Raw genomic sequence first — 55,758 nt, 5'->3', positions numbered from 1 at the left:
CGACCACGAGGTCGTGCAGGTTGGCGGCGTGCAGGGCGGTGATGATGCCGGCCGCCATGCCGTCGTTGGCGGAGTACACCGCGTCGATGGCGTCGCCGCCCAGGGACTCCACGGCGCCGGTCACGTCCTCGTTCGCCAGGGCGGCGTCCCAGCCGTCCACGTCCGACTCGTAGACGATGTCCACGACCCCGTGCAGGACCTCGTGGGCGCCCGCCTTGAACATGGCGGCGTTGGGGTCGGTGGGCGAGCCGTTGATCATCACCACGCCGGCGCCCTCGGCGTCGTCGCCCAGCGCCTCGATGAGCGCCTGGCCCTGGAGCCGGCCGACCTCGAAGTTGTCGTAGGAGACATAGGCGGCCACGTCGCCCTCGGCGAGCCGGTCGTAGGCCACCACGGGAACGTCCTGGGCGGCGGCCTCCTCCACCCACGAGGCGGTGCTCGCGGAGTCCACCGCGTCCAGGATGATCACGTCGACGCCCTGGGTGAGCATCGCGTCGAACTGCTGCTTCTGGAGCGCCGTGTCCTCGTTGGCGTTGTTGTACTGGACCTTGCAGTCCGGACACAGCTCGGCGATCTTGCCCTCGATGGACGGCCGGTCGAAGGACTCGTAGCGGGTGGTGGAGTTCTCCGGCAGCAGCAGTCCGATGGTGCCGGACTCCTTGCCCTCCCCGCCGCCCTTGCCGTCGCCGTCGCTGGAGCCACCGCCGCCGCCCGCTTCGCCGCAGGCGGTCAGGGCCGCCGCAAGACCGAGGGACACGATGCCCACGGCTATCGGGCGCAACTGCATACGCATGATGTTCTCGCCTCCTGTCCCGGCTGCCACGGTGCGGCCGGTGTCGGCGACAGAGATAACTCCGCGAATTCGCCGCCGTCAATACTTAAAACAGGCATCTCGCAAAACGATACGGATTCGCCGTCCGGCCCGCGGGCGTGCTTTCAAGAGGTGAACACGGCTTGCCCGTTCGGGCGATTTTCCGGCCTTCTTCTGTGGTTTTCCGGACCGCTTTCTCAGCGGTCCACCAATGCCGCGTCGCCCACTTCGCTCAGCGCCAGGGCCAGCGCGCCGAGGACTTCCGCGCGCCCGCCGAGCGCGCCGGGGACGAGAGTGAGGTTACGGGCGGCGGAGGGGATCGAGTAGCGGCTGACCGAATCGCGGATCGGGGTGAGCGCGACCTCGCCCGCCTCGGCCAGATCGCCGCCGAGCACGACGCGGGAGGGGTTGAGGAGGTTGCACAGATGGGCGACGCCCGAGCCGATGTGGCGGCCGATGTCGGCGACCACCCGGCGGCAGCCCGGATCTCCCTCGCGGGCCAGCTGCACCACCCGGCGCATCGTCAGATCGGGGCCGTGACTGGCGTGCAGCAGCGGCAGGACGTGGCGGGCGGCGGTGAAGGTCTCCAGGCAGCCCCGGTTGCCGCAGCGGCACACCGGGCCCGATTCGTCCAGCGTGATGTGGCCTATCTCCCCGGCGGTGCCACCGGGGCCCCGGTAGATGCGGCCGTCCATGACCAGCCCGGCGCCGACCCCGGAGGCCACCTTGATGTAGGCGAGGTCGTCGCAGCCGCGCCCGGAGCCCCACACGAGTTCGCCGAGCGCGCCGAGGTTGGCGTCGTTGTCGACATGGACCGGTACGCCGGTCCTGGCGGCGAGTTCCTCGCGCGGGTTGGTGCCACGCCAGCCCGGCAGGATGGCGGTGGAGCCCAGGATGCCGGTGGCCACGTCGATGGGCCCGGGCACGCCCAGACCCATGCCGAGGATCTTGGCCCGGTCCACCCCGGCGGTGCCCAGCAGCCGGGCAACCAGCTTCTCGGCCCGGTCGAAGCCCTCGGCGGCGGAGGCGTCCACGTCGAAGGGCTCGGCCTCCTCGGCGAGCACCTGGTGGGAGAGGTTGCCCACGGCCACCCGCAGATGCGAGTGGCCGAAGTCGATGCCCACCACGATGCCGGCGTCGGCGGCCAGCGAGACGCTGCGGGCGCGACGGCCGCCCGCCGAGGTGGTGCTGCGCACCTCGACGTGCCCGCCGTCCTTCAGTTCCCGCACGATGTTCGACACGGTGGCCGCCGACAGTCCCGTGGTCCGGGCGATGTCCGCCTGGGTCAGGGCTCCGGCGGTGCGCACCGCGCGCACCACCCGTTCCAGGTTGGCACGGTGCAGTGACGACTGCGACCCCGGAGTCTGCACGGCTCACGCTCCCCTTGTCTCACCGCCCGCGTACACTATTTGACCGCATGCGGGGCCGGAGGGGAAGCGGCCGGTTACCGCACGGCTCCGGCGGTGAGGCCGGACTGCACCTGCCGCTGGAAGGTCACGTAGACCACCAGGACCGGCAGCATCGCCATCGAGACCCCCGCGTACAGGGCTCCCCAGTCGCCCTCGTACTGCTGTTGCACCATCAGGGCGGCCAGGCCCTGCGGGAGCACCGCGTCCTCCGGGGAGCCGATGTTGAGCACCTTGGGCAGCACGAACTGGTTCCACTGACCGAGGAAGTTGAAGATCCCGATGCTGATCAGCCCCGGTCTGGCCATCGGCATCATGATCTGGAAGAAGATCCGGGTGTGGGAGGCGCCGTCCAGCAGGGCCGCCTCCTGGACGGCGCCGGGCAGGGTACGGAAGAAGGACACCAGAAAGAAGACGGTGAACGGGAGGGAATAGGCGATATAGACCAGGATCAGGCCCTGCCGCGTGTTCAGCAGTCCGAAATTGTCGAGGACGAAGAACAGCGGCACCAGGGCGAGAAAGACGGGGAACATCAGGCCGCCGGTGAACAGCAGATGCACCGCCCGGTTGCCGCGGAAGTCGTAGCGGGCGATCACATAGGCGGCCATCGCGCCCAGCAGCATGGTGCCGGTGAGCGAACCGGAGAGGATGATCAGCGAATTGAGGGTGTAGCGGCCGATGTTGGCGGTGGTCCAGGCGTTGGTGAAATTCTCCCAGTCCAGCGCGGTGGGCCACCCGAAGGGGTCGGAGACGATGTCCACGTGCGGGCGGAAGGCCGCCAGCAGCACCCAGATGAGCGGGCCGGCCGCCAGCAGGGTCCACAGCACCAGGAAGGAGTGGGCGAAGACATTGAGCGCCCCGCCCTCGGCGCGGCGGGTGTCGCCGCGGGTTCGGCTCATGGTCTTGGGCTCCTTCACAGTTCGATCCGCTCCCTCCGCGCCAGGCGCATCATGAGGCCGGCGAACAGCAGGGTGACGGCGAACAGCACGACCCCGACGGCGGTGGCGTAGCCGGCCTGGCCGTCCCGGAACGCCTTGTCGTACAGGTAGCTGGGCAGGACGTCCATGCCGTGTTCGGGGACCATGATGGAGACCAGCGCGAAGGCGTCCAGTGCCTGGATGCCCATGTAGATCCAGCCGGTGCGCACGGTGCCCCAGGTCAGCGGCAGGGTGATGCGGAAGAACGTCACCGGCCGTGTCGCCCCGTCCAGCAGCGACGCCTCGTATATCTCGTGCGGGATGGAGCTCATCGCGGCGGAGAACAGCACCACGTAGAAGCCGACGAAGGCCCAGCACAGGACGGCGAGGACGCAGTACACCGCGAATCTGCCGCCGAGCCAGTCGCTCTGCCGCAGCGAGTCCAGACCGACCGTGCGCAGCCCCTCGTTGAGGATGCCGCTGCGCGGTGAGTAGATCCGGGACCAGATCACGGCGATGATCGCGATGGACAGCACCTGCGGGAAGAAGTAGAAGATCTTGTACAGGCGGGTGCCGGACACCCCGGCGATGGCCTGCCCGCCGCGCCTGCGCCCGCCCGCGTTGAGCATGAAGGCGAAGAACAGGCCCAGCGACAGGGTGATCAGCGGGGCGAGCACGAGCAGCAGCAGGCTGTTGCGCAGCGCGTCCCAGAACTTGGCGTCGTTCCAGAGCCGTTCGTAGTTCTCGGTGCCGGTGAAGGTGAACTCGGCGCTGTAGCCGGTCCAGTCGGTCATCGAGTAGAAGAACGCCTGGGCGAACGGCGAGACCACGAAGACCGCGAACACCAGCACCGGGGCGGCCAGGAACCAGCCGATGAAGCGGTACTGGTCGATGGTGCGGTAGTGCCGGCTGCCGCGTATCCGCCGCGGGGTCAGGCGGGGCGGCAGGAAGAGCGCCGCCCCCAGCAGCAGCCGGTCCCCCCACCCCATCAGATGTGCTCAAACTTGACGAGGGAGTCGTCCGCGGCGGCGGCGTCCGCCGCGCGCTGGCAGCGGGTGATCGCCTCGTCGGGGTCGATGTCGCCGGCCATCATGGCGGCGATGGCGCCGCCGATCTCCTCGTTGTTGAGCTGCCGGTACCAGTCGGGCATCCGCGGGGTGACGAGGTGGTCGCCGGCGGCGGCCAGGGTGTCGTTGGCGGAGGTGAGGCCGGGCGGCAGGTCCAGGCCGTCGACCGAGTCGCGGACGCAGGTGAGGGAGGACACCAGCTGGGTGAAGTTCCGGGCGGACTCGCGGCCCAGCATGATGCGCAGGAACTCCATGCCCCCGGCGACGTTGGCGGCGTCGGCGGGGACGAAGAACGGCTCGCCCGGGGAGGCCCAGATGGTCTCGAAGGGCATGGCGTCGGAGGCGTCCAGCGAGGTGGGCGGGCCCACCGCCATGTCGAAGTCGGCCGGGGTGTTCTTGGCGGCCTCGTTCTCCACCCAGGAGCCGTTGGGGATGAACAGGGCGCGCCCGGCGCACCATTCGTCCTGGGACTCCTCGTGGCTGAGCCCCGGGCTGCCCTCCAGCACGAAACCGCGCGCGGTCAGCTCGTGGTACGCCTCGAAGGCGGCGCGGACCGCCTCGTGGCGCCAGGCGTTGGGCTCCAGGTTGTCGATGGCGCGCAGCACGTCGGCGCCGCCGATCTTGGCGATGAACGGGTACAGCGTGAAGTTGAAGTAGTACGGGTACTGCCCGGCGTACGTCCAGCCGGCCATGCCGGCGCGCTTGGCCTTCTCGCAGACCGCGATCATCTCGTCCCAGGTGCGCGGGTACTCGGCGTCCAGGCGGTCCAGGGCGGTGCGGGAGTACCACTGGCCGTATACGTGGTACGCGTAGTTGATGCGGTAGACGGCCTGGGTGCCGAACTGGCCCATCTCCACGGTGCCGGGCTGCAGGGTGTCGCGGACAGTGACGGAGGGGTCGTCCAGCGAGGGGGCGTCCAGGAGTTCGGTGAGGTCGTGCACCTGGTCGTTGCGGATGAGCGCGGCGATGTCCATGGCCTCGGCGCCGGAGTTGTCGATGACGTCCGGCGGATCGCCCTTGACCATGCGCGGCTGGATCCGGGACTGGATCTCCTGGGTCTTGACGTGGGTGACGGAGCCGAAGCGCTCCTCGTAGAGCTTCTCGGCGTCGATGGCGTACTGGTCGCCGAAGCCGCCGTCGAAGATGACGACCTCGATCTCCCCGTCGGGGTGGGCGCCCAGGGGGTTGTCGGCGGTGGGGTCGACGCGTTCCACGTTCGTGTTGCCGCCGCTGCCGCTGCCGCCGCTGGCACAGGAGGTCAGGGCGCCGAGCGCGGGGATGCCGAACAGGGAGGCGGCCGCGGTACGGGTCAGCAGGGTGCGGCGGCCGACGTACCGGGGGTGGGGGGTGTGCGGACTGTGCGGACGTGACGTCATGGCTCAAGTCCTCGCCTTCATACGGAACTCGGGCGGCGGGCCCCGCCCGGGTGCCGACAGGTATAGTCCACTCGCCGCGGCCGGGGAAGGTCGCCAACGGTGCTTGTGGGAAGGCTTTTCCGAGTTGAGATCTGCGGGATACACGCGAAAGGGCCGTCCTTCCCCCGACCGGGGGGAAGGACGGCCCGTCGACGCGTGGCCCTCGTGGGTCACTTGCGCAGCAGCGACCTCAGCACGTACTGCATGATCCCGCCATTGCGGTAGTAGTCCGCCTCGCCGGGGGTGTCGATCCGGACGGTGGCGTCGAACTCCACGCCGGTGTCCGTGGTGACCTTGACGGTCGCCGGGACGCGGCCCTCGTTCAGCTCGGTGACACCGGTGAAGGAGAAGGTCTCCTCGCCGGTCAGCCCCAGCGACTCGGCGCTGGCGCCGACCGGGAACTGGAGCGGGAGGACGCCCATGCCGATGAGGTTCGAGCGGTGGATGCGCTCGTAGGACTCGGCGATGACGGCGCGCACGCCCAGCAGCGCGGTGCCCTTGGCGGCCCAGTCGCGGGAGGAGCCGGAACCGTACTCCTTGCCGGCCAGGATGGCCAGCGGGACGCCGGCGGCCTGGTAGTTCTGGGAGGCGTCGTAGATGAAGGAGACCGGCCCGTCCGCCTGGGTGAAGTCGCGGGTGTAGCCGCCCTCGGTGCCCGGCGCGATCTGGTTGCGCAGCCGGATGTTGGCGAAGGTGCCGCGGATCATCACCTCGTGGTTGCCGCGGCGCGAGCCGTAGGAGTTGAAGTCACGGCGGGTCACGCCGTGCTCCGTGAGGTACTTGCCCGCCGGGGTGTCGGCCTTGATGGCGCCGGCCGGCGAGATGTGGTCGGTGGTGACCGAGTCGCCCAGCTTGGCCAGGACCCGGGCACCGGTGATGTCCGAAACCGGGGTCGGGTCCATCGTCAGGCCCTCGAAGTACGGGGGCTTGCGGACGTAGGTGGACTCCGGGTCCCACTCGAAGGTGGAACCGGTGGGGATCGACAGGGAGTTCCACTGCGCGTCGCCGGCGAAGACATCGGCGTAGCTCTGGCCGAACATCTCCTGGCCGATCGCGGACGCCACGACGTCCTCGATCTCCTTCTCCGTGGGCCAGATGTCGGCCAGGTAGACCGGCTTGCCCTCGGAGTCGGTGCCCAGCGGCTCGGTGGTGATGTCGATCTTCATCGAGCCGGCCAGCGCGTAGGCGACCACCAGCGGCGGGGAGGCCAGGTAGTTCATCTTGACGTCGGGGTTGATCCGGCCCTCGAAGTTGCGGTTGCCGGAGAGCACCGAGACGACCGCGAGGTCGTTGTCGTTGACCGCCTGCGAGATCTCCTCGGGCAGCGGGCCCGAGTTGCCGATGCAGGTGGTGCAGCCGTACCCGACCAGGTTGAAGCCGAGCTTGTCCAGGTACGGGGTGAGGCCGGCCCGGTCGTAGTAGTCCATGACGACCTTGGACCCGGGCGCCAGGGTGGTCTTGACCCAGGGCTTGCGGGTGAGGCCGCGCTCGACCGCCTTCTTGGCCAGCAGCGCCGCGCCGACCATGACGGACGGGTTGGAGGTGTTGGTGCAGGAGGTGATGGCGGCGACGGTGACGGCACCGTGGTCCAGCTCGAAGGTCGAACCGTCGGCGGTGGTCACGGTGACCGGCTTGGAGGGCACGCCGTTGGAGACGGCGGGGGCGTCGGAGGCCGGGAAGGACTCCTTGCCCGCCTCGTCGATGTCGGCGGCCGAGACGTAGTTGCGCACGTCCGCGCCGAACTTCTGCTTGGCGTCGGCGAGCGCGATGCGGTCCTGGGGGCGCTTGGGGCCGGCGATGGAGGGGACGACCGTGGCCAGGTCCAGCTCCAGGTATTCGGAGAAGACCGGCTCATTGTCGGTGTCCAGCCACAGGCCCTGCTCCTTGGCGTACGCCTCGACGAGCGCCAGCTGCTGGGCGTCGCGGCCGGTGAGCCGCAGGTAGCTGATGGTCTCCTCGTCGATCGGGAAGATCGCCGCGGTGGAGCCGAACTCCGGCGACATGTTGCCGATGGTGGCGCGGTTGGCCAGCGGGATGGAGGAGACGCCCTCGCCGTAGAACTCGACGAACTTGCCGACCACACCGTGCTTGCGCAGCATCTCGGTGATGGTGAGCACCAGGTCGGTGGCGGTGGTGCCGGTGGGCAGCGCGCCGGTGAGCTTGAAGCCGACCACGCGCGGGATGAGCATGGAGACCGGCTGGCCGAGCATGGCCGCCTCGGCCTCGATGCCGCCGACGCCCCAGCCCAGCACGCCCAGGCCGTTGACCATGGTGGTGTGCGAGTCGGTGCCGACCAGGGTGTCGGGGTACGCCTGGCCGTTGCGGACCATGACGGTGCGGGCCAGGTGCTCGATGTTGACCTGGTGCACGATGCCGGTGCCGGGCGGGACGACCTTGAACTCGTCGAAGGCGGTCTGGCCCCAGCGCAGGAACTGGTAGCGCTCGCGGTTGCGGCCGTACTCCAGTTCCACGTTCTGCTGGAAGGCGTCGGGGGTGCCGAACTTGTCGGCGATGACCGAGTGGTCGATGACCAGCTCGGCGGGGGCCAGCGGGTTGATCCGCGCCGGGTCGCCGCCCAGCTCGCGGACCGCCTCGCGCATGGTGGCGAGGTCCACCACACAGGGCACACCGGTGAAGTCCTGCATGATCACCCGGGCGGGGGTGAACTGGATCTCCTGGCTGGGCTGGGCGTTCGGGTCCCAGGAACCGAGCGCGGTGATGTGCTCGGCGGTGATGTTCGCCCCGTCCTCGGTGCGGAGCAGGTTCTCCAGGAGCACCTTGAGGCTGTACGGGAGGCGGGCGGCGCCCTCCACCTTGTCCAGCCGGAAGATCTCATACGACTCGTCGCCCACTCGCAGCGTGGCGCGGGCGTCGAAGGTGTTGGCCGACACGACTTTCTCCTTCAGGGACCCTACTAGATATCTCGATGTCGAGATAACTCTAGTACATCGGGCCTGGGCCCACACGTTGAGGGGCCCGTGTTGAGCGGTCCCGGGTGCGGACACGCCGAAGGGACGGCCCGGTCGGGGCCGCCTGAAGGCTGCGGAGAAGGGTGCGTGAGGGTCGGCGCGCTACAGGCCCGTCCTCCCCGTCGCCCAGTACGGCTGGGTGCGGATGGTGCGGCGGTCCAGGCCTCGGACGGTGCGCAGCAGGTCGCGCTGGACCTGGACGGACTGGCCGTGCCCGGCGAGGTACGCGACAGCGGGGGCGAGCCGGGCCACCGTGCCAACCGCCTCCGCCTCGACCAGGCCGAGGGCTTCCGGCTGCCCGCGGCGGTGGAGGACGGTGGCGCGGCCGGCGGCGGGGTTCAGCGTCTCGGGGGCGCAGTGCTGGAAGTCGCGGGCGGCGACCCGGAAGGCGGTGACGTCGCAGGGCCCGGGCTCCACGGCCCGCAGCCCCTCCCCCGCGCTGCCGATCCGCAGCAGCCCTTCACCAACCAGCCCCACCGCGTCCACCCGGGTGACGAAGCCCCGCCGTTCCGCGTAGTCGGCGAAGAACGTCGGTGTGCGCGCCATCGATGATCTCCCACGGTCAGCCGGACAGCGAAAGTAAGGTTAGCCTCCCCTAACCTCCTCACCTGCACCCGCCCCCCCGATCCGGGCACGCACCGGCGTTTCGCCGGGCCATGGCGGGCCCCTCACCCGAATGGCCCCCGCCCGGATGCCTCATCTCATATCTGAGATAGGGTCGCTCACATGACCGATGACTACCTCGCCCGGATCGGGCAGCTCATCCGGGACGCCCGCCAACATCGTGGCTGGACGCAACTGCAACTCGCGGACGCGCTCGGCACTTCGCAGAGCGCCGTTAACCGGATCGAGCGAGGGAACCAGAACATCAGCCTTGAGATGATCGCGCGCATCGGGGAAGCCCTCGACAGCGAGATCGTCTCCCTCGGATACGCCGGGCCGATGCATCTGCGGGTGGTGGGCGGACGCCGGCTCTCCGGGAGCATCGACGTCAAAACGAGCAAGAACGCGTGCGTCGCGCTGCTGTGCGCCTCGCTGCTCAACTCCGGCCGCACCGTGCTGCGACGGGTGGCCAGGATCGAAGAGGTCTTCCGCATCCTGGAGGTCCTCAACTCCATCGGCGTCCGCACCCGCTGGATCAACGGCGGCGCCGACCTGGAGATCCAGCCACCGGCCCAGCTGGACCTGAACGGCATGGACGCGGACGCGGCCCGCCGCACCCGCAGCATCATCATGTTCCTCGGCCCGCTGCTGCATCGCGAGACCCACTTCAAGCTCCCCTACGCGGGCGGCTGCGACCTGGGCACCCGCACCATCGAGCCGCACATGACCGCGCTGCGCCGCTTCGGCCTGGAGATCACCGCCACCGAGGGCATGTACCACGCCACGGTCAACCGGCAGATCAACCCCGAGCGCCCGATCGTCCTGACCGAGCGCGGCGACACCGCCACCGAGAACGCCGTCCTGGCCGCCGCCCGGCGCGACGGCGTCACGGTCATCCGCAACGCCTCCTCCAACTACATGGTCCAGGACCTGTGCTTCTTCCTGGAGGAACTGGGCGTCCGCGTCGAGGGCGTGGGCACCACCACCCTCACCGTGCACGGCGTACCCGACATCGACCGCGACGTCGACTACTCCCCCTCCGAGGACCCGGTCGAGGCCATGAGCCTGATCGCCGCCGCCGTCATCACCGAATCGGAACTGACCATCCGGCGGGTGCCGGTGGAGTTCCTGGAGGTCGAACTGGCGGTCCTGGAGGGCATGGGCCTCAACCACGACCTGTCCGCCGAGTACCCGGCCGACAACGGCCGCACCCGGCTCGCCGATCTGACGGTACGGCCCTCCAAGCTGGAGGCGCCCATCGACAAGATCCACCCGATGCCGTTCCCCGGCCTGAACATCGACAACGTCCCGTTCTTCGCCGCCATCGCGGCCTCGGCGCACGGCTCGACCCTCATCCACGACTGGGTCTACGACAACCGCGCCATCTACCTCACCGACCTCAACCGCCTCGGCGGCCGGCTCCAACTCCTGGACCCGCACCGGGTCCTGGTCGAGGGCACCACCCGCTGGCGCGCCGCCGAGATGATGTGCCCCCCGGCCCTGCGCCCGGCGGTGGTCGTCCTCCTGGCGATGATGGCGGCCGAGGGCACCTCGGTACTGCGCAACGTCTACGTCATCAACCGCGGCTACGAAGACTTGGCCGAACGCCTCAACTCGGTGGGCGCCCAGATCGAAACCTTCCGCGACATCTGACCACCGACTGCCCCCGCGCCCCCTCCGACCCACCACGTGGTTCGGACACGGGGCGCGGCGTCATTGGGCGCCGAGCCCGTGCGTGGGCAGGCCGTCCCCGCGTGTGCGGGGCCTACGGAGCCTCGGGAGGCATCGGGCCCCCGTCGTGCGGACCATCCCCGCGTGTGCGGGGACCACGTGAGGTCGGTCTCGACCCCGCGATCATGGCGCGGACCATCCCCGCGTGTGCGGGGACCACGACAGCAGCTGGATGAGGGTGGCCATCTGGTCGGGACCATCCCCGCGTGTGCGGGGACCACGCTGCGGGCCATGTCGATCTCCTCTGTGGGCGGGGACCATCCCCGCGTGTGCGGGGACCACTGCAACATGGGCACCGCCGACGCCCCCGACTGGGGACCATCCCCGCGTGTGCGGGGACCACAGCCGGGCGAGCGTGATGCCGGGGGCGGTCTCGGGACCATCCCCGCGTGTGCGGGGACCACAGATCCAGCGTGTAGGCGAGCCCCACACGCCGGGGACCATCCCCGCCTGTGCGGGGACCACGTCCGTGGCTCCGTCCGGCTGGGCGGCGTCGTCGGACCATCCCCGCGTGTGCGGGGACCACACCAGGTTCGCCGGGCCGGTGGCGATGCCGACGGGACCATCCCCGCGTGTGCGGGGACCACCCACGCCCACGCGCGGGCGCCGGACAGCCCGTGGGACCATCCCCGCGTGTGCGGGGACCACGAAGAGGAAGCCGGCGTCCCGGCCGCTCACCGGGGACCATCCCCGCGTGTGCGGGGACCACGCAGGTGCGCACGTGCGCGCCGCCGGCCGCCGCGGACCATCCCCGCGTGTGCGGGGACCACGGTAGGTGCGCCAACACCAGAGACCCCGTGGGGGGACCATCCCCGCGTGTGCGGGGACCACGGTAGGTGCGCCAACACCAGAGACCCCGTGGGGGGACCATCCCCGCGTGTGCGGGGACCACCCTTTTTGAGCTGGGGGTTTATCGGGGGGAGGGGTCGTTTTCATTCGGTTGGGATCGGGTGGGATCAGCGGCGGTTGCGGGCGGAGAGGATGAGGCCGTCGTAGTCCACCGGGCGCCAGCGGTCCCGGCCTGCGGTTCGGACAGCCCAGCCCTGCTCGTTGTTGGCCCGCTCCACGAGAACCGCTTGGCCGTCGCCGATCCGGGTGGCGAGGAGTTCCCACAGGCGATCGCGTACCCGTCGGCTCGGGTTGCCGACAAAGACACCTGCGTCAACTTCCACCATCCAGCGTGTGAGGTGGCCCCGCAGCCCCTCCGGGGCGGCGATGAGAACAATAACGGTCATCGTGGGGGCTCCGGTGGGTCGGCCGGCTCGTCGAACTCGGGGCCGATGACGGCGATGTGTTCGTCGCCCATGTCCGCCGTGCGGGGAGCCGCGTCCGGCGGTGTGTCGCAGTCCCGCGGGAACGCGCCGCTCCCGTCCGCCCAGTTGACGCAGGAGGGCACGGCGCCCAGGCGTTCGTCCCACAGTTCACCGACGGCCGGCGCGTCGATGTCCGCTCCGTCTGCCGCGAGAAGAGCCTTGATGTCCGTCACGATGCGGCCCAGGAGTTTGGTCTCGGCGATGCTGTCCCGGAGACCGAGCCGTGCGTCCCGTTCCTCTCTCAGCCCCTTTGCCGCCAGGTCGAAGGCGAGCGGGATGGTGTAGTCGGCCTTGTAGAGGTCGGCGATGTCGAGGACGAAGGAGATCGCCGAGCCGGTGTGCACGAAGCCCAGGCCGGGGCTGGCCCCGATGCCCACGATGACGGCGTGGCAGATCCCGTAGAGGGCCGCGTTGGCGGCGGAGAGCATGCGGTTGAGGTCGTCACCGGCCGCGAACGCGTCTCCGGCCTTGTAGACGCGTCCGTCCCAGGGCACACCGGTCCGGCGGGCGTGTGCCCGGTACAGCCTGCGGATGCGGGTCCCCTCACGTCCGCGCAGTTGTTGCATGGTGGCGGTCGAGACGTCCTCGCCGGGGAAGCGCATCCCGTACATGGCGCGGGCGACCGACAGGCGTTCCTTGGGCCGGGTGACGAGCCAGGCCTGCCGGTGGAGCAGCCCGGCACCCCTGGCCGGCCCGAGGCCGGCCGCGTACATGCGTACGCCCTGTTCCCCGACCCAGCACACGGCCGTCCCCGAGTCGGCGAGCAGCCGTATCGCGCCGTGGGTCACCCGGGTCCCGGGGCCGAGGAGCACGACGGCGATCATCGCGGCCGGGAGGCGCACCGTCTGTTTCTTGTTGACGATGACGACGGCGTTCTCGTCACGGTCGAGGTGGCTGCGTTCGATGTAGACGCTGGAGACCCGGTCCACGACGCGATGCAGGTCGTGGGGGTCGGCCTTCCACCAGATGTCGCCCATGGCGTCAGCGGCTCCCTTCGGGGAGTGGGGCCAGGGTGAGCAGTCCGCACCCGTACGCCTTGGCCGGGCCGATGCCGTTGAGCAGCCGGTCGGTGAAGAGCGCCGGGTTGGTGACGCGCAGCCGGCCCTCGAAGGTCGCGGTGGTGAGCGTGACACGCGGTCCGCCGCGGGCGCTCCGTTCTTCCTTCTTCGTGAAGGAGTGGCGGCGCCGTTCGGTGATGCGCAGGTCACGCGGTACGTCGGTTTCCGGCGAGGTCGCGATGTCCTCCTCCGAACCAGGGGGCACGTGCCGGGCCGGTGGAACGGTGAAGCCCCACCGCTCGGTCCGCTCGAGGAACCATCGCAGCTGCGCGTTCGCCGTGCGGTGCCCGATACGGAATCCGCGAGGCCGCGTGGTCTGCTCCGAGGCCGCCGCGGCGTCCAGCCGACGCTGCTGCTCCGGGGTGGCCCGGAGCGGCTTGAGCGTGTTCTGCACCGGGTTGGCGGTCAACCGAAAGGCGAACTCGCGCCCGAGCGCGATGCGTTCGAGGAGCGAGGTGTAGTCGCGGACCGCGGCGTGTTCGCCGTCCGCGTCGGGCCATCCGGCGCTCTCGACGATGTGTGTCCAGTCCGGCTTGGAGCGGGTGAGGACGAAGAGGTGAGGACGGTGGGGATTGTCGGCGTCGAGTCGCCACAGCACCCGCTCGGAGTCGGGGCCTCCCGGGATGCCGCCGGCCACCGCGCCGTGCATGGCGCGGGGGCTGGCCAGGAGGGTACGGCCCATGGCCCGCAGGGGGTTGATGCGGATGCGAGAGAGGTAGGTCATGGTGTCACCAGCCGAGGAGCGCGAAGGGGTCGTGCCCGGTGGCGTCTTCCGGGCTGTCGGGGGTGCCGGACCCGGGCCGGCCCGGGAAGCCGGTGGGGACGGAGAACCAGTCGTGACGCACCCTGCGGTCGGCGAAGGAGCGGCGCAGCGGGTCGAACGAGAGCGGAACGTCGTTGAGTACGTCGGGGCCCTCGGGGTCGTCGAGGGTGACCGGGCAGGGAACGGTCGCCGGCACGGCGGAGCGTGCCGCCCCGTGCTCGCGGCGCCACCGGGCGGCGTACCGTTCCCGGGCCTGCCGGGAGACCTGCCATGGTGTCTCGCGCAGTGCCGTTTCCGTGTCGGTGTCCCGGATGCCCAGGCAGAGCGGCTGGGTGGGCGGGCACGACCGGCGTCCCAGGGCCAGCGGGAACGCCGGGTTGCGGACCGCGTGCTGCAGGCCGTCGAGGAGTTCCCCGGGGCCCGCTACGGCGGCGAGGAACACCGCGTCCTGCAGGTAGTACCGGGTGGTCACATGGGTGTGCTTGGCGGGCGAGGTGGGTTTCTGGATGCCCTTGGCCGAGACGCCCGCCTGCGGCAGCGGTGTTCCCCGGTAGTCGCTCACCGTGTGGTAGTCGCGCAGCAGGCTGCCCGGCTGGTCCACACGGATGCCGAGCCCCAGGTGGGACAGGTCATCGACGGGGTCCTGGCGGGCCCGGCCGGCCGCGGCGGCGAGCAGGCCGATGACTCCTGACTTGGTGGGTGTGGGGCGGGTCTCGCGCCGGTTGAAGGTGCTCCGGTCACCCCACGCCTGGAGGGGGCCGGCGAGGCGCAGGAGGAGCACCGCCTCGGCCCGGGGAGGAGTGGTGGCCATCAGGCCTCACCACCGGTGAGGTGGGTGCGCACGTCGGTCAGCAGCACGTCGAAGGACCGGGGCGCGCCGAACGCTTCCTCCAGGACACCGACGGTCTCGCCGTGCTCGGGGGCGAGGGTGTGGCAGTGGGCGGTGAAGGCGGGTGCGTTGCCCCAGGCGCGGACGGCGGTGAGCTGTTCGCGCGCCAGGCGCTGGATGGAGGCCGGGGCGATGCCGGCGCGGGTCTCGGTGGCGGGGGTGACCGGCTCCTCGAAGGCGGAGACGAGGTTGACCGGCTGATCGGTGCGGACCGTGACGGCGACCAGGCGGGGAAGGGTGTGGTGGGCGAAGGAGTTCTGGTAGCCGGTGGGCATGGAGCGGGCGAAGGAGGTCAGGAACTGGACGACCGCGTCGGCGGCGCTCTTCTCGTCGGAGAGGTTGTCCACGAGCTGGTGCATGCCGATGGTGGCGTAGCGGTAGAGCGTGGCGGAGTTGAAGCCGATGGTGCCGATCATGCCGGCCCCGGTCTCCTCCTTCTCGTTCTCGTCGTCGACGGCCGTGTAGTAGTCGAACTCCAGCTCCGTGGTGTGGGTGGACAGCGCGTGCGCGACCTGCACGGCGGCGTCGACGTTGAGGGCGGGGATGTCGGCGACCATCCGGCCGAAGAGCGCGACGTCGATGGGATGTCCGGTGCGGAAGGTGTCCCGTACCGGCAACTGCTTGATCTCGGCGGCCAGCTTCTCGTCGTCGAGGGCGGCGAGTTCGGCGGCCCGGTCCCCGACGAGGGCGGCCACGGCGTCGAGCTGTCGCCGGCCGTAGAAGAAGAGGTAGGCGGTGTCCCCCTCCTTCCGTCCCGCCGTGATCCCCAGGGGGGTGAGGAGGGCGCCGGTGAGGCGGGACGCGGTGGCGGTGTCCACCTGGGCGATGTCGCCGATGCGTTCGGCGAGCTTGCCGGCGATGCGCTTGGTGCGGGTGCCGAGGTCCTGCGGGGAGATGCGTTCGGTGAAGTGCAGGCGGGTGGCGCGCTTCCATGCCTGGGAGGACACCCGGGAACGGCGGGTGCCGCCGAAGTGGGCTTCCTTGGGGTTGCCCTGGTCGTCGCGGTTGAGGTTCGCCGGCGGGACGGTCTGGATGATGTGCACGTCGATGTACTGGCGCGAGGTCATGGTGGTCTCCGGTACGGGGTTTCGTTGAGCTGTCATGAAGGCGGGAACGGCGGGAAAGCGCTCCCGCGACGGGGATACGGGTCAGCCGCGCGGCTCGGGCCGGCCGGCGTAGTACTCGAGTCCCCACCTGCGGCGCACGCGGCGGCGCCGGTCGGGCAGGCGCCAGTCGTGGAGATCGCCGAGGAGCATGTCGTAGTCCAGGGGCTGCCCGCCGGTACGCAGTTGGGTGACGAGCCCGCGCAGTTGATGGCGCAGGGCGGCCACGGAGGTGGCGTTGGCGGCGGCGTCGACCCGCCGGTCGAGTGCCTCGGCCCCGAATCGTCCGGAGTGCCGGAGGTTGGCCAGGGCGGTGCCGAGGCCGACGCGGGGCCGGTGCATGGGGTCGCGGCGGCTCTGCTGGTGCAGGCCGTAGAGGGCGAGGGCGGCGTGCTCGGCTTCCAGCAGCGCGGGGATGCGTCCGTCGCAGGGCGTCGTGTAGAAGGGCCACAGGGAGAAGATCTCGCCGACGGACTGGGCGAGACCGAGCCGCATGGTGGCCAGGTCCTCCCCCGGAGGGCTCGTCGGCCGGCCGGCGGAGTGGCGTCGCCAGGTACCACCGGCGGTGACGTACCGGTTCCAGTAGCGGACGGTCTGCTCGGTGGTGTCCCCGGCCGCTGGTGCGGCGGTGTCGGCCGCTCCCGATGCTGGGGACGGCAGGGTGAGGGCGTGGGGGGTGTCTGTGGCGTCGGGGACGCCCGCGATGTGGGTGGCGTCTGTGGTCACAGGTTCGGTCGTCCTTCGGTATCGGGGAGTTCGGCGTCCGGGGAGACGGTGGTGGCTGCGACTCGGCGGGTGGCGGTCCAGCGGGGCAGCACGACCGCCATGCGGGCGCGGAAGCTCTGCTCGGCTGTGGCCAGGCGGTAGACGCGCTCGGTCTTGTCCCTGGTCACCCTGCGTCCGGAGAAGACCCCGGGGGCGGTGGTGGCGAGCGTCTGTTCGGCGACCTTCCAGGTGTGCGCGGCGGCGTTGCGCTCCCACTTCTCCAGCGCGCGCTCGGTGGCCTCGAAGTCCTCCGGGGCGGCGCGGAGATCGAGCAGCAGTAGACGGGCCGGCGCGTCCAGGGCGTACAGGAGGGTTTCGCCGGGTCGTTGGCCCTTGTCCCACGGGATGGGTTCGCTGCCGGCCGCGCGCATCAGGTCGCCTGAGAGGTGGTTGAGGGCCGAGGCGAGTTGTTCGGCCTGTTCGGTCGCCTCCAGCAGTGAGGTACGCAGGGGGCCATCCGGATCGAGGGCGACGAGCGGCAGCGGGATGGCGTCGGCGTAGAGGTCCTCCACCACGGCGGACTGGTTGCCGTACGCGATCCCGGTCAGTTCCACGCGCAGCGGATAGTCGGCGGGCAGTCGGTCCCGCACTCCGCCGAGTTGATCCAGCAGGACGCTGGTACGGAAACCGGACCGCTCGCCCCGCGCGTCGCGTTGCTCGCGCTCCACCGCGAGGAACGCCTCCAGTCCTCGCCAGCCCGCCTTGCCGGTCTGGTGACGGCGGGGCAGTGCGGCGGGAACGGGCCGCTTGGCCGCGGCTCCCGTCCTCGGTCGCTTCGGCGCCGGGGGCAGTCTCCAGGCGGTGTGCGGTTCGTGGTCGGGGGTGGCGACCAGCCGGTCGCCGGCGGAGACGACGACCCGGGTCACCCGGGTACCGGCCGGGGTGTCCTCGGGGATCAGCCGTACGCGGCGGGACTGCCAGGTCCACAGGTCGAGGGGGCCACGGGAGGCCCGTTCCTGCCAGGCCGGTAGGGCACAGGAGAGGGTGTCCTCGACGCGTCCGTCGGTCCGGCGCCGGCGCCACTGGGGGCGATCGTCGGAGAGGGGTGCCCGGCCGAAGGGGATGTTCAGCACGAGCGTCTCGAACAGCGTCCGGCCCAGGGGCATGACCACGCCCAGCTGCCCCAGGGGGCCCGTGGGGTTGCCGGTTGTCTTGCCCGCCTTGACGCGGGGGTCCCCCACCGCGCCGGTCTTGATGGCGGCGGTGTCCCAGCAGTGGGTGTGCAGCAGCCAGCGCGCCGCCTGGGCGGGGGTGAGTTCGAGCGGGTCGCCCTCGGTCCGGGAGGCGAACAGCGGCACGTTGTTTCCCGTGGCGGCGGTGGCCACCAGCAGGGCGGACCCCTTGGTCTCGCCCTTCGCGGTGCGCAGTCCGGCCACCTGCCCGAAGGGATCGTCCGGGTCGAAGAGGTCGAAGCGGGGCCGGTGTTCCTCCAGGTAGGCGGTGAGGAGGTCGCGGTGGGCGGGAGTCAGGGACCCGGCCCGTAACAGGGCCAATCCGTCGCCGATGTCGGCGGGGTACCCCAGAGCATCCACGAGGATCGGCAGAAGCACCTGCCGGAAGATGGCCGGCTTCTGGGTGGGGATATCTACCGCCAGGTCGCGGTAGCGCTCGGCGTGCAGCAGCAGTTCCCGCAGGCCGACCTCGACGGTGCCACCCGGACCCGTGGCGTGGGGTGCCCCCGGGTCCACGACCTGGACGGACAGCCATGGTGCGTCGAGGAGGTTGAACGACGTCACGTTGCTCCCCTCTTCTCTGTCTGGTGCCACATCTCTCCTTGCGTCTCTCTTTCGTTCGGTGGGTGTGTGGGAGAAGTCCTCCTGCCCACGCGAGGAACGCGCCTTTTCCTGGGCGCTGAGTGTCCAGGCGGGGGGCGCTCCTGGTTGTCCCGGCTCCCGGCGGCCCTGTCGGTCTCGGAGCGAAAGGGACGGGGCGGTGACGGTCTCGGGCGGGACCGTCAGGTGGCGGTGAGCTGTCGCTGCAGCAACCCCAACGCGTGGTCGTAGGTCACCTCGTACTCCCCCAGGACGGCCGTGCGGCGGTGATCCAGCTCCAGGGCCGGGCAGTACCGCAGGCGGGCATGGCCGTGCCAGCCCGGAAGCGGACGCAGTTCCCGCAGCGCGGCCTCGGTGAGGGACTGGGGCAGGCGGACGGTGCCGGCGAGGAGATCGTCCAGCAACTCCTCCCCGACATCACCGTTCACGGACAGGGCCCGGCCGTTCAGGGTGTGCGGTACGGAGCCTTCGCGCACCACCAGGATCACCTCGACCGTCGGCGCACCGTCCCGCACCAGCCACTCCGCCGTGGCGTCGTCGCCGTTCTCCGCACGGCCCGCGACATGCAGGCCCGCCAGGGTGCGCGCCTCGCGGTCGCCGCGTCTGGTCAGCAGGGACGCGCTCGCCGTCTCCGCGCGTTGCCGCTCGGTCGCCTCCCACTTCATGCGGGCGGTTTCGGCTGCCTCCCGCCACCGGGGTGGCAGAGCGGCGTCCGACGTCTCGTATCCGGTGGCGACCAGCTCCGGTACCTGCCCCGGTACGCGCCAGCCCGCCGCACCGTCCCCTGCCTGCGGACCGTTGAGCGCCTGGCGCACCTGGGCTGCCGCCCGCAGCAGAAGGAAACGTCCGTACACGGCTTCCGAGACGCCCGGAAACCGGGGAGCGCCCGAGTCCAGAGCGGTCACGCCGGTGACCACCACCCGAGGTTCGGCCAGCCGGTCCGGGCGGCGCACACCGTCATGCCGGTGCAGGCGCCCGATCCGCTGAAGGAGCAGGTCAACGGGAGCCAGATCGGTCACCAGCAGATCGGCGTCCACGTCGAAGGACTGCTCCGCGAGTTGCGTGGCCACCAGGATCAACCGTTTGGGCCGCTCCCCACCCGTCTCGCGCGCGGAACCCAGCAGGCGCAGACACCGCGCCGTCCGGTCCGCCCGGTCACCGGCGGCGAGCCGTCCGTGCAACAGGTGCACCTCAGCGCCGTACCGCTTGCGCAGCAGCGTGTGGAGCTTCTGGGCCCTGGCCACGCTGTTGCGGATGACCAGGGCGCAACCGCCGGTGGCGAGTTCCCGCTCCAGCAGATCGGCGACGGCTCGGGCCGCCGCTTCTTCGGCCTCGTCCCGTTCCTTTCGCTGCGCATGGGGTGGGGGCACGGCCTCGGGGAGAATGTCGAGGACCACGGAGAGGTCGGTGCGCCACCCGGGGCAGTGTTCGACCAGGTAACGGGGTTCGGGGCTGCCGTCCACCTCCGCTGGGTGCCCCGCCCGGCCCGCCGGCCATGCGGCGGTCACCGAGGGGTATCCACCGGGCTCGGGCAGGCCGTCCGCCGTGTACTCCTCGCGGGACAGGGCTCCGGCGAGGTAGGAGCTGACGAGGTCCTGCCGCTGCCGGGGCGGCAGAGTCGCGGAGAGCAGCACCACCGGAACCCCCGCCTGCCCCAGCCAGCGCAGCCCCTCCATGAGGAACTGGGACATGTGGATGTCGGCCGCGTGGACCTCATCGAGGATCACGACCTTGCCCATCAGGCCGGACATGCGCAGCATCACGTGCTTCGTCCTGGTTGCGGCGAGCAGCAGTTGATCGATGGTTCCGACGACGAACGGACAGAGCAGTCCACGTTTGCGCCCGAGGAACCACTCGGCGGGGCCCCGCGCTCCCGGCCCCGCCGCCGGGGTCGCACCGTCCCGGCCGTCGGAGGTGACTCCGTACGGATCGTCGTCCCAGCAGTCCCCGTACTCGTCCACTCCGCCGAACCGGGAGGCGTCGTCGTCGTTCTCAGAACCCGCCACCATCGCGCGCCATTCGGGATTGAACATCCGCTTGCCGTGCAACAGCGCCACCCGGGGCGGCAGTTCCTCGCCGATCCGGCCCAGCCACGTGCGGACCTGACCGAACATCGGGTCGCTGGTCGCCTGAGTGGGCATGCCGACGAAGACCCCGTCGGCCCCGAACCGGGCCGCGAGGATCTCCGCCGCCAACAGCGCGGCCTTGGTCTTCCCCTCACCCATCGGGGCCTCGACCACCAGGAGACCCGGCGCGGTCATGCGCCGTGCCGCCTCGATCACCATCGTCTGGGAGGGGCGGGGGTGCTGGCCGAACCGGTCGTGGAAGGCCTCGGGTCCGGGGAGTTCATGCTGTCCCCAGCCCCGGTGCAGCCCCAGGGCGGACCACGCTTTCGCGGCCCGGTCGCGGGCGGCCTCGTACGTCACCAGGCGCGGGTCGTCTACCCCGGCGAAGTGCTGCTCGTCGCTGGCGATCCAGTCCGCCATCACGATCAGGCCGCTCAGGTGCAGCTGAACGGCACGGCTGGGCATGCGGGCGGGAGCGGCGGCCGCGATGTTCTCGAAGCCCAACTCCGTGGTGAAGCGTTCCAGGAGAGCACGTTGCACGAGCGGCCAGGAGCCGGTGCCGGCCAGGTGGCCCCTCGCGGTACGGGCGGGGGTGAGTTCCCTTCGGGTGGGAAACCTGCCGTGGTGTCCGGCGATGAGCGGCCAGAGCCAGTCGATCTGCTGCTCCGTCCAGCCCACCGCGGCCAGATCGCGGCACAACAGGTGCCCGCCGGCGCGGTCGTGACGCCACGTCTTGCGTAACAGGAGGTGGTCGTACCAGGTCAGCCCGGCTTTCTGTACGGTCTCGGCACCCTCGGGCCACATGCGCTGGAAGGCGGGCGTGGCCTTGCCATAGTCGTGCACACCGCAGAGCCAGGAGAAGAACCTCCGCCCCTTCCCCGGCCCGCCCGCGATCTCGTCCAGCACCAGTTGGGTGGACGGTGCCAAAAACCCTCCCCACAGACGCTCGGCCACGGCAGCGGTATCGAGGAGGTGCGAGAGCAGCACGTTTCTCCTGCCCCCGGCCTTCTCGGCCGACTTCCCCCACAGGGCGCCCACCATCTCCTCGATGCCGGGGTTCACCACCCCGCCCCACACATCACTCACCGTGCCACCCCTGGTACAACTAGCAACTCTGCTTGGGTTGCAGACCTTAGAGCAAGGCACTGACAATCGACGGAGATTCCGCTGAACTGGGTCCGCTCCGCCACCGAGCGGGGAACGCCGACAGGAGGGGAACAAAAACGTACCGAATGAAAACCCGCCCCCTGCCCGGCAAACCAGCAGGTCAAGAAGTGTCGTCCCCGCACCTGCGGGGGTGTTCCGGTCGTGCGCGTCGCTCTCTGTCCGACCCCAAAGTCGTCCCCGCACCTGCGGGGGTGTTCCTGGATATCCAGCCGGGGTCGGTCGCGGACAGCGGTCGTCCCCGCACCTGCGGGGGTGTTCCCACGCCGCGATAACGCTCCGCGTCTGCACCGGGGTCGTCCCCGCACCTGCGGGGGTGTTCCGAGGGTGAGGTCGTCCGATCCGGGTGACAGGTCGTCGTCCCCGCACCTGCGGGGGTGTTCCCGGACCTCCATGGGGGCTAGGCACCGAACTTTAGTCGTCCCCGCACCTGCGGGGGTGTTCCGCCCTGCCACAAGACGTGCGCCGAGACGTGGTTGTCGTCCCCGCACCTGCGGGGGTGTTCCCTCTCCGAGCACCTGGCGGCGGTGCGCCGCCTCGTCGTCCCCGCACCTGCGGGGGTGTTCCTCGCTCCTCGCCGAACCGCTCCCCCGCCGCTGGGTCGTCCCCGCACCTGCGGGGGTGTTCCGTGGTCGTTCTCGTACACGACCTGCGCGTCCAGGTCGTCCCCGCACCTGCGGGGGTGTTCCCGGCTTCCAGATGGGCCCCGGCCTGTGGGGGCAGTCGTCCCCGCACCTGCGGGGGTGTTCCGTCGGCCCCGTTGCAGCTGCCGCTGTTGTCGCGGTCGTCCCCGCACCTGCGGGAGTGTTCCCGTGCGTAGCGCGTCGTCCATCGGCTCTCGCTCGTCGTCCCCGCACCTGCGGGGGTGTTCCGGCCCGCGCGGAGCACTGGCGTGCGGCCCGCAAGTCGTCCCCGCACCTGCGGGGGTGTTCCGTTCCGTGGTGGCATCGCTATCGCCTATTCCGGCGTCGTCCCCGCACCTGCGGGGGTGTTCCCAGCGCTGCTGGTGATCACGGCATACCACATCTGTCGTCCCCGCACCTGCGGGGGTGTTCCGCGGTATCGGTGACGAGCTGCAAACCGTGGTCGGTCGTCCCCGCACCTGCGGGGGTGTTCCGGTCGGGCACGGTGACCCGACTCTCGCCGGTGGGTCGTCCCCGCACCTGCGGGAGTGTTCCGCCCTGCGGCGCGAGGCGGAGCGGGTGGACCCGAGTCGTCCCCGCACCTGCGGGGGTGTTCCGAGGTGGCAGATCACCTCCAGCGGCAGCTGGTAGTCGTCCCCGCACCTGCGGGGGTGTTCCGTACAGGTGCAGGCCACCACGGCGCGTCTGCACGTCGTCCCCGCACCTGCGGGGGTGTTCCGGACGGGTCGTTCCACTTGCCGATGATCCAGCACGGCCGTCAGGACTGGATTGGAGGGCAAGCAGCGGTCATTGGGCGACCGCTGCTTGGCTTTGGGCCGACATTGGGGGTGCCCGGCGGCCGACGGGCTGTGTCGTTTGTTCAGTGCTGGATCGCGAAGCGTACGAAGGGGGACCAGCCTTGGCGGCTGATCGTGAAGGGCGGGTGGGTGGGGTCCTTGGAGTCCCGTACGTGGATGGCTTGTTCGGTGATGGCGATCTCCACGCAGCTGTCGCCCTCGCTGCCGCTGTAGCTGGACTTGAACCAGGCGAGTCCAGTCGTGCCGCTGCTCATAGCTCTCCTCGCAGTCGCTCCAGCAGGTCCCGGGATGCGCCCGGGCTCAGGGCCTGCGAGCGCAGTGTGTCATAGCGCTGGCAGAGTGCACTCACCTCTTTTGCGTCGGAGATGAGCCTCCCGTTCTTCTGTCCTTCGGAGTATCCGAGCCGGCGGCCCTCCGGGGTTTCCAGTACCTGGACCGGGCCGTCCAGGCACGCGTGCAGGCCGCCTTCGAGCGGAACCACTTGCAGTGAGACGTTGCGTGGAGCGCTGCGTTCCAGCACGTGGTCGATCAGTTCGCGCATCGCCTGCGCGTCGCCGAAACGGCGACGGAAGACGTGCTCCTCGACGATGAAGCTGAAGGGGACAGTGGGCCGTTCGCGCATCGTCTCTTGGCGGTGCATTCGGGCGGCGAGCTGGGCTTCCAGTTCCTCGTCGGTACGCAGGGGGATCGTGCCCTCGAACACCGCCCGCGCGTACGTCTCCGACTGCAACAAGCCCGGCACCAGTCGGCATTCGTAGGTGCACAGGCTCACCGCCTCGCGTTCCAGCCGAGCCCAGCGGCGGAACCATGCCGCCAACCCGGCCTCGCCCCGGGTGAGGTGGCGGGCGGCGCGGCGGAGGGCGCCGGTGTTGCCGAGGGCTTCTTCCGCGCGTTCCACGAACGCCTCGTCCGGCATCCGGCGGCCCAGTTCCACGGATTCGACGGTGTGCCTGGAGTACCGCACCCGCTCGCCGAGTTCGACGCGGCTGAGTCCGGCGTGTTCGCGCAGGGCCTGGACGACCGCGCCGAAGGTGCGCAGACTGTCGGAGGGGTGGGGTTCGCGTTCGTACTCCCCCGCCGGGGCCGGAAGTGCCTCCGCGACCGTGGCCGGGGCCGTGTTCTCTTCGGCGATGTCCATGCGCCGCCTTCCTCTCCGCGCCGCTCCGCGACGTGCTCCGAGCGCTGTCCACGCGTCCTCCAGCCTGCTGACACCGCCCGCGTACTGTCCACTCCGCGTGTGCGTACGTTGACGCCGTGTACGGGGCGAAGGGATCGCGGACGGGCGGAACGGCCGCCAATCTGGCGGCATGAACCAAGCGACTCCACACGTCGGCGCCACCGTCCGCACCTCCAGCCAGCTGTTCTCGTCCACCTGGCGCGGCGCCCGGCTCGCACGGCTGCTGGGTGTGGACGAACTGCGGTGCTGGGGCGCACCGGAGGATCTGGTCGAGCGGGCCGAGATCGTCATCGCGGAACTCGCCACCAACGCCGTGCTGCACGGCCGGGTGCCAGGGCGTGATTTCCGGTTCGGGATGGTCTTCGCCCCCTCGGCCGGCTGTCTGCGGGTCGAGGTCACGGACGCCCGGGGGGACGTCTTTCCGCAGGCTCCCCCGGTGTGTACGACGGTCGATGAGCTGCTGCCGTCAGGGCGTGGTCTGGCGCTGGTCGCGGCGCTCAGCGAGCACTGGGACGTCGTTCCGTATCCGCCGAGTGGGAAGACCGTCCGGGCAGTGCTCTCGACGAGGAGTGGCGGGTGACACAGGTGCCCGCCGGGCAGGGAGCGGGGTGCTCCTGCCCGGCGGGGGTGGTGGGTTGTGTCGCGGTCGCTGGGCGTCGCCCGATGGCGTGCGCTGCCGCGAACGGTCAGACGTCGCTTAAAGGTCTTAAGCGATGGGTTCCCTCGTGGCTGACCTGTTGGGGGCTGCCGCCGCGTTGTTCTCCGGTGTGTGCGGGCCGTTCGCCGCGAGGCGGGCGGCGAGGGCCTCGCCCTCGACGTCCACGGTGGGGATGAGGCGGTCCATCGCGCGGGGCATCCACCAGATGCGCCGGCCGATGATGAACATGACCGCCGGGACGATGAGCATGCGGACCAGGAACGCGTCGACCAGGACACCGACGGCGAGGGCGAATCCGATGGTCTTGAGGATGATGTCGTCGGTCAGGGTGAAGCCCGCGAAGACGCCGACCATGATGAGGGCGGCGGCCCCCACGACGCGGGCGCTGTGGGTGAATCCGTCGATGACGGCCTGCCGTGCCGGGGTGCCGTGGACATACGCCTCCCGCATGCGGGTGACGAGAAAGACCTCGTAGTCCATCGCCAGGCCGAACAGGATGCCGGTCAGCAGGATCGGCAGCAGGAAGAGCACCGGGCCGGTGGCGTCGAGTCCGACGAGTTGGTTGAGCCAGCCCCACTGGAAGACCGCGACGGTCGCGCCCAGGGCGGCGCCGACGGAGAAGAGGAAGCCGAGGGCGGCCTTCAGCGGTACCCAGAGGGAACGGAAGACCGCGATCAGGAGGATGACGGCCAGGCCGACGACGACGGCGAGATAGAGCGGGAACACGTCGATGAGCGCGTTGGAGATGTCGACATCGACGGCGGTGAGGCCGGTGACCATCGCACGGGCGCCGGTCTGCTCGGGCAGGTCCGCCAGGGTGGTGCGGAGGTCGGCGACGAGGTCCTTGGTGGACTGGTGCGAGGGACCGGCGACGGGGATCACCGTGAGGGTGGCGAGGCGGGCCGTGGCGAGTTGCTGCGTGTAGGCCTGTACCGCTTCGGGGTTGTCGCTGGTGAGAGCCGGGATGACGGCGGCGATGGAGGAGTCGTCGCGGGCGGCCAGCGTCGCCAGGGTCTGCGTGGCGGTGTCGACCGCCGAGGCAGGGTCCGGGGCCCGGTCGGTGTCGATGACCACGAGCAGCGGGCCGTTGGCTCCGGCGCCGAACTCGTCGGAGATGACGTCGTAGGCGACGCGGGCGTCGCTGCCGGCGGGCTTGGTGCTGTCGCCGGGGAGCGCGAGTTGCAGGGAGGCCGCGGGGAGGGCGGCGACGGCGGCGATCGCGATCCCGGCCACGAGTGCCGGCCAGCGGTACCGGGCGAGGCCTTCGACCCAGCGGCGGCCGAGGGTACGGGGGCGGGTGGCGGGGGCGTCATCGGCGTCGGACGCGGCGGTGGGCTTCTTCGGGGAGCGTCGTCCGGTGACGCGGGGGCCGGCGAGGCCGAGGAGTGCGGGCAGCAGGGTGAGGGCGACGAGTACGGCGATGGCCACGGTGAACGCCCCGCCCAGGCCCATCTCGGTGAGGAAGCCGATGCCGCACACGGAGAGGCCGACGAGCGCGATGATGACGGTGAGTCCGGCGAAGACCACCGCCGAACCGGCGGTGCCCACGGCGCGGCCCGCCGCCTCCTCCAGCGGGCGGCCCTGGCGCACCTCACTCTGGTAGCGGGAGAGGATGAACAGCGCGTAGTCGATGCCGACGGCCAGGCCGAGCATCGTGCCGAGCGCGGGAGTCGTGGTGCTCAGCTCGGTGAAGCCGGTCAGGGTGGCGATGGCGGCGACGCCGATGCCGACGCCGACCAGCGCGGTGAGCAGCGGCATCCCGGCCGCGAGGAGCGATCCGAAGGTCAGGGCGAGCACCACGAGGGCGATGGCGATGCCCATCAGTTCGGCGAGGGCCCCGTCCATCTCGACGCCGAGGACATCGCCGCCGACGGTGGCCGTCAGGCCGGCCCGTTCGGCGATGTCGCGGGCGGTTTCGAGGGCTTCGCGGTCGGCCGGGGAGAGGTCGGCGGCGCTGTGGGCGTAGCTGACCGAGGCGTAGCCGGTGCGGCCGTCCTCGGTGATCGTGCCGTAGGTGAACGGGTCGAGGACCGCGTGCACGTTGTCCGTCGTCAGGGCGGCGAGGGCCTCGGTCACCGCCTGTTGGCCGGCCGGGTCCGTCAGGGAGGCGTTCTCCGGTGCCTGGAAGACGATCCTGGCGGTGGCGCCGTCGGGGGCGGCCTCGGGGTCGCGTTCCTTGATGAGGTCGAACGCCTGGGTCGATTCGAGGCCGGACAGCTCGAAGTTGTCGTTCGTCCTGCCGGAGAGGGTCGTCGCTCCGACGGCGAGGGTGAGGAGCAGCAGGGTCCAGATTCCCACCACGGTCCAGCGGTGCCGGAACGACCAGCGTCCGAGCCTGAACAACTGCCATGCCATGGCCATTCCTCCTGTGTGTGCTCGTCCGCGCCGCGTCGGGTGGGTGCGGTTTCCCGTGACGTCACCTTCGTGAGCGGTCGCTGGAACGACCGTACCGCAAAAATATCCAGGTGGATATTTTCGTGGTCGCAGTCATAGGATCGGGCGGGCCGTGCCGCACCGGCCCGGCGAGCGCAGTGGAGGTGTGCCATGACCGGCCAGGGCCCATCGGACGACCGGCCGCCCCGGCAGGACGGCGAGACCAAGCGGGGGAAGTACGCCAAGGGCCTCGCCCGGCGGCAGCAGATCATTGACGAAGTGCTGGCGGTCTACGACCGGCTGGGGTTCGAGGGAACGTCGCTGCGCGCCGTCGCGGAGGCGATCGGCGTGACGCATCCGGTGCTCAAGCACCACTTCGGCACCCGCGAACAGCTCTTCCTGGAAGTGCTCCAGGAGTACGACCGGCGCTTCCTCGACACCACCGAGCGGGACGCCGGCTCCTTCATCGACCTCGTCCAGCGCTCGGCCGAGCACAGCATGCGGGTACCGGGGCTGATGGCCCTGCTGAACAGCATGGTGGCGCACGCGCTGGAGGCCGGGAACGACCGCTCACGGGCGCACTTCTCCGAGCGGTACGCCCATCTGCGGGGTGAGATCCGGACGCTTCTCGAAGAGGGCCGGGCGGCCGGTACCGTCCGGTCGGACATCCCTCTGGACGAGGCGGCCTCCCTGGTCCTCGCCGTGGCCGACGGGCTCAGCACCCAGTGGCTGCTCGACGAGAGCGCCGATCTGAAGAGCGGGTTGCTGCTGCTGGAACGTCTTCTCCAGCCGCCGGGCGTTCAGGCGCCGGCGTCCTGATCCGCCGCACGGCGTCGTTCACCGGGGCGGGACCGGACGCGCGGCCCGTCGTTCACAGCGTGGCGAACAGCTCCTCCAGCGGGGCGGGGACGTCGCGTGGCCCCAGGGCCTCGACCAGGACCCGGCCGTAGTGGATCTTGCGCCCCTTCTTCGTGCCGAGGAAGCGTCGCATCCGCTGGTGCGCGGTGCGCTCGCGCTGGGCGGGCTGGCGTTCGAAGGTCTCCAGGGCCCGCAGGTCGCCCTCCGCCCGGATCAGCTCGCGCACCCGGGGCACGCCCAGGGCGCGGATCAGCTCGTCCTCCAGGTCGGCGGCGCAGACGAAGAACGTGCGCGGCGAAGCGGCCGTGGGCGCCAGCGCCTTCTCGTAGAAGGGGCGCTCCCGCGCGTCGCACAGTCCGGTCAGGCGCAGGCCCAGACCCTCAGGACCGAGCAGGCGGGCGAAGCGCCCCACGCTCATCGCACCGCCGATGGGCAGGACGCAGACCCCTTCGGCATCCAGCTTCCGGCCACGGCCGGCGGCCAGCGCCTCGACCGCCGCGACATCGCTCGGGCCCTCCAGCAGGACGGCCGCCCGTACGGGCAGGCGCGCGGCCAGCTCGGCCGCCACGTCGCCGGGGCCACCGGCGGCCCACGTGATGACCGCCTCCCGGAAGGACTCCATATCAGCCATGACTCCGAGTCTCCTCCCCCACCGGGCGGCAGGACAGAGGTTTTCCCCGGCACACCCATGTGTGGGAACTGTGCGATCCAGGCGCCCATCGGTGCATGATCGTGTGCGCGACGGGGGAACACTCCCTCACGGACGGTCAACCATCTGACTGCGCTGAGGAGTTCCATCATGAACCAGACGACGCATCAGACACCGGGTCGTGCGATGGAGCACCGGACAGCCCGCTGGACACTGTTCCTGTTCGCCGCCACCGGCCTGCTGGCCCTGCTCGCCTCCCCCGTCATCGCCCTGTACGGGCTGCTGTTCGGCGCGGGTGGGCTGGTCGCCACCGGGGTGCTGGCGCGGCGGCACGACAGTGTCGCGACGACGGCCGCCACCGTGATCTTCGCCGGGCTGCTGGCCGGGAGCCTGCCCTATCTGCTGGCCGGGGCCTTCCTGCCCTGACCCGCACGGCCCCGCGCCCCGTGGGCGTCACAGCCAGTCGTTGCGGCGGAAGAGCACGAACAGCAGCACGGTGATGCCCACGATCAGTGTGCTGGAGGTGATCAGCCCGAAGTGGTCGCTGAAACCGGGGTACGGGACGTTCTGCCCGTAGAACCCGGTGATCGCGGTGGGCACGGCGATGATCGCCGCCCAGCTGGTCACCTTCTTCATGATGAGGTTCATCCGGTTGCTCTGGACGGACAGGTTCGTCTCCATCACGGAGGCCACCATGTCGCGCAGTGACTCGGTCCACTCGGCGGCCCGCAGCACGTGGTCGTAGATGTCCTGGTAGTACGGCATGAGCGGGCCGGTCACCACCCCCAGCCCGGGGCGCATCAGGGTGTTGACGACCTCGCGCATCGGCAGCACCACCCGGCGCAGCCCCACCAGGGACTTGCGCAGCTCGTACGCGTCGCGCTGCACCTGCCGGATCCGCCCCGGGTCCTCGGCGAACAGCAGCTCCTCCAGTTCCTCGATGGCGTCGTCCATCTGCTGGACGGCCTGGAAGTGCCCGTCCACGAGATGGTCCAGGAGCCCGTGCAGCAGAAAGCCCACGCCCTGGTCCGCGAGGTCGGGGCTGTCGTCCCAGCGGGCGACGACGTCATCGATGTCGAACCCGTCGTCCTGGCGCACGGTGATCAGCGCCTGGCCGGTGATGAAGGCGGCGATCTCGGTGGTGCGCAGCCCGCCGCCCGGTTCGACGATGACCGCGTAGCCGCTGAAGAACTCGTGCGCCCGGTAGCGGTCGAGCTTGGGGCGCTGGCCGGCCTTGGCGGCGTCCTCCAGGGCCAGCTCGTGCAGGCCGAACTCCTGGCCGACCCGGGCGAGCTTCTCCGCGCTGGGGTGGAGCAGGTCCAGCCAGATCAGCGTGGCGGGATCGGCCAGATGATCGGAGATCTCCTGGACCGGGAAGTCCTCCCGGATCAGCGATCCGCCACGGTACAGCCTGCTGCGCGCCATGTTCCGACACTATGGGCCATCGGCCCGGAGCACACGGCGCCCCGGCCCGGGACACGGTCCCGCCCGCCCGCGCGGACTGTCAGGAACCTGATCGCGCAACGGGAGGGGCAGCACGGGACGGATGACGCAGGATGGGGACATGACCTTCCATGTCGACTCCGAGACCGGGCGGCTGCGCCGCGTCATCCTGCACCGGCCCGGTCTTGAACTGAAGCGGCTCACCCCGAGCAACAAGAACGATCTGCTCTTCGACGACGTGCTGTGGGTGCGCCGGGCGCAGCAGGAGCACGACACCTTCGCCGAGCTGCTTCGCGAGCGCGGCGTCACCGTGCATCTGTTCGGGGAGCTGCTCGCCGAGTCGCTGGCGATCCCGGCGGCGCGGGGCCTGGTGCTCGACCGGGTCTTCGACGAGCGCGAGTACGGGCCGCTGGCCACCGATGAACTGCGTTCGGTGTTCGAGGGGCTGCCGGACGAGGAGCTGGCCGAGGCGCTGATCGGGGGCATGACCAAGCGGGAGTACCTGGACGCGCACCGCGAGCCGTCCTCGGTGCGGTTCCACGTGATGGAGCAGGACGACTTCCTGCTCCAGCCGCTGCCCAACCACCTGTTCACCCGGGACACCTCGGCGTGGGTGTACGACGGGGTGGCCATCAACGCGATGCGCTGGCCGGCCAGGCAGCGCGAGAGCGTGCACTTCGAGGCGATCTACGGGCACCACCCGCTGTTCGCCGGGCCCGGGGCCGGGGCGTTCCACCGGTGGTCGGAGGGGCAGGGCGGGCATCCGTCCACCATCGAGGGCGGGGACGTGCTGGTGATCGGCGGCGGTGCCGTGCTGGTGGGGATGAGCGAGCGGACCACGCCGCAGGCGGTGGAGCTGCTGGCGCGGCGGCTGTTCGCGACGGGTTCGGCGCGCGTGATCGTGGCGCTGGACATGCCCAAGCGGCGGGCGTTCATGCACTTGGACACGGTGCTGACGATGGTGGACGCGGAGAGCTTCACCCAGTACGCGGGGCTGGGGATGCTGCGGTCGTACACCATCGAGCCGGGTTCGGACGACGGGGGGCTGAAGGTGACCGACCATCCGCCGGAGCACATGCACCGGGCGATCGCGGCGGCGCTGGGCCTGGACTCCATCCGGGTGCTGACCGCGACGCAGGATGTGCACGCGGCGGAGCGGGAGCAGTGGGACGACGGCTGCAACGTACTGGCGGTGGAGCCGGGCGTGGTGGTGACGTACGAGCGCAACGTGACGACCAATACGTATCTGCGGCGCAGCGGCATCGAGGTGCTGGAGATCCCGGGCAGTGAGCTGGGGCGGGGACGGGGCGGGCCGCGCTGCATGAGCTGCCCGGTGGAGCGGGATCCGGTGAGCTGAGCCGGCCGGGCCCGACGGCCCTTGCATAGCCATGAGAGGGCCCGTATAGAATTCCAGCCATCGAACACCGTCAGTCATCTTTTCGGATCAGGAGCCCTCTCATGGCGACAGAACTCACCGGCCGCCACTTGCTCAAGGAACTGGACCTCACCCCGGAGGAGTTCCGTTCCCTGGTCACCCTGGCCGCCGAGCTGAAGGCCGCCCGGCGCGCCGGGGCCGAGGAGCGGCGGCTGGTGGGCAAGAACATCGCGCTGATCTTCGAGAAGGCGTCCACCCGTACCCGCTGTTCGTTCGAGGTGGCGGCGGCCGACCAGGGGGCCGCCACCACCTATCTGGACCCCTCGGGCACCCACGTCGGATACAAGGAGTCGGCCAAGGACACCGCGCGGGTGCTCGGCCGGATGTTCGACGCGATCCAGTACCGGGGCTCCGCCCAGCAGACGGTGGAGGAGCTGGCCGCGCACGCCGGGGTCCCGGTGTACAACGGCCTCACCGACGACTGGCACCCCACCCAGATGCTCGCCGACGTGCTGACCATGACCGAGCACAGCGACCGGCCGCTGGAGGAGATCGCCTACGCCTACCTCGGCGACGCCCGCAACAACATGGGCAACTCCTACCTGGCCACCGGCGCGCTGCTCGGCATGGACGTACGGATCGTCGCGCCGCGCGTGCTGTGGCCCGAGGACACGGTGGTCGCCGCGGCGCGGGAGCTGGCGGAGCGCACCGGGGCCCGGATCACGCTGACCGAGGATGTCGCCGAGGGCGTGGCGGGCGCGGACTTCGTGGCCACCGATGTGTGGGTGTCGATGGGTGAGCCGGTCGAGGCGTGGGAGGAGCGGATCGGGCTGCTGACCCCGTACGCCGTCACCATGGACGTGCTGCGCGCCACCGGAAACCCGGACGTCCGTTTCCTGCACTGCCTGCCCGCCTTCCACGACCTGGGCACCCAGGTGGGCCGTGAGCTGCACGAACGCTACGGTCTCAGCTCGCTGGAGGTCACCGACGAGGTCTTCGAGTCGCAGCACTCGGTGGTCTTCGACCAGGCCGAGAACCGGATGCACACCATCAAGGCAGTGATGGTGGCGACCCTGGGCTGACGCCCCGGTGACCGCCCGCGCCGGGAAATGCGTTGAGCGCGGGCGGGGTTGGCTGGTATCTGTCAGGGATGCTGACCGGAGATCTTGTACGACTGCGGGCGATGGAGCCCGACGATGCCGAAGCCCTGTGGCGCTGGAACCACGACCCGCAGGTGATGCGCTGGCTGGACACCTCCTACCCCCAGTCACTCGCGCAGACCCGCCGCCGGATCGAGGAACGGGAGCCCAACAGCAGCTATGAACGGCTGCTGCTGGCCGTCGAGACCCGGGACGAGGGCCGGCTGATCGGGGTGACCGATCTACGCGACTTCGAGGCCGAGAACGGCATGGCCGTGCTGGACATCTACCTGGGCGAGAAGGACTCCTGGGGCCAGGGCTACGGCACGGACGCCGTCCGCACGCTGTGCCGCTACGGCTTCGACCAGTTGCGGCTGCACTCCATCACGCTGTGGGTGGCGGCCGACAACGCCGCCGCCCGCCGCGCGTACGCCAAGGCCGGATTCACCGAGGACGGCCGGCAGCGCGACGGCTTCCGCCGCGACGGGCGCTGGCACGACCTGATCCTCATGACCGTGCTGGAGAACGAGCTGCGGCCGCCGGAGTACACCGGCTGAGCCACCGCCGGGCGGCGGACGGGGGCCCTCGTGGCGCCCTCCGCCGCGCTGCGCCGCAGGACAGATGGTCATATTCTCCCGGTATCGCTTCCCGTGGAGGTGCTCATGTCCTATGGATCGATCGCCGGGCCCGGCGGAACCCTCGCCGCCACCGGGCTGGCCGCCGGACAGCTGTGGCTGGTGGTGGCCAGTGCCGCCTTCGTCCTGGTGGGGGCGCTCGTGGTGCGGGTGTCCTTCCGGCGGCGGCGCGGGGCGCTCTCGCCGTGACGCACCGGGCCTCGGGGGTCGGCCGCTGGCCGGGCGTCCCCGTACTGCACCGGGCCTGGCACCGTTCACCCTGGCTGCTCGTCCCGCTGGGCCTGGTGCCGCTGACCGGCTTCGCCGCGTGGGTCATCGCGCACGCCGTGACCACCGTGCGCGAACTCCTGGGAGCGCACCCGGGCGGCCTCGCCGTTCCCTGGCTCGTCTCCTTCGTCCTGCTGTGGTGGGTGCCGCTCTCCTGGCTCGAACGCCCCAGGCAACCGCCCCCCGCCCCCGGCCATCACCCGGATGCCCTCACGGTGACGGTGCAGATCCCGGTCTACAACGAGGACCCGGCCATCCTGCGCGCCTGCCTGCACTCGGTGCTCGTGCAGTCCAGGCCGGTCACCCGGATCCGCGTCGTCGACGACGGATCGGCGCACCCGGACGGCACTCCCCTCACCTACGACGGCGTCCGCGACACGTTCCTGCGGCGCGCGGCAGCCCGCGGCATCACCGCGACCTGGGACCGGACCCCCAACCGGGGCAAGCGGCACGCCCAGATGCACGTCCTGGCGCAGGACGACGCCGACATCTTCGTCACCCTCGACAGCGACTCCGTCCTGGACCCGGACGCCGTGGCGGAAGGGCTCAAGCCCTTCGCCGACCCCGCGGTCCAGTCCGTGGCCGGCCAGGTGCTGGTGCTCAACCACGACGCCAACGCGCTGACCCGGCTGATCACCCTGCTCTATCTGCCGTTCACCCGGGGTCTGCGCAGCGCCCAGTCGGTGCTGCGCCGGGTCACCATCAACTCTGGCACCCTCGCCTTCTACCGCGCGGGTCCGGTGCGCGCCGCCGCGGGCGTCTACGAGAACGAGCGGTTTCGCGGGCGGCCGATGCAGATGAACGACGACTCGATGCTCACCTTCTACGCGCTGCTCGCCGGGGACACCGTCCACCAGCCGTCCGCGCTGGTCTTCACCCTCGTGCCGCAGCGCTGGTCGCACTATCTGCGCCAGCAGATGCGGTGGATGCGCGGCACCACCGTGCGGCATCTGTGGTGGCTGCGCTACATGCCGGCCGCTGGTGTGGTGTTCTGGACCACGGTCGCCGAGTATCTGCACATCCTGCTCGGCCTCGTCATCCCGGTGGTCCTGCTCGCGCACCCCGGCTACCGGCCCCACCTGGGCACGGTCGTGACGCTGGGTCTGCTGATCGGGGTGGCCATGAGTTATCTGATGGCCCTGCGCCTGTTCACGGTCGGGCGCACCGACATGACCGGGTGGCAGACCGCGCTGCTGTTCGCCGCCGCCCCGCTCGCCGCCGCCTGGCGCACGGTGGTGCTGCGTCCGCTGTATCTGTACGCCATGGCCACCTGCCACCGGGTGAACCGCTGGGGCACCCGCTCCGCCGTGGAGGTCGACCTCGTCACCCGCCGGGAGACGGCCGGGACCGGCGCCTAGGAGATGTCCGACGGCTGGCGCCGGGTGCCTACCACCGTGGCCAGGTCGGGGGCGAGGCGCAGTTCGGTGACGTGCAGGGCGGGGTGGGTGAGCCAGTGCAGGCGGGCGTGGTCGACCGCTCCCCCGTGGGTGGGCGGCCAGGTGGTGGACGGCGTGAAGTCGTCGATGACCACCGTGCCGTGCGGGGCGAGCAGATCTCGCGGGTCGGCCGGGGTGTCCCCGGGCGCCTTGCCCTGGCCGCCGCCGTCCAGCACCAGCAGGTCGAACGGGCCGTGCGCGACGAGGGCGGTCCACTCGGCGTGCACCACGGTGACCCGCGCGTCGTCCGCGAACACCTCGGCCGCCAGCGCGGCCCGCCGCGCGTCGCGTTCCACACTCACCAGCCGCACCCCGGGCCCCGCCCCGGCGGCCAGCCAGGCCAGCCCGACGCCACAGCCCGTACCGGTCTCCCCGATCGCCGCGGTGGCCCCGCCCGCCAGCGCGTACAGCAGCCGGCCCTGCTCCGGGCGGCACGAGAAGGCGAAACCCGCCGCCCGTGCCGCCCGCAGGGCCCGCGCCACCGGCGGGGGCACATCGGTGAGTTGCTTGTAGGCGTTTGTCCCACGCTCCGTCATGGGGTGATGATGTCCCTGACCTACTCCTCGTGAACGAGGGGATTCACAGGGTTCCGCAACGAAGGAATCGGATGAGCCACCCTTATCTCTCCCATGATGTTGCAGGAGAAGGACCGGCGGTGCTGTTGCTGCACTCCTCGGTCTGCGACCGCCGGATGTGGGACCCGCAGTGGCGGGTCCTGATCGACGCGGGCTTCCGGCTGATCCGGCCCGACTTCCGGGGGCACGGTGACAGCGCGGCCCCGCTCGGTCCGCACAGTGACGCGGAGGACGTCCGGGATCTGCTCGATGAGCTGACCGTGGACCGGGTGGCCGTGGTCGGCTCCTCCTTCGGGGGGCGGGTGGCGCTGGAGTTCGCCGCCCGCTGGCCCGAACGGGTCGGCTCGCTCGCCCTGCTGTGCGCGGGCGCCCCCGGCCACCGGCCCTCGCCCTCGCTGGCCGCCTTCGACGACAAGGAGGACCAGCTGATCGAGGCGGATGACATCGCCGGGGCGGTCGAGCTGAACGTGAGCACCTGGCTGGGCCCGGACGCCGACGGCAACACCCGGGCGATGGTACGGCTGATGCAGCGGCGGGCGTTCGATGTGCAGCTGGCGGCCGAGGAGTTCGACGCGCTGCCGCCGCCGGAGCCGCCGCGGCCGGCCCGGATCGGCGCCATTCCCGTGCTGGCGGTCTCCGGCGCCCATGACTTCGCCGACTTCCGCGAGATCGCCGCGTCCCTGCCGCACCAGTTGCCCAACGCCCGCCATCTGGAGCTGCCCTGGGCCGGCCATCTGCCGTCCCTGGAGCGCCCGGCGGAGGTGGCCGACCTGCTGGTGGGTTTTCTGCGCAACCCCGTGTGAGGAGGGCCGGAGCGCGGGCCGGACGGGCGGGGAAGCGATGGCCGGCGCGCGCTCCGGAGGTGGCGGCGCACCTCTGCCCTGCACGGCGGAGGTTCGCGGCACCGGTGCGATTCTGCCGGAGTTCCGCACGTCCCGCGCACCGTGACACCGTGATCAGGTCACGATGCGTAGTGCAATAGCTACATACTGTTAAAGATTCAAGCTCATCGGTACGGTGCTCACCTGGGCCTTTGTCCGTCCGGGCACCACCACCGGGCTGCCGGGCGCCCCCACAACACGGCTGGAATTCACACCCGCAACACGGCTGCCAGCTCGGCGATCCGGGCCGGCCCCACCCGGCAGCAGCCACCGATCAGCCCGGCCCCCGCCGCCCGCCACTCCAGGGCCAGCGCCGGATCGAACCGGTCGGGGCCGTACCAGCCGCCCCGCGCCGCGTCCCACAGCTCACCGCTGTTGGGATACGCGATCGCCGGTTTGCCCGTGAGCCGCACCGCCAGCCGTACCGCGTCCGTCACCTCGTCCGGCGCGCAGCAGTTCACCCCGGTCGCCACCACCTGCTCCTCCCCCGCCGCCAGCGCGAACGCCTCCGCCAGCGGCTGCCCGGCCCGGGTGCGCCCGCCGGCCACCGTGTACGACAGCCACACCGGGATGCCACAGCCGCGGGCCGCCCGCAGCATGGCCCGGGCCTCGGTCACCTCCGGCACCGTCTCCAGCGCCAGCAGATCGGGCCCGGCTGACGCCAGCGCCTCGATGCGGCGCCGGTGGAAGGCGGTCAGCTCCGCCTCGGTCAGCCCGTACCCGCCCCGGTACTCGCTCCCGTCCCCCAGCACCGCCCCGTACGGGCCCACCGACGCGGCCACCAGTACGCCTGGGCCGCCCGCCTCGCGGGCCAGGGCCACGCTGTCGCGCAGCAGCCCGGCCGCCGCCGGAGCCGCGACCCCCCGGCGAGCGAGGCCCTCGAAGGACGCCTGATAGCTCGCGGTGATCAACACCCGCGCCCCGGCCCGTACGTAGGCGCGGTGTGCCGCCAGCAGCTGCCCCGGATCGTCCGCCAGCAGCCGCGCCGTCCACAGCTCCCCGGACAGCTCGCACCCCTGGTCCCGGAGCCGGTCGGAGAGACCGCCGTCGAGAACCAGGGGCGCGGGAGGCGGCATCAGAGCTGGCTCTGCACCTGGGAGGCGATCAGCTCCAGATGGTCCAGGTCGGACAGGTCCAGGATCTGGAAGTAGATCCGGGTGGCGCCGAGTTCGGCGTAGCGGCCGATCTTGTCGACCACCTCGGCGGGCGAGCCGGCCAGTCCGTTCTCGCGCAGTTCGTCCGGCTGGCGGCCGATCGCCGCCGCACGGCGGGCGACCTCGGCGTCGTCCCGGCCGACACAGGCCACCAGGGCGTTGGAGTAGACCAGCTCGCCCGGGTCCCGGCCGATCTCGGTGGCGGCCGCCCGCACCCGGTCGAACTGGGCCGCGCTGTCGGCGACCGAGGCGAAGGGGATGTTGAACTCGTCCGCGTAGCGGGCCGCCAGCGCCGGGGTCCGCTTGGGGCCCAGGCCACCGAGCAGCACCGGCACCTTCGCCTGCGCGGGCTTGGGCAGCGCGGGCGAGTCGGCCAGCTGGTAGTAGGCACCGTCGTAGGAGAAGGTGTCGCCCGGCTGGGTCTCCCACAGGCCGGTCACGATGGCCAGCTGCTCCTCCAGGCGCGGGAACTTCTCCTTCGGGAACGGGATGCCGTACGCGGTGTGCTCCTCCTCGAACCACCCCGCACCGAGCCCCAGTTCGACCCGGCCGCCGGACATGGCGTCCACCTGGGCCACCTGGATGGCCAGCACGCCGGGCAGCCGGAAGGTGCCCGCGGTCATCAGGGTGCCCAGACGGATACGGCTGGTCTCGCGCGCCAGGCCGGCCAGCGTGATCCACGCGTCGGTCGGGCCGGGCAGCCCGTCCACACTGCCCATCTTCAGATAGTGATCGGACCGGAAGAAGGCGTCGAAGCCGTATTCCTCCGTGGCCTTGGCGACGGACAGCAGGGTCTCGTAGCTGGCGCCCTGCTGCGGTTCGGTGAAGATACGCAGATCCATGGCCCCATTGTGTCCCCTGGAGATCACTGAACGGGAAAGCGCTCCTCGTTGCGGTCGATCTTGGCGTCGAGCGCGGCCAGCGGATCCACGCCCAGCACCGTGCACAGCTGGAGCAGGTAGGCGAGCACGTCGGCGATCTCGTCCTCGACCCGGGCGGCGCTCTCGGAGTCCTCCATGACGGTCGCGGACAGCTCGGGGGTGAGCCACTGGAAGATCTCCAGCAACTCCCCGGCCTCCACGTTCAGGGCGGCCGCCAGGTTCTTGGGCGTGTGGTACTGCCCCCAGTCCCGGGCGGCGGCGAAGGCCGCCAGCCGGTCCTGGAGAGCGGCGATCCGGTGAGAGTGTGCGGAGTCGGTCACGCCCATGGGTCTATCACCGTCGGGACGGGCGGCGGGCACCGGGCCCGCCACCCGGGCGGTACGGAACGCGGGAACGCGGCCCCTCAGCCGCCGCGCCGTGCCCGGCGCGGTGGCCGCCGGCTCCGCCATGACCAGGGTGAACCGTGGGGCGGCACGGGGTTCTGCGGCCGCCCGGCCGGGTGGTGGACACCCGGATCTTCGAAGGAGCGCCACGGCCCAGCGGCCGGTGGCCCCGGCGGACGGTCACCATCACCGCGCGCACGGCGGCGCCCCGGGGCGCGGGTGACGGGGGGCACCCTCGTCTCAGGCCTCGCCCGGCGAGTCGGGTGGGCCGGCGGCGCGGCGGTGTTCGGCGTTGATGCGCTGGGCCTCTTCGAGCTGGTCTTCCAGGATGACGATGCGGCACGCGGCCTCGACGGGGGTGCCCTGATCGACGAGTTCCCGGGCGCGGGCCGCGATGCGCAGCTGGTAGCGGGAGTAGCGCCGGTGACCGCCCTCCGAGCGGAGCGGGGTGATCAGCCGGGCCTCACCGATGGCGCGGAGGAACTGGGGAGTGGTGCCGAGCATCGCGGCAGCCCGGCCCATGGTGTAAGCGGGGTAATCGTCGTCGTCGAGACGGCCGAAGGAGTCGTCCGCTGTCATCTTGCCTCTCTGTGGAACGCCTGGAGGGCCCTGGTGCCGTACCGGCACCAGGGCCCTGAAGGAACTGCTACACCATCTGCCGGCCTTTGTTCCGCACCGGCCTTCTTGTTCCGCAGGTCCACCCGGGAGTGGGCGGGGAATGCGGAGATCGCGGATGTGTGACCGGGGATCACCTGGGTCTCGGTGTCCTGCGGTACCGGGCTCATGCCTGCCGCCCGGGCGATCTCGATGGCGCCGAGGTCCTCCGTTCTTCCCTCTGTATCCCTGACTCGTCAAACGGGCACTGCGTACTGCGCTGTGCTGCTGCAGCGGCGACGCCGAGGATGAAGCGCCGCCGCTCAGCCAATTTACCGCTCGCGGTGGCCCCTGATCACCGCGGGCCACCCGGTCCGGTCGTCAGCCCCGTCGCCCTGCGACAACTCCGGCTCCGACGCTCCACCACCGCACCGTCCTGCGAACTGCGTCTACTGCTGCCCGGCAGTTCGTGTCTGCCGGGCTTCCCTGATCTCCGCTACAAGAGAAACCATAACGGCACTGCCGTCGAAAAGCTACTCCAGACGCCATAGATTTCTGCTTGCCCGAAGATGAGAAACCCGCTGCCCGGCCCCGGGGCGCGAGGCTGCTTCGCGCCCGGACGGTTGCGGCCCCCGGAATACCGACCCGCACCGGCCCGAACGGGCTCCTGGCCCAGGCCGGTACACGCGATGTGCACATGCCGAAGCCCGGCACACCGCTGATCGACATGGTCGATCCGGCAGGCCGGGCTGGGAGGCAGAGGCGGGGCGGGGGCGTCCCGCTCCCCGGTCCCTTACGGGAGCGGGGCGCTCGTGGTCGCGGGCACCGCGTCGGGAAGAGAGCGGCAGGTGAAGCCGAGCCGCGTCATGGCCCGGAGTACCTCGCCCGCGCTGAAGTCACGGCGGTCCTGGCGGGTGATGACCTGGCCGACTTGCTTGACCGGGTAGTGGCGACGGCCGATGATCACCGATTCGCCGGTGATCGGTTCGGGCTTGACGCCCTTCATCGATGCCAGCACGCCGTCCTTGGTGAGCTCGAAGGGGAAACGGGCGATGACGCAGCGCATGTGACCTCACAGCGAGAAGGAGAGGGAAGGGGGTCCGACCGGAGACGTGACGGATCAGTGAGAACGGAGGAGCCCGCCCGGGGTACCGGCCCGCGGGCCGGTACCCCGGCAGGAGCCCGCGGCGCGCTCGGTCACCGCCGCGGCGGTCACGGCTGAGGGAAACGCTCCGTGATCACCGATGATGTCGCGCAGGCGGACGCGGTCCGTATACGCGGAGCATTCCCGCACGGCGGCGAGTTCGGCCCGGGTCACCGAGCCGGTGCCCTGGTCGTCCTGGTCACAGACGACCAGTCGGCCCGTGCCTGCGGCGGTCATGACGGCCCAGGCCACCTCGACACTCATGTCGTCACAGACCTGCGGCCCCGCCGGGTCCATGTCCTGGTCCGGTGTCCTGTGCGCCGAGGCGGGGCTCGCCGGGGCGTACTGCGTCTGAATCGGCGTCACGGGTTCCTCCCAAGGGAAAGGGTCGGCTTTCTGATCAGGAGGTCCTGGCTAGGGCTTGCGTGCGGACGCGCGCCGGGCCGCCGCGGTGGGACGGCGCCTGCCCCGGGAAGAAGCGCTGCTCCTGGGGCGTTCGGTCACCACCGGTGCCGCGACCACGACCGGGATGCCGGACGGGGCCTGGGCTCCGGTGATCCGGCTCAGGGCGGCGTCGCCCGAGCGGACCTGGGTGGTCTGCGGCTGGATTCCGGCGTCCGCCATGAGCTTGGCCATGGACCGGCGCTGGTTCGGCGTGACGAGGGTGACGACACTGCCGGACTCGCCGGCGCGGGCGGTACGGCCGCCCCGGTGGAGGTAGTCCTTGTGGTCGGCCGGCGGATCGACGTTCACGACGAGGTCGAGGTTGTCCACGTGGATGCCACGCGCCGCGACGTTGGTCGCCACCAGCGCACTGACGTCCCCCGCCTTGAACTGCGCCAGCGTGCGGGTCCGCTGCGACTGTGACTTGCCACCGTGCAGCGCGGCGGCGCGGACTCCGCTCCTGAGCAGATCCCTGGTCAGTCGGTCCACGGCGTGCTTGGTGTCCAGGAACATGATCACGCGTCCGTCACGGGCGGCGATCTCGGTCGTGGTCGCGTGCTTGTCGGCACCGTGGACGTGCAGGACGTGGTGCTCCATGGTCGTCACAGCACCGGCCGAGGGATCGACCGAGTGCACGACAGGGTCGGTCAGATAGCGGCGCACCAGCAGATCGACGTTGCGGTCCAGGGTGGCGGAGAACAGCATCCGCTGCCCCTCCGGGCGCACCTGGTTGAGCAGCGCGGTGACCTGCGGCATGAACCCCATGTCGGCCATCTGGTCGGCCTCGTCCAGCACCGTGATGTCCACGTGGTTCAGTCGACAGTCGCCCCGGGTGATGAGGTCCTTGAGCCGGCCGGGGGTCGCGACGACGACCTCGGCCCCACCGCGCAGGGCGCCGGCCTGCTTGCCGATCGACATCCCGCCCACCACCGTGGCCAGCCGCAGCTTGACGGAGCGGGCGTACGGCGTGAGCGCGTCGGTCACCTGCTGCGCCAGCTCACGCGTCGGCACGAGGATGAGCCCCAGCGGCTGGCGCGGCTCGGCACGCCGGCCGACGGTGCGGGCGAGCAGGGCGAGACCGAACGCGAGCGTCTTGCCGGAACCGGTGCGACCGCGCCCCAGTACGTCGCGGCCGGCGAGCGAGTTCGGCAGTGTCGCGCTCTGGATCGGGAACGGGGCGGTCACACCCTGCTTCCCGAGTTCGGCCAGGAGCTGCCGCGGCATGTCGAGATCGGCGAAGGCCGCGGCGGCGGGCAGCGCTGGGGTGATCGTCTTGGGGGGAGCGAACTCACCCTGTACCGCGGCGTTCCGGTGGCCGTGACCACCCGAGCGTGCGGGCCTTTCGGAACGGCGCGGCGCGGAAGCGCCGAAGCGGCCGCCTCCCTTTCCGGCGCCCGCACCGGTGTGACGGGTGCCGGCGGAACGGTCTTTCGTACGGGTGCGGTTCATGCGGAACCCTCCTTGATACGGCACATATCAAGGAATCCCGCGGCTATGAGCAGCCCGGAGAATACAAGTATGGACCGATGACAGATAAAGCCCTGACAGGGCCGGATGATGTTTATACCGGTGCGGTTCTAAATACGTGGGGCAATGGAGGCGTCATATCGGCGCGCCCAGCATTCTGGGAGATCATGCGCACTGCTCCGGTTCGCCGAACGAATGAGTACCGGATCACAAAACGCACGGAGCTGGGCTCGTACCCCGAAGGGTACGACCCCAGCTGCGTAACGTGCGTCAGTGTCAGGCCGGAACGATGTTCTCGGCCGTCGGGCCCTTCTGGCCCTGCGCGATGTCGAAGCTCACCTTCTGGCCTTCGAGCAGCTCACGGAAGCCCTGGGCCGAGATGTTCGAGTAGTGGGCGAACACATCGGCGCCGCCACCGTCCTGCTCGATGAATCCGAAGCCCTTTTCCGCGTTGAACCACTTCACGGTGCCAGTAGCCATTTTATATCTCCTTTGAGGCAGTATATCGAAGTCCGCATTGCACGGACCCCGTATTGCCGCAATGATCAACCCGCCCGGAAATGACCGGAAATACAAAAGAGCTCTCGGCCGGCGAAGCGGGCGAGGGCACTTGAAGTTTCGGGAACCACAACTGCAACTGAGACCGACAGTAGCACACGGGAACAGCGCCTGCCCGGTGAATAATTTCCCGTCACCCGCTACGGCAAAAGCCTCGCCGCACGGCCCGTGAAATTCTCACCTCACGGACACAGATATTGGTTCACGCGGAGTGCAACGTCGCGGTGACAGCGATCGTGCGGAAGCCACCACCGGGAGAACGGCCCGTGCGGTGTCAACCGTGCGGAGTCCGCGCGGGCGCGCGGCGGACCCCGGCCGTCACCGCGGCTCAGGCACCTTTGGCCGCGGGCTCCAGGATCGCCACGCACTCCATGTGATGCGTCATCGGGAACAGGTCGAACGCCCGCAGGAAGCGCGGGACGTAGCCGACCGCGCGGAAGTGCGCCAGGTCGCGGGCGAGGGCGGCCGGGTCGCAGGCGACGTAGCCGATGCGGCGGGCGCCCAGGGTCGCCAGGTGTTCCACCGTGCGCTTGCCGGCGCCCGCCCGGGGCGGGTCCAGCACGATCAGGTCGGCGCGGGTGATTCCGGTGCGCGGCAGCACCTGATCGACCCGGCCGTGCTCGATCCGGACGCGGGGAGCGTCCGCCAGGTTGTGCCGGGCGTCCTCCACCGCGCGCTTGGAGGACTCGACGCCGACCACCGCGCCGGTCTCCCCGACGCGGGCGGCCAGCGCGCCCGCGAACAGGCCCACGCCGCAGTACAGATCGAGCGCCGTCTCGCCCTTGCGCGGGGTGAGCCCGCGCATGAGGGCGTCCACCAGCAGCTCGGCGGCCTGCGGATGCACCTGCCAGAAGCCGCCCTCGCCGACCCGCCAGGTACGGCCATCGGCCCGCTCCCGTACGAAGGTCCGCCCGTGCACCGGGTGCAGGGTGCGCTGCCCGGGGCCACCGCCCTTGCCGCGCTTCTCCTGGGCGCGCATCACGGACACCGGCCGGTCCAGCTCGACCAGCGGCAGCCGCCCGCCGGGGCGTGGGGTGAGCACCACCATGCGGTCGTTGGAGCCGGTCGCGGCGATCGCGTCCACGGAGGCGATCTGCGGCCAGCTGCGCGCCTCGACGCCCAGCTCGCTGACGCCCTCGGCCGCGATCAGGCAGCGGTCGATCGGCTCCACCTCGTGGGAGCGGCTGCGGCGCAGCCCGGCGCGGCCCTCGGCGTCGATCGCGTACTGCACGCGGGTGCGCCAGGCGGGCACCTCGCCGGGGGCGACCTTGTCACCGGGGGCGGGCTCGACCGTGCCGTCCCAGCTGACCTCCTCGGGGGTGACCCCGGCCAGCTGGGCCAGCAGCTCGGTGAGGACCGCGGCCTTGAGCTTGCGCTGGGCGCCCGGTTTCACGTGCTGCCAGTCGCAGCCTCCGCAGCGCCCGGGGCCGGAGAAGGGGCAGGGCGCCTCGATGCGTTCCTTGGCGGGGTCGAGCACGGTGACGGCGTCGGCGCGCAGGAAGCGCGAGTCGGCACGCCCGTCGGTGACGCGGGCGACGACCCGCTCGCCGGGGAAGGTGTGCCGTACGAAGAGGACCTGGCCGCCGGGAGTGCGTGCCACGCAGTGGCCGCCGTGGGCGACCGGGCCGATCTCGACCTCGTACTCCTCGCCGACCAGCGACGCCGCCGTGGGGGTGGATTCAGGCATGGTGGCGACGGCTCCAGAGCGCGAAGAGGGGGTGAGGGAAACAACGGCCGCCCAGTCTACGGGCTCCCCCGCCGCCCGCCGAACGGCAGTGCCCCGCCGCCCGGCCGCCATCAACGCGCCCGGCGGCCCGTACGCGGGCGGCGCACCGCGTGCCGGGCGCCCGGCCGGACAGTGCGGGGGCGGCCGGGTAGCGTGGTGCCGACGGGCCGGGTAACGGGTACCGGCCGGCGGAGAGAAGGTGCGGGCGCAACGGCTATGCACATCGTGATCATGGGCTGCGGACGCGTCGGTGCGACCCTCGCGCAGACCCTTGAGGAGCGGGGGCATTCGGTCGCGGTCATCGACCAGGATCCCAAGGCGTTCCGCCGGCTGGGCTCCGGGTTCGGCGGCCAGCGGGTGACAGGCCCCGGCTTCGACCGGGACATCCTGGCCGAGGCCGGGATGGCGGACGCGGGGGCGTTCGCCGCCGTCAGCAGCGGCGACAACTCCAACATCATCGCCGCCCGGGTGGCCCGCGAGGTGTTCGGTGTGGAGAACGTGACCGCCCGGATCTACGACCCGCGCCGCGCCGAGGTGTTCGAGCGGTTCGGCATCCCGACGGTGGCCACCGTGCGCTGGACTGCGCACCAGATGCTGCGGCGGCTGCTGCCCGCGGGCGCCGAGCCGCTGTGGCGCGACCCCAGCGGCGGGGTGCAGCTGTCCGAGGTGCACATCACCCCGGCGTGGGTGGGGCACAAGGTGAGCCACTTCCAGGAACGCACCGGTGTCCGGGTCGCCTTCCTCACCCGGATGGGTGAGGCGATGCTGCCGACGTCGCGCACCGTTCTCCAGGAGGGCGATCTGGTGCACGTGATGATGTACAGCGATCAGGTGGCCGATGTCGAGGCGGCCTGCCTCCAGGGTCCTGACGAGGGGCGGCAGCCATGAGGGTGGTGATCGCCGGGGCCGGTGCGGTGGGCCGTTCCATCGCCGGGGAGCTGCTGGAGAACGGCCACGAGGTGCTGCTGATCGACAACGCGCCCGAGGCGGTCGCGGTGGAACGGGTCCCGGAGGCCGAGTGGCTGCTGGCCGACGCCTGTGAGATCGCCACCCTGGACGAGGCTGCCCTGGAGCGCTGCCAGGTGGTGATCGCCGCCAGCGGCGACGACAAGGTCAACCTGGTGGTCTCCCTGCTGGCCAAGACGGAGTACGGGGTGCCACGGGTGGTGGCCCGGGTCAACAACCCCAAGAACGAGTGGCTGTTCAACGACGCCTGGGGCGTGGATGTGGCGGTCTCCACGCCGCGGCTGATGTCGGCGCTGGTGGAGGAGGCGGTGAGCGTCGGCGATCTGGTGCGGCTGCTGCGCTTCAGCCAGGGCGAGGCCAGCCTGGTGGAGCTCACCCTGCCGCAGGGCGCGGCGCTGGTGGGCACCCGGGTGGGCGAGGTGGCCTGGCCGCAGGACACCGCGCTGGTGACGATCATCCGCGGGGTGAAGGTGCTGATCCCGGATCCGGACGACGCGCTGGCGGCGGGCGACGAGCTGCTGTTCGTCGCCGCACCCGCCCGCGAGGCCCAGTTGCAGGCCCTGCTGTCGCCGCGCCCGCCCAAGGAGGGCGGGAAGAACACCGGGTGAACCGGGGGTTCTGTCCCGGCCGGGACAGAACCGGGCGGAGCCGGGAAGGCTAGGGCATCTTCTCGGCGGCGGCCGCCCGCTTGCGCTCCGCCTCGCGTTCCTTCTCGGCCTTCTCCTCGGCCTCCATCTCGGCGACCACATCGATCGGTGCCGGGGCCTTCACCAGGATGATCCAGGTCAGATAGACGGCCAGCAGGAAGGGTGGGATGCCCAGCGCCACCCGCAGCCAGCCCAGCTGCGTGGCGTCCCCCCAGAAGTAGATGGGGAAGGTGATCGCCGACTTGGCCAGCAGGATCGCGCCCCACACATAGCTCGCCTTGACGTAGGCGGCCTTGCGCCCCGGGTTGCGGGTGCGCCAGGAGAGCATCTCGCGGAACACCGGGCCCAGGATCAGCCCGAGCAGGGGCACGCCCGCCGCCGCCGTGGCCACATAGGCGACGCCCAGGCCCAGGGTGTAGAGCATCCCGGGCAGGTAGAAGTTCTTGGCGTCGCCCGACATCATCGCGAAGACCGCGCCGAACGCCACCCCGAAGACGCCGCTGAAGGCGTGCTTGACGGTGTCGCGCTGGATCAGCCGGCTCACCGCGAGCACCGCGGAGATCGTCAGGGCGGCGATCGCGGAGATCTTGATGTCGCGGTTGATCGTGTAGCTGAGGACGAACACCAGGCCGGGCACCGTGGTCTCCACCATGCCGCGCACGCCGCCGAACGCCTCGAAGAACGCCGCCTTGGTGGCCGCCTGATCGGGTGCCTGCGGGGCCATGGGCGGTCGTCCGTCCGGGGACTGCTGGTCAGGTGGGGTCACCTGGCTACTCCTTGTCGAGGGGTCGCAGCTGGTATCGGGGGTTGAACAGCACCGGACGGCCGTGCGCCAACGCGATCCGTCCGGAGGCGACCAGCTCCCGGCCGGGCACGATCCCGGCGATGGCGGCCCGGCCCAGCCAGACCACCTCGAGCCGGGCGGAGCCGTCGTCCAGCTCGGCGGCCAGGGCGGGCAGCCCCGCCACCGTACGTTCACTCACCGAGCGCAGCGTACCGGTCACGCTGACCACCGGGCGGCCCGCCGGGCCCTCGGCGCAGTCCCTGATGGGGGTGCAGCGCGCCCGCTCGGCCTCGTCGGCCGCCCGCTCGGCGCCCTCGGCGGCGGCGTGTGCCTCGGCGGCCGACCTGCCGGGCCACCACCGTGGCCGGCCCCGCCGCCTGCCGGGGTGTTCCCCGGCCCTTTCACCCGCGCTCATGCCTTCAGCGTAACGTCCCACTCCGCCCGCTCAGCGTTCGAAGCGGTAACCCATGCCCGGCTCGGTGACGAAGTGCCGGGGGTGGGCGGGGTCGGCCTCCAGCTTGCGGCGCAGCTGGGCCATGTAGACGCGCAGATAGTTGGTCTCGGTGCCGTACGCCGGGCCCCACACCTCCTGGAGCAGCTGCCGCTGGCTGACCAGCCGGCCGCTGTGCCGGATCAGGACCTCCAGCAGATGCCATTCGGTGGGGGTGAGCCGGATGTCGCGGCCCTCCCGGTGGATCTTGCGGGCGGCGAGGTCGACGGTGAAGTCGGCGGTGTGGATGACGGTGTCCTCCTCGGCGGCGGCCGGCTCCGCGCGGCGTACAGCGGCCCGCAGCCGTGCCAGCAGCTCGTCCATGCCGAACGGCTTGGTGACGTAGTCGTCCGCACCCGCGTCCAGCGCCTGCACCTTCTCGTCGGAGGTGTGCCGGGCGGAGAGCACGATGATCGGCATCCGCATCCAGCCGCGGAGCCGGGCGATGACCTCGGTGCCGTCCATGTCCGGCAGCCCCAGGTCCAGGATGACCGCGTCGGGGTGCCGCTCGTGGGCCAGCCGCAGCGCGGTGGCGCCGTCCGGGGCGGTGTCCACCTCGTACCGGCGCGCCTTGAGGCTGATCACCAGGGCACGGAGTATCTGCGGCTCGTCATCGACCACGAGTACCCGGTGCATGGGCTCCCCCCTGTTCCCCTTGTTCGGATTCTCGTTCTGCGGGTGCCCCGGCTCCCGCGGCGGCCGGGGCCGGGATGTCGGTGGGCAGGGTGAGCACCATCGTCATCCCACCGCCCGGGGTGTCCTCGGCGTCCAGGGTGCCGCCCATGGCCTCGGTGAAGCCGCGGGCGACGGCCAGGCCGAGCCCCACCCCGTTGCCGCGCGGAATGTCACCGTGCCGCTGGAAGGGCTCGAAGATCCGGCCCTTGTCGGCGTCCGGGACACCGGGGCCGCGGTCGACCACACGCAGTTCGACCTGGTTGCCCAGCGCGCTGCCGCGCACCAGCACCCGGGTGTCCGGCGGCCGGTACTTCACCGCGTTCTCCACGATGTTGGCCACCGAGCGCTCCAGCAGCCCCGGGTCGGCGGCCACCCACGGCAGCGACTCGGGGACATCCAGGTCCACGACGTCCACGGGCACCCCGGCCAGGGCCCGCAGCACCACCTCGTCCAGGCCGGTGCGGCGGATCAGCGGCCGTACGGTGCCGGTGTGCAGGCGGGACATGTCCAGCAGGTTGCCCACCAGCTGGTCCAGACGGTCGGCGCCGTCCTCGATGCTCTCCAGCAGCCCGGCGCGATCCTGCGGGGACCACTCCACGTCGTCCGAGCGCAGCGAGGACACCGAGGCCTTGATGGCCGCCAGCGGGGTGCGCAGATCGTGCGAGACGGCGGCGAGCAGCGCGGTACGGATGCGGTTGCCCTCGGCGAGCTTGTGCGCGCGGGCGGCCTCGGTCAGCAGCCGCTGCCGGTCCAGGATGGTGGCGGCCTGCGCGGCGAACGCGCTGAGCACCCGCCGGTCCTCGGCGGGCAGCACCCGGCCGGAGAGCACGAGCATGGTGTGCTCGCCCACCGGCACGTCGACGTCGGCGTCCTGGGGCCGCAGCAGCGGGCGGGGGTTGTCGGCGATGGCGGAGACACTTCCCACACAGCGCCAACGACCGCCGTCGTGATCGCGTTCCAGCAGCGCGGCGCAGTCCATGCCGAAGGTCTCCCTGGCGCGGCCCAGCAGGGCGCGCAGGGTGTCCTCGCCGCGCAGCACGCTGCCGGCGAGCACGGTGAGGGTCTCGGACTCGGCGCGGAGCCTGGCGGCCTGCTGGGTGCGCTGGGCGGACATGTCGACCACCGAGGCGACGGCCAGGGCGATGGCGAAGAAGATCACGACGGTGATCACGTCGTGGCCGCTGCCCACGCCCCATTCGCGCAGCGGTTCGGTGAAGAAGTAGTCGAGCAGCAAGGTTGCCAGCGCGGCGGAGACCAGGCCCGGGTAGAAGCCGCCGACCAGGGCGGCCAGCACGGTCACCGACAGGAACAGCAGCACGTCGCTGGCGAACTCGGCCAGCGGCCGCGGGGGCGCGGCCAGCAGCACGGTCAGCAGGGGCGGGCCGGCCAGGCCGATGAGCCAGCCGGCGACGGTGCGGGAGCGGCCGAGCCGGGCGCCCCGGGCGTTGGGCAGGCCGCGCCCGCGCGCCACCTCGGCGTGGGTGACGATGTGGACGTCGAGGTCGGGTCCGCTGTCGCGGGCGACACTGGCGCCCACGCCGGGCCCGAAGGCGTACTGCCAGGTCTTGCGGCGGGAGGAGCCGAGCACGATCTGATTGGCGTTGACGCCGCGGGCGAAGTCCAGCAGGGCGCTGGATATGTCGTCGCCGATGACGTGGTGAAAGGTTCCGCCGAGCTGTTCCACCAGGGTGCGCTGGCTGGCCAGTTCGCGCGGCGAGACGGCGGTGAGCCGGTCGGCGCGCGAGACGTGGACGGCCAGGATCTCGCCGCCGGAGCTCTTGGCGGCCATCCGGGCGGCCCGCCGGATGAGGGTGGAGCCCTCGGGCCCGCCGGTCAGCGCCACGACGATGCGTTCACGGGCGTACCAGGTGGAGCGGATGCCCTGCTCGGTGCGGTAGCGCTGGAGGTACGCGTCGACCCGGTCCGCGGTCCACAGCAGCGCGAGTTCGCGCAGCGCGGTGAGGTTGCCGGGACGGAAGTAGTGCGAGAGGGCCGCGTCCACCTTGTCCGGGGCGTAGATGTTGCCGTGTGCCATCCGGCGGCGCAGCGCCTCGGGGGTCATGTCGACCAGTTCGATCTGGTCGGCGCGGCGCACCACGGCGTCGGGCACGGTCTCGCGCTGCCGTACCCCGGTGATGGCGGCCACCACGTCGGCCAGGGACTCCAGGTGCTGGATGTTGACGGTGGAGATGACGTCGATGCCGGCGTCCAGCAGGGTGTCGATGTCGCGCCAGCGCTTGTCGTGCCGGGAGCCGGGGGCGTTGCTGTGGGCGAGTTCGTCGACGCAGGCCACGGCCGGGGCGCGGCGCAGGACGGCCTCGGTGTCCATCTCGCCGCGGCCGGCTCCCGGGGGCGGGCGGCGCGGGACGGTCTCCAGGCCGCGCAGCAGGGCCTCGGTGCGGGGCCGGTCGTGGGTCTCGACGAAGCCGACGACGATGTCGGTGCCCCGCTCGGCGCGGCGGTGGGCCTCGCTGAGCATGGCGTACGTCTTGCCGACCCCGGGGGCGGCCCCCAGGTAGATGCGCAGTGTGCCGCGGCGTGCCATGGATCCATTGTCGGTGTCCGGCCGGAAAGCACGGCCGGGCAGGTCGGTGGGGCGGGGTGCGGGTGGTCAGCGGCGGGCGGCGCGCACCTCGCGTCTGCGGCGCCTGATGATCAGCAGGTCGAGGAACGCGATCAGGGTCAGAACGCCGCAGACGACCGCCAGGGTGATGAGCGCGGGGCGTCCCGGGCTGGAGCCGGAGGTGGAGTTGCCGGCCCAGATCGCGAACAGCACGGTGGCCGCGGCGAACACCGGGATGAAGATCGTCGACAGCAGCTGGCGCAGCGGCAGATCGCTTTGGGCGGTGACCGGCTCGGTGCCGGAGCGCCGCCGCGGATCGCGGTTGTCCATGATTCGGCCTCCTCGCAGTCCCGCGGCGGGTACCCGCGAGGAGGCCGGTGACACGGACGTCCGCGGCCTCCTCGCGGCCGTCGGACCAGTGCTAGCGGACCTCGGAGATCTCCGGGCCGCGGCGCAGGTGGTCGAGGCCGCCGGCGAAGCGGGAGGTCTCGGTGGGCTCGCCCGCCGGCTCCTGCTTGACGCCGTCCGGCACCATCTGGGCGTTCTCCGGCAGCTTGAGGACGATCGGGTCGCGCGGAGCCATCGGGCCGTCGCCACGCGCCACGACCGTGTCGCGGAAGATCTGCTCCAGGACCCCGGCGGCCTGCGGCTGCACGGCACCCTGGCCGGAGATCACGCCGCGCAGGAACCAGCGGGGGCCGTCCACGCCGACGAACCGCACGGTCTGCATGCCGCGCTTGCCGTCGGGCAACTGGACGGGCACCTGCGCGCGCAGTTCCCAGCCCAGCGGGCCCTCGGTCTCGTCGATGACGCCGCCCTGCTGGGTGATGCCGGAGGCGATCTCCTCGCGCACCTCGGACCAGATGCCCTCCCGCTTGGGCGCAGCGAACGCCTGGAGCTGGACGGCGCTGTCCTTGAGGACGACGGTGGCGGCGACGATCGCGTCCCCGGCGACCTCGACCCGCAGCTCCATGCCCTGGACACCGGGGACGTACAGACCGCCCAGGTCGACCCGGCCCTCGGCGGGGCTGCCGACCTCGCTCAGATCCCAGGGCCCCTCGGGGCGGGGCGCGGGCTCCAGCTTGACCCGCCGCACCTCGGCCTCGTCGGGTGCCTCCTGCGCGGTCGCCTCGACCGCGTCCTCGGGCTCCTCGTTCTTGCGACGACGTCCGAACACGTCACTGTCCTTTCCGGCCGGCGATCCCGCCGGAGCCGACCGCAGCATAGGGGTTGTCCAGGCCGGAATGACCGCCCGTGGAGCCGAAACCCCCCGTGGCACGTACGGATTCCGGCAGCTGATCGACCTCGTGGAACCGCACGGTCTCGACCCGCTGGACGACCAGTTGTGCGATGCGGTCGAAACGTTCGAACCGCACGCTCTCCCGCGGATCGAGATTGATCGCGATGACCTTGATCTCACCACGGTACCCGGCGTCGATGGTGCCGGGGGAGTTCACCATGGACACCCCGCACCGGGCGGCGAGACCTGAACGTGGGTGCACGAAGGCCGCGTACCCCTCGGGGAGGGCCAGGGAAACCCCGGTGGGCAGGACGGCACGCTCGCCGGGGGCCAGTTCCGCGGGCTCGGTGGTGACCAGGTCGACGCCCGCGTCCCCGGGGTGCGCCCGGGAGGGGATCGGGACCTCCGGATCGATACGCCTCAGGGGGACGTCCAGGGCGGCTGGGTTCACAGGGTCACCTCGGGGAGGGTACGGCGAGCACTCACGGTGCAGACCCTACCGCCGCCCGCGACCGCCGGCGGCTGCCTGCCATGCTTGGCCGTATGAAGCCGTACGACGAACGACTGACCGTGCCCCGTTCCTGGTGGCTGATGGCCGCCGGGGTGGTGGCGCTGCTGGCCATCTCGCTGCTTCCGCTGGGCACGGCGGGGCTCATCGCCGGTCTGGTGGTGGGGGTTGCGGTGGCGGGGGTGGCGCTGAGCAGCTACGGGGCCGCGCGGATCCGGGTGGTGTCCGGTGCACTGGTGGCGGGCGATGCCCGGATTCCGCTGTCGGCCCTGGGTGAGGCCCGGGCGCTCGACGCCGATGAGGCGCGCGAGTGGCGCACCCATCGTGCGGATGCCCGGGCTCATATGCTGCTGCGCGCCTACATCCCCACGGCGGTCCGGGTCGAGGTGACGGACCCCGAGGACCCGACGCCGTATCTCTATCTGTCGACCCGGCGGCCGGATCGACTCGCCGCGGCGCTTTCGGCCCGCCCGGACGTGGCCTGACGCCTGGGTCCGGGCGGACACTCACTCGCAGTCGCGGCAGATCGGCTGACCGTTGCGCTCACTGGCGAGCTGCGAACGGTGGTGCACCAGGAAGCAGCTCATGCAGGTGAACTCGTCGGCCTGCCGCGGCAGCACCCGGACGGACAGCTCCTCGTTGGAAAGGTCCGCCCCGGGCAGCTCCAGGCCCTCGGCCTGCTCGAACTCGTCGACATCGACCGTGGAGGCCGACTTGTCGTTCCGCCGGGCCTTGAGTTCCTCGATGCTGTCTTCGTTGACATCGTCATCAGTCTTGCGTGGACTGTCGTAATCCGTAGCCATGATTCTCTCCCCCTCTGGGTTCTGTGGTCTCTCCAGCGCAGGTAACGCGGGAGGGTCGAACTTTGTGCCCGGCCCGAGGCGGAGATTTTGCCTCACATCAAGTCCTGTTACTCAATCGACACCCGATCGAACGCCTGAAGAGGTGATCATCTCCGCCCGTCGACCGGGCTCAGGGCAGCGGACAAGCCAGTAATAACCGCCGCTATCCCCGAAAAATGGGGCTTGCTTATGCGATATATCACATATGGCTTATTTCCGCTCAATGCCGACCGAGATCCCGCCCGTGCATGATCTCAGACCGGCAGGGTCACCCGCATCACGAGCCCCCCACTCTCCCGGGGCACGGCCACCACATGGCCACCGTGCGCCCTGGCCACCGAGCGGACGATCGACAGGCCGAGCCCGACTCCCTTGTCGCTGCCGGTGCGGTCCTTGCCGAGCCGCCGGAAAGGCTCGAACATATTATCGACCTCGTAGGCGGGCACCATCGGCCCGCTGTTCTCGACGATCAGCACCGCCTGTCCCGGCCGGGCTTCCGTGTCCACCCGGACCCAGCCGCCCTCGGCGAGATTGTGCCGCACCGCGTTCTGCAGCAGGTTCAGCGCCACCCGCTCCAGCAGCACGCCGTTGCCCTGGACGTACACCGGGGGCCGCACCCCCGACAGCTCCACGCCCTTGGCCTGCGCCTCGCCACGGGTCTGCTCCAGCGCCTGTCCCGCCACCTCGGCGAGGTCCACCGGCTTGCGCTCCACGATCTGGTTGTCGCTGCGGGCAAGCAGCAGCAGGCCCTCCACCAGCTGCTCGCTGCGCCGGTTGGTGGCCAGCAGCGTGTTGCCCAGCTGCACCACCTCGGGAGACGCCTGCGGATCGGAGAGCTGCACCTCCAGCAGTGTGCGGTTGATCGCCAGCGGGGTGCGCAGTTCGTGCGAGGCGTTCGCGACGAACCGCTGCTGGGCGGTGAAGGCCCGGTCGAGGCGGTCCAGCATCTCGTCGAAGGTGTCCGCCAGCTCCTTCAGCTCGTCGTCCGGACCGTCCAGCTCGATCCGCCGGTGCAGATCCGACCCGGCCACCTGACGGGCGGTACGGGTGATCCGGCCCAGCGGGGACAGCACCCGCCCGGCCATCACGTAGCCGAACGCGAACGCCGCCACCGCGAGCCCCAGCAGCGCCATCAGTGACCGCCGCAGCAGCGCCTTGAGCGCCACGTCCCGCTGGATGTCCACACAGCCCGACAGCCAGTCCTTGAACTGGTCGCTGGTGACGTTCCCCGAGATCCCCTGGCAGGAGTCGGAGGTGATCTGCACCCGGGTGTCGCTGGTGATCAGGAACGGCAGCGCGTTCCCCTTGTGCAGTGCCTCGGCCGCCAGCAGATAGATGATCGTCAGCAGCAGCATCCCGGCGAACAGGAACATCCCGCCGTACAGCAGCGTCAGCCGGATCCGGATCGTGGGCCGCAGCCAGCTGCGCTGCGGATCGGCCTCCGGCGGGTCGAAGTCGGGGCGGGGCGGCGCGGCCGGCCGTCTGGGCGCCGGACGGCCGGAGGCGTGCGGCGGCTGGGAGGGCGGTGGCGGTGGCGGCGGGGAGGAGGGCGAGGAAGCGGCGGCCATGGCGGTCAGATCCGGTATCCGGCGCCCGGCACGGTGGTGATCACCGGAGGCTCGCCCAGCTTGCGCCGCAGGGTCATCACCGTCACCCGGACGACATTGGTGAACGGGTCCGCGTTCTCGTCCCAGGCCTTCTCCAGCAGCTGCTCGGCGGAGACCACCGTGCCCTCGCCGCGCATCAGGACCTCCAGCACGGCGAACTCCTTGGGCGCCAGATGGATCTCCCGGCCGTCCCGGAAGACCTCCCGGCGGTTGGGGTCGAGCCGGATGCCGGACTGCTCCAGCACCGGCGGCAGCGCGGCCACCGAACGGCGCCCCAGCGCCCGCACCCGGGCCACCAGCTCGGTGAAGGCGAACGGCTTGGGCAGATAGTCGTCCGCCCCCAGTTCCAGGCCCGACACGCGGTCG

53 protein-coding genes and 2 CRISPR repeat arrays (2 of these 55 only partly in view) are annotated in these 55,758 nt (G+C 71.1%); of the genes, 13 read left to right on the top strand and 40 right to left on the bottom strand.

The features are described 5' to 3' along the window. The 7 genes from SXIM_RS22960 to SXIM_RS22930 form a co-directional block, all read right to left on the bottom strand. A protein-coding gene (locus SXIM_RS22960; RefSeq protein WP_046725021.1) for a substrate-binding domain-containing protein crosses the window boundary here: on the bottom strand, positions 1 to 793 show its 5' portion. The gene continues 323 nt to the left of window position 1, outside the view; 793 of the gene's 1,116 nt are visible here — the first part of the coding sequence; the start codon lies at positions 791 to 793; its stop codon lies off the left edge, out of view. A gap of 215 nt (positions 794 to 1,008) precedes the next feature. Beyond that, positions 1,009 to 2,181 carry an ROK family transcriptional regulator gene (locus SXIM_RS22955; RefSeq protein ID WP_030730449.1) on the bottom strand — a complete coding sequence of 391 codons (1,173 nt, stop codon included), beginning with the start codon at positions 2,179 to 2,181 and terminating at the stop codon, positions 1,009 to 1,011. Positions 2,182 to 2,255: 74 nt separating this feature from the next. Further along, a complete protein-coding gene (locus SXIM_RS22950) occupies positions 2,256 to 3,116 on the bottom strand; it encodes a carbohydrate ABC transporter permease (protein ID WP_046725855.1) in 861 nt (286 codons plus the stop codon). A 14-nt stretch (positions 3,117 to 3,130) separates the two neighbouring features. Then, the gene (locus tag SXIM_RS22945) at positions 3,131 to 4,123 is read right to left on the bottom strand and encodes a carbohydrate ABC transporter permease (RefSeq protein WP_046725020.1); all 993 of its coding nucleotides are present in this window, start codon (positions 4,121 to 4,123) and stop codon (positions 3,131 to 3,133) included. Continuing rightward, a complete protein-coding gene (gene ngcE / locus SXIM_RS22940) occupies positions 4,123 to 5,577 on the bottom strand; it encodes an N-acetylglucosamine/diacetylchitobiose ABC transporter substrate-binding protein (RefSeq protein ID WP_043177204.1) in 1,455 nt (484 codons plus the stop codon). Before ngcE ends, SXIM_RS22945 begins: the two co-directional genes overlap by 1 nt. 209 nt (positions 5,578 to 5,786) lie before the next feature. Next, on the bottom strand, positions 5,787 to 8,507 hold the full coding sequence (gene acnA / locus SXIM_RS22935; protein ID WP_046725019.1) for an aconitate hydratase AcnA: 2,721 nt from the start codon (positions 8,505 to 8,507) through the stop codon (positions 5,787 to 5,789). Between the two features lie 180 nt (positions 8,508 to 8,687). After that, positions 8,688 to 9,131: an SIP domain-containing protein gene (locus SXIM_RS22930; RefSeq protein WP_046725018.1), complete on the bottom strand. Its 444-nt coding sequence runs from the start codon at positions 9,129 to 9,131 to the stop codon at positions 8,688 to 8,690. Positions 9,132 to 9,311: 180 nt separating this feature from the next. On the opposite strand from SXIM_RS22930, the gene SXIM_RS22925 reads away from it, so the two are divergent. Further along, a complete protein-coding gene (locus SXIM_RS22925; RefSeq protein WP_030730432.1) occupies positions 9,312 to 10,841 on the top strand; it encodes a helix-turn-helix domain-containing protein in 1,530 nt (509 codons plus the stop codon). A gap of 148 nt (positions 10,842 to 10,989) precedes the next feature. Next, positions 10,990 to 11,811: a CRISPR direct-repeat array (repeat unit 29 nt; unit sequence GGGACCATCCCCGCGTGTGCGGGGACCAC). Between the two features lie 64 nt (positions 11,812 to 11,875). Here SXIM_RS22925 and cas2e read toward each other — a convergent pair. The 10 genes from cas2e to SXIM_RS22875 form a co-directional block, all read right to left on the bottom strand. Then, entirely contained in the window at positions 11,876 to 12,154 is a 279-nt protein-coding gene (cas2e, locus tag SXIM_RS22920) for a type I-E CRISPR-associated endoribonuclease Cas2e (protein ID WP_046725017.1), read from the bottom strand. After that, the gene (gene cas1e / locus SXIM_RS22915) at positions 12,151 to 13,209 is read right to left on the bottom strand and encodes a type I-E CRISPR-associated endonuclease Cas1e (protein WP_046725016.1); all 1,059 of its coding nucleotides are present in this window, start codon (positions 13,207 to 13,209) and stop codon (positions 12,151 to 12,153) included. Before cas1e ends, cas2e begins: the two co-directional genes overlap by 4 nt. Before the next feature lie 4 nt (positions 13,210 to 13,213). Continuing rightward, the gene (cas6e, locus tag SXIM_RS22910) at positions 13,214 to 14,014 is read right to left on the bottom strand and encodes a type I-E CRISPR-associated protein Cas6/Cse3/CasE (protein WP_046725015.1); all 801 of its coding nucleotides are present in this window, start codon (positions 14,012 to 14,014) and stop codon (positions 13,214 to 13,216) included. 4 nt (positions 14,015 to 14,018) lie between these two features. Continuing rightward, a complete protein-coding gene (gene cas5e, locus SXIM_RS22905) occupies positions 14,019 to 14,864 on the bottom strand; it encodes a type I-E CRISPR-associated protein Cas5/CasD (protein ID WP_046725014.1) in 846 nt (281 codons plus the stop codon). After that, a complete protein-coding gene (gene cas7e, locus SXIM_RS22900) occupies positions 14,864 to 16,009 on the bottom strand; it encodes a type I-E CRISPR-associated protein Cas7/Cse4/CasC (RefSeq protein WP_046725013.1) in 1,146 nt (381 codons plus the stop codon). The genes cas5e and cas7e overlap by 1 nt, the downstream gene beginning before the upstream one ends. An 81-nt stretch (positions 16,010 to 16,090) precedes the next feature. Continuing rightward, complete coding sequence (casB, locus tag SXIM_RS22895; protein ID WP_046725012.1) at positions 16,091 to 16,771, bottom strand: type I-E CRISPR-associated protein Cse2/CasB; 681 nt, start codon at positions 16,769 to 16,771, stop codon at positions 16,091 to 16,093. Next, complete coding sequence (casA, locus tag SXIM_RS22890; protein WP_246156922.1) at positions 16,768 to 18,576, bottom strand: type I-E CRISPR-associated protein Cse1/CasA; 1,809 nt, start codon at positions 18,574 to 18,576, stop codon at positions 16,768 to 16,770. Before casA ends, casB begins: the two co-directional genes overlap by 4 nt. 188 nt (positions 18,577 to 18,764) lie before the next feature. Beyond that, on the bottom strand, positions 18,765 to 21,734 hold the full coding sequence (gene cas3 / locus SXIM_RS22885) for a CRISPR-associated helicase Cas3' (protein WP_342783628.1): 2,970 nt from the start codon (positions 21,732 to 21,734) through the stop codon (positions 18,765 to 18,767). A gap of 190 nt (positions 21,735 to 21,924) precedes the next feature. Then, positions 21,925 to 23,174: direct repeats of the CRISPR family, unit length 28 nt; unit sequence GTCGTCCCCGCACCTGCGGGGGTGTTCC. 141 nt (positions 23,175 to 23,315) lie between these two features. Next, positions 23,316 to 23,507 carry a DUF397 domain-containing protein gene (locus tag SXIM_RS22880; protein WP_046725010.1) on the bottom strand — a complete coding sequence of 64 codons (192 nt, stop codon included), beginning with the start codon at positions 23,505 to 23,507 and terminating at the stop codon, positions 23,316 to 23,318. Then, positions 23,504 to 24,391 carry a helix-turn-helix domain-containing protein gene (locus SXIM_RS22875; protein WP_046725009.1) on the bottom strand — a complete coding sequence of 296 codons (888 nt, stop codon included), beginning with the start codon at positions 24,389 to 24,391 and terminating at the stop codon, positions 23,504 to 23,506. The genes SXIM_RS22880 and SXIM_RS22875 overlap by 4 nt, the downstream gene beginning before the upstream one ends. 169 nt (positions 24,392 to 24,560) lie before the next feature. Here SXIM_RS22875 and SXIM_RS22870 point away from each other — a divergent pair, with 169 nt between their 5' ends. Further along, positions 24,561 to 25,010 carry an ATP-binding protein gene (locus SXIM_RS22870; protein WP_046725008.1) on the top strand — a complete coding sequence of 150 codons (450 nt, stop codon included), beginning with the start codon at positions 24,561 to 24,563 and terminating at the stop codon, positions 25,008 to 25,010. Between the two features lie 126 nt (positions 25,011 to 25,136). On the opposite strand, the gene SXIM_RS22865 is transcribed toward SXIM_RS22870, so the two are convergent. Continuing rightward, complete coding sequence (locus tag SXIM_RS22865; protein ID WP_078847114.1) at positions 25,137 to 27,443, bottom strand: MMPL family transporter; 2,307 nt, start codon at positions 27,441 to 27,443, stop codon at positions 25,137 to 25,139. A gap of 189 nt (positions 27,444 to 27,632) precedes the next feature. Here SXIM_RS22865 and SXIM_RS22860 point away from each other — a divergent pair, with 189 nt between their 5' ends. Then, positions 27,633 to 28,280, top strand: coding sequence for a TetR/AcrR family transcriptional regulator (locus SXIM_RS22860; RefSeq protein WP_046725007.1), 648 nt, complete (start codon positions 27,633 to 27,635; stop codon positions 28,278 to 28,280). Between the two features lie 52 nt (positions 28,281 to 28,332). On the opposite strand, the gene SXIM_RS22855 is transcribed toward SXIM_RS22860, so the two are convergent. Beyond that, on the bottom strand, positions 28,333 to 28,950 hold the full coding sequence (locus tag SXIM_RS22855) for a TOPRIM nucleotidyl transferase/hydrolase domain-containing protein (RefSeq protein ID WP_030730392.1): 618 nt from the start codon (positions 28,948 to 28,950) through the stop codon (positions 28,333 to 28,335). A gap of 168 nt (positions 28,951 to 29,118) precedes the next feature. Between SXIM_RS22855 and SXIM_RS22850 the strand changes: the two genes are divergently transcribed. Beyond that, positions 29,119 to 29,394 (top strand): hypothetical protein, encoded by a 276-nt coding sequence (locus tag SXIM_RS22850; protein ID WP_148236154.1) that lies wholly within the window; start codon positions 29,119 to 29,121, stop codon positions 29,392 to 29,394. Positions 29,395 to 29,421: 27 nt separating this feature from the next. On the opposite strand, the gene SXIM_RS22845 is transcribed toward SXIM_RS22850, so the two are convergent. Beyond that, entirely contained in the window at positions 29,422 to 30,393 is a 972-nt protein-coding gene (locus SXIM_RS22845) for a magnesium transporter CorA family protein (RefSeq protein WP_030730387.1), read from the bottom strand. A 139-nt stretch (positions 30,394 to 30,532) separates the two neighbouring features. On the opposite strand from SXIM_RS22845, the gene SXIM_RS22840 reads away from it, so the two are divergent. From SXIM_RS22840 to SXIM_RS22825, 5 genes are all read left to right on the top strand, one after another. After that, entirely contained in the window at positions 30,533 to 31,768 is a 1,236-nt protein-coding gene (locus SXIM_RS22840; protein WP_030730386.1) for an arginine deiminase, read from the top strand. 101 nt (positions 31,769 to 31,869) lie between these two features. Then, positions 31,870 to 32,868, top strand: coding sequence for an ornithine carbamoyltransferase (argF, locus tag SXIM_RS22835; protein ID WP_030730385.1), 999 nt, complete (start codon positions 31,870 to 31,872; stop codon positions 32,866 to 32,868). A gap of 101 nt (positions 32,869 to 32,969) precedes the next feature. Continuing rightward, a complete protein-coding gene (locus SXIM_RS22830; protein ID WP_246156921.1) occupies positions 32,970 to 33,482 on the top strand; it encodes a GNAT family N-acetyltransferase in 513 nt (170 codons plus the stop codon). 105 nt (positions 33,483 to 33,587) lie between these two features. After that, the gene (locus SXIM_RS27575; protein ID WP_168222790.1) at positions 33,588 to 33,749 is read left to right on the top strand and encodes a hypothetical protein; all 162 of its coding nucleotides are present in this window, start codon (positions 33,588 to 33,590) and stop codon (positions 33,747 to 33,749) included. Next, a complete protein-coding gene (locus tag SXIM_RS22825; protein ID WP_246156920.1) occupies positions 33,746 to 35,185 on the top strand; it encodes a glycosyltransferase family 2 protein in 1,440 nt (479 codons plus the stop codon). Before SXIM_RS27575 ends, SXIM_RS22825 begins: the two co-directional genes overlap by 4 nt. Here SXIM_RS22825 and SXIM_RS22820 read toward each other — a convergent pair. Then, on the bottom strand, positions 35,182 to 35,799 hold the full coding sequence (locus tag SXIM_RS22820; RefSeq protein WP_046725005.1) for an O-methyltransferase: 618 nt from the start codon (positions 35,797 to 35,799) through the stop codon (positions 35,182 to 35,184). The genes SXIM_RS22825 and SXIM_RS22820 overlap by 4 nt on opposite strands. A gap of 71 nt (positions 35,800 to 35,870) precedes the next feature. On the opposite strand from SXIM_RS22820, the gene SXIM_RS22815 reads away from it, so the two are divergent. Further along, positions 35,871 to 36,641, top strand: a complete 771-nt coding sequence (locus SXIM_RS22815) for an alpha/beta fold hydrolase (protein WP_030730379.1) — start codon at positions 35,871 to 35,873, stop codon at positions 36,639 to 36,641. 287 nt (positions 36,642 to 36,928) lie between these two features. Here the strand turns inward: SXIM_RS22815 and mmuM are convergent, their stop codons facing one another. The 9 genes from mmuM to SXIM_RS22770 all read right to left on the bottom strand — a co-directional run bounded on the left by mmuM (position 36,929) and on the right by SXIM_RS22770 (position 45,031). Beyond that, positions 36,929 to 37,795, bottom strand: coding sequence for a homocysteine S-methyltransferase (gene mmuM / locus SXIM_RS22810; protein WP_030730377.1), 867 nt, complete (start codon positions 37,793 to 37,795; stop codon positions 36,929 to 36,931). Beyond that, positions 37,795 to 38,715 carry an LLM class F420-dependent oxidoreductase gene (locus SXIM_RS22805; RefSeq protein ID WP_030730374.1) on the bottom strand — a complete coding sequence of 307 codons (921 nt, stop codon included), beginning with the start codon at positions 38,713 to 38,715 and terminating at the stop codon, positions 37,795 to 37,797. Before SXIM_RS22805 ends, mmuM begins: the two co-directional genes overlap by 1 nt. 23 nt (positions 38,716 to 38,738) lie before the next feature. Then, a complete protein-coding gene (locus SXIM_RS22800; protein WP_030730371.1) occupies positions 38,739 to 39,080 on the bottom strand; it encodes a nucleotide pyrophosphohydrolase in 342 nt (113 codons plus the stop codon). Between the two features lie 297 nt (positions 39,081 to 39,377). Then, positions 39,378 to 39,716 (bottom strand): helix-turn-helix domain-containing protein, encoded by a 339-nt coding sequence (locus tag SXIM_RS22795; protein WP_030730368.1) that lies wholly within the window; start codon positions 39,714 to 39,716, stop codon positions 39,378 to 39,380. Positions 39,717 to 40,524: 808 nt separating this feature from the next. Continuing rightward, on the bottom strand, positions 40,525 to 40,797 hold the full coding sequence (locus SXIM_RS22790) for an SCO5918 family protein (protein WP_043177201.1): 273 nt from the start codon (positions 40,795 to 40,797) through the stop codon (positions 40,525 to 40,527). A 54-nt stretch (positions 40,798 to 40,851) separates the two neighbouring features. Further along, positions 40,852 to 41,241 carry a CBS domain-containing protein gene (locus tag SXIM_RS22785; protein WP_046725004.1) on the bottom strand — a complete coding sequence of 130 codons (390 nt, stop codon included), beginning with the start codon at positions 41,239 to 41,241 and terminating at the stop codon, positions 40,852 to 40,854. A gap of 48 nt (positions 41,242 to 41,289) precedes the next feature. Continuing rightward, positions 41,290 to 42,768 carry a DEAD/DEAH box helicase gene (locus SXIM_RS22780; protein WP_030730360.1) on the bottom strand — a complete coding sequence of 493 codons (1,479 nt, stop codon included), beginning with the start codon at positions 42,766 to 42,768 and terminating at the stop codon, positions 41,290 to 41,292. 294 nt (positions 42,769 to 43,062) lie between these two features. After that, positions 43,063 to 43,266: a cold-shock protein gene (locus SXIM_RS22775; protein WP_030730357.1), complete on the bottom strand. Its 204-nt coding sequence runs from the start codon at positions 43,264 to 43,266 to the stop codon at positions 43,063 to 43,065. A 406-nt stretch (positions 43,267 to 43,672) separates the two neighbouring features. Then, on the bottom strand, positions 43,673 to 45,031 hold the full coding sequence (locus tag SXIM_RS22770) for a class I SAM-dependent RNA methyltransferase (RefSeq protein ID WP_030730354.1): 1,359 nt from the start codon (positions 45,029 to 45,031) through the stop codon (positions 43,673 to 43,675). Between the two features lie 255 nt (positions 45,032 to 45,286). On the opposite strand from SXIM_RS22770, the gene SXIM_RS22765 reads away from it, so the two are divergent. Beyond that, entirely contained in the window at positions 45,287 to 45,958 is a 672-nt protein-coding gene (locus SXIM_RS22765; protein WP_030730351.1) for a potassium channel family protein, read from the top strand. Next, entirely contained in the window at positions 45,955 to 46,644 is a 690-nt protein-coding gene (locus SXIM_RS22760; protein ID WP_030730348.1) for a potassium channel family protein, read from the top strand. Before SXIM_RS22765 ends, SXIM_RS22760 begins: the two co-directional genes overlap by 4 nt. Positions 46,645 to 46,693: 49 nt before the next feature. On the opposite strand, the gene SXIM_RS22755 is transcribed toward SXIM_RS22760, so the two are convergent. The 7 genes from SXIM_RS22755 to dut all read right to left on the bottom strand — a co-directional run bounded on the left by SXIM_RS22755 (position 46,694) and on the right by dut (position 52,886). Beyond that, complete coding sequence (locus SXIM_RS22755; protein WP_030730345.1) at positions 46,694 to 47,407, bottom strand: DUF3159 domain-containing protein; 714 nt, start codon at positions 47,405 to 47,407, stop codon at positions 46,694 to 46,696. Between the two features lie 46 nt (positions 47,408 to 47,453). Then, the gene (locus SXIM_RS22750; RefSeq protein ID WP_030730342.1) at positions 47,454 to 47,882 is read right to left on the bottom strand and encodes an OB-fold nucleic acid binding domain-containing protein; all 429 of its coding nucleotides are present in this window, start codon (positions 47,880 to 47,882) and stop codon (positions 47,454 to 47,456) included. 30 nt (positions 47,883 to 47,912) lie between these two features. Next, positions 47,913 to 48,593, bottom strand: coding sequence for a response regulator (locus SXIM_RS22745; RefSeq protein ID WP_046725003.1), 681 nt, complete (start codon positions 48,591 to 48,593; stop codon positions 47,913 to 47,915). Further along, complete coding sequence (locus tag SXIM_RS22740) at positions 48,568 to 51,177, bottom strand: ATP-binding protein (RefSeq protein WP_046725002.1); 2,610 nt, start codon at positions 51,175 to 51,177, stop codon at positions 48,568 to 48,570. Before SXIM_RS22740 ends, SXIM_RS22745 begins: the two co-directional genes overlap by 26 nt. Positions 51,178 to 51,243: 66 nt before the next feature. Next, complete coding sequence (locus tag SXIM_RS22735; protein ID WP_043177198.1) at positions 51,244 to 51,525, bottom strand: DUF6343 family protein; 282 nt, start codon at positions 51,523 to 51,525, stop codon at positions 51,244 to 51,246. Between the two features lie 91 nt (positions 51,526 to 51,616). After that, positions 51,617 to 52,372, bottom strand: a complete 756-nt coding sequence (locus tag SXIM_RS22730; RefSeq protein ID WP_030730329.1) for a DUF3710 domain-containing protein — start codon at positions 52,370 to 52,372, stop codon at positions 51,617 to 51,619. 1 nt (position 52,373) lies between these two features. Further along, positions 52,374 to 52,886: a dUTP diphosphatase gene (gene dut, locus SXIM_RS22725; RefSeq protein ID WP_234306823.1), complete on the bottom strand. Its 513-nt coding sequence runs from the start codon at positions 52,884 to 52,886 to the stop codon at positions 52,374 to 52,376. 92 nt (positions 52,887 to 52,978) lie between these two features. Between dut and SXIM_RS22720 the strand changes: the two genes are divergently transcribed. Further along, positions 52,979 to 53,428 (top strand): DUF3093 domain-containing protein, encoded by a 450-nt coding sequence (locus SXIM_RS22720; protein ID WP_174864336.1) that lies wholly within the window; start codon positions 52,979 to 52,981, stop codon positions 53,426 to 53,428. A 21-nt stretch (positions 53,429 to 53,449) separates the two neighbouring features. Here SXIM_RS22720 and SXIM_RS22715 read toward each other — a convergent pair whose 3' ends face one another. The 3 genes from SXIM_RS22715 to SXIM_RS22705 form a co-directional block, all read right to left on the bottom strand. After that, the gene (locus SXIM_RS22715) at positions 53,450 to 53,746 is read right to left on the bottom strand and encodes a DUF4193 domain-containing protein (RefSeq protein ID WP_030730311.1); all 297 of its coding nucleotides are present in this window, start codon (positions 53,744 to 53,746) and stop codon (positions 53,450 to 53,452) included. 293 nt (positions 53,747 to 54,039) lie between these two features. Beyond that, positions 54,040 to 55,353 carry a sensor histidine kinase gene (locus SXIM_RS22710; protein WP_030730309.1) on the bottom strand — a complete coding sequence of 438 codons (1,314 nt, stop codon included), beginning with the start codon at positions 55,351 to 55,353 and terminating at the stop codon, positions 54,040 to 54,042. A gap of 5 nt (positions 55,354 to 55,358) precedes the next feature. Continuing rightward, positions 55,359 to 55,758, bottom strand: partial view of a response regulator transcription factor gene (locus SXIM_RS22705; RefSeq protein ID WP_030730307.1) — the 3' portion only. Its footprint extends 254 nt past the window's final position; only the last 400 of its 654 coding nucleotides appear in the window; its start codon lies beyond the right edge, outside the window; its stop codon occupies positions 55,359 to 55,361.

It is taken from the genome of Streptomyces xiamenensis (assembly GCF_000993785.3).
Classification (GTDB): domain Bacteria; phylum Actinomycetota; class Actinomycetes; order Streptomycetales; family Streptomycetaceae; genus Streptomyces; species Streptomyces xiamenensis.
The sequence above is the reverse complement of the archived record's forward strand: the minus strand, read 5'-3'. Positions and strand labels throughout refer to the sequence as shown.

Bases quoted from the DNA above. Each gene is read 5' to 3' on its own strand.
- SXIM_RS22950 (WP_046725855.1), bottom strand. From the start codon at position 3,116: ATGAGCCGAACCCGCGGCGACACCCGCCGCGCCGAGGGCGGGGCGCTC.
- SXIM_RS22945 (WP_046725020.1), bottom strand. From the start codon at position 4,123: ATGGGGTGGGGGGACCGGCTGCTGCTGGGGGCGGCGCTCTTCCTGCCG.
- ngcE (WP_043177204.1), bottom strand. From the start codon at position 5,577: ATGACGTCACGTCCGCACAGTCCGCACACCCCCCACCCCCGGTACGTC.
- SXIM_RS22930 (WP_046725018.1), bottom strand. From the start codon at position 9,131: ATGGCGCGCACACCGACGTTCTTCGCCGACTACGCGGAACGGCGGGGC.
- SXIM_RS22925 (WP_030730432.1), top strand. From the start codon at position 9,312: ATGACCGATGACTACCTCGCCCGGATCGGGCAGCTCATCCGGGACGCC.
- cas2e (WP_046725017.1), bottom strand. From the start codon at position 12,154: ATGACCGTTATTGTTCTCATCGCCGCCCCGGAGGGGCTGCGGGGCCAC.
- cas1e (WP_046725016.1), bottom strand. From the start codon at position 13,209: ATGGGCGACATCTGGTGGAAGGCCGACCCCCACGACCTGCATCGCGTC.
- cas6e (WP_046725015.1), bottom strand. From the start codon at position 14,014: ATGACCTACCTCTCTCGCATCCGCATCAACCCCCTGCGGGCCATGGGC.
- cas5e (WP_046725014.1), bottom strand. From the start codon at position 14,864: ATGGCCACCACTCCTCCCCGGGCCGAGGCGGTGCTCCTCCTGCGCCTC.
- cas7e (WP_046725013.1), bottom strand. From the start codon at position 16,009: ATGACCTCGCGCCAGTACATCGACGTGCACATCATCCAGACCGTCCCG.
- SXIM_RS22880 (WP_046725010.1), bottom strand. From the start codon at position 23,507: ATGAGCAGCGGCACGACTGGACTCGCCTGGTTCAAGTCCAGCTACAGC.
- SXIM_RS22875 (WP_046725009.1), bottom strand. From the start codon at position 24,391: ATGGACATCGCCGAAGAGAACACGGCCCCGGCCACGGTCGCGGAGGCA.
- SXIM_RS22870 (WP_046725008.1), top strand. From the start codon at position 24,561: ATGAACCAAGCGACTCCACACGTCGGCGCCACCGTCCGCACCTCCAGC.
- SXIM_RS22865 (WP_078847114.1), bottom strand. From the start codon at position 27,443: ATGGCATGGCAGTTGTTCAGGCTCGGACGCTGGTCGTTCCGGCACCGC.
- SXIM_RS22860 (WP_046725007.1), top strand. From the start codon at position 27,633: ATGACCGGCCAGGGCCCATCGGACGACCGGCCGCCCCGGCAGGACGGC.
- SXIM_RS22855 (WP_030730392.1), bottom strand. From the start codon at position 28,950: ATGGCTGATATGGAGTCCTTCCGGGAGGCGGTCATCACGTGGGCCGCC.
- SXIM_RS22850 (WP_148236154.1), top strand. From the start codon at position 29,119: ATGAACCAGACGACGCATCAGACACCGGGTCGTGCGATGGAGCACCGG.
- SXIM_RS22845 (WP_030730387.1), bottom strand. From the start codon at position 30,393: ATGGCGCGCAGCAGGCTGTACCGTGGCGGATCGCTGATCCGGGAGGAC.
- SXIM_RS22840 (WP_030730386.1), top strand. From the start codon at position 30,533: ATGACCTTCCATGTCGACTCCGAGACCGGGCGGCTGCGCCGCGTCATC.
- argF (WP_030730385.1), top strand. From the start codon at position 31,870: ATGGCGACAGAACTCACCGGCCGCCACTTGCTCAAGGAACTGGACCTC.
- SXIM_RS22830 (WP_246156921.1), top strand. From the start codon at position 32,970: ATGGAGCCCGACGATGCCGAAGCCCTGTGGCGCTGGAACCACGACCCG.
- SXIM_RS27575 (WP_168222790.1), top strand. From the start codon at position 33,588: ATGTCCTATGGATCGATCGCCGGGCCCGGCGGAACCCTCGCCGCCACC.
- SXIM_RS22820 (WP_046725005.1), bottom strand. From the start codon at position 35,799: ATGACGGAGCGTGGGACAAACGCCTACAAGCAACTCACCGATGTGCCC.
- SXIM_RS22815 (WP_030730379.1), top strand. From the start codon at position 35,871: ATGAGCCACCCTTATCTCTCCCATGATGTTGCAGGAGAAGGACCGGCG.
- mmuM (WP_030730377.1), bottom strand. From the start codon at position 37,795: ATGCCGCCTCCCGCGCCCCTGGTTCTCGACGGCGGTCTCTCCGACCGG.
- SXIM_RS22805 (WP_030730374.1), bottom strand. From the start codon at position 38,715: ATGGATCTGCGTATCTTCACCGAACCGCAGCAGGGCGCCAGCTACGAG.
- SXIM_RS22800 (WP_030730371.1), bottom strand. From the start codon at position 39,080: ATGGGCGTGACCGACTCCGCACACTCTCACCGGATCGCCGCTCTCCAG.
- SXIM_RS22795 (WP_030730368.1), bottom strand. From the start codon at position 39,716: ATGACAGCGGACGACTCCTTCGGCCGTCTCGACGACGACGATTACCCC.
- SXIM_RS22790 (WP_043177201.1), bottom strand. From the start codon at position 40,797: ATGCGCTGCGTCATCGCCCGTTTCCCCTTCGAGCTCACCAAGGACGGC.
- SXIM_RS22780 (WP_030730360.1), bottom strand. From the start codon at position 42,768: ATGAACCGCACCCGTACGAAAGACCGTTCCGCCGGCACCCGTCACACC.
- SXIM_RS22775 (WP_030730357.1), bottom strand. From the start codon at position 43,266: ATGGCTACTGGCACCGTGAAGTGGTTCAACGCGGAAAAGGGCTTCGGA.
- SXIM_RS22770 (WP_030730354.1), bottom strand. From the start codon at position 45,031: ATGCCTGAATCCACCCCCACGGCGGCGTCGCTGGTCGGCGAGGAGTAC.
- SXIM_RS22765 (WP_030730351.1), top strand. From the start codon at position 45,287: ATGCACATCGTGATCATGGGCTGCGGACGCGTCGGTGCGACCCTCGCG.
- SXIM_RS22760 (WP_030730348.1), top strand. From the start codon at position 45,955: ATGAGGGTGGTGATCGCCGGGGCCGGTGCGGTGGGCCGTTCCATCGCC.
- SXIM_RS22755 (WP_030730345.1), bottom strand. From the start codon at position 47,407: ATGGCCCCGCAGGCACCCGATCAGGCGGCCACCAAGGCGGCGTTCTTC.
- SXIM_RS22750 (WP_030730342.1), bottom strand. From the start codon at position 47,882: ATGAGCGCGGGTGAAAGGGCCGGGGAACACCCCGGCAGGCGGCGGGGC.
- SXIM_RS22745 (WP_046725003.1), bottom strand. From the start codon at position 48,593: ATGCACCGGGTACTCGTGGTCGATGACGAGCCGCAGATACTCCGTGCC.
- SXIM_RS22740 (WP_046725002.1), bottom strand. From the start codon at position 51,177: ATGGCACGCCGCGGCACACTGCGCATCTACCTGGGGGCCGCCCCCGGG.
- SXIM_RS22735 (WP_043177198.1), bottom strand. From the start codon at position 51,525: ATGGACAACCGCGATCCGCGGCGGCGCTCCGGCACCGAGCCGGTCACC.
- SXIM_RS22720 (WP_174864336.1), top strand. From the start codon at position 52,979: ATGAAGCCGTACGACGAACGACTGACCGTGCCCCGTTCCTGGTGGCTG.
- SXIM_RS22715 (WP_030730311.1), bottom strand. From the start codon at position 53,746: ATGGCTACGGATTACGACAGTCCACGCAAGACTGATGACGATGTCAAC.
- SXIM_RS22710 (WP_030730309.1), bottom strand. From the start codon at position 55,353: ATGGCCGCCGCTTCCTCGCCCTCCTCCCCGCCGCCACCGCCACCGCCC.